Below are 55,779 nucleotides of genomic sequence, written 5' to 3' on the forward strand. Positions count from 1 at the left end.
CGCGCAGTGTCCGACGCCAAGGTCGCGCTGTCGGCGCAGGACCAGACCGACTTCCGTTTCAAGGGCGGCGGCGTCGACATCGGCGCAACCATCAGCCGCAAGAATTTTGAATCCTGGATCGCCGACGATATCGCCCGCCTGGGTGCGACCGTCGACAAGGTGCTGGCCGAAGCCGGCATCGCCGCGCGGGACGTGGAGAAGGTGTTTTTGACCGGCGGGACCTCCTTCGTGCCCGCCGTCCGCAAGCTGTTCGCCGATCGGTTCGGCAACGAGCGGCTGATGTCGGGCGACCAGTTCGAGTCGATCGCCTACGGCCTCGCGCTGATCGGACAAAGTCCGGACCCGGACCGCTGGACCGCAAGCGGCGGGCTTGCGTCGAAGGCAGGCACGTAGCCCGGTAGCAAGCCGTCATTGCGAGCGGAGCGAAGCAATCCAGGATCGTTCCGCGGAGGGACTCTGGATTGCTTGTGCGCCAGGCAAGCTGGCGTGGTCCAACCGGTGGAAGTCCGGTCCGGGTAAGCGGTAGCGAGCGCCCGGTAGTGAGTGTTGCGTGGCCGTCGGCAACGGCGGCTGCGAAGCGTACACAACGATGCTGTGGGGTGGGCTATTGAGCCGCGAAAGACAGAAACTCGCAGAGGCCGAGCCGGTAAGCAACGTCGAAGGCAACATGTGCGGCGCCGTTATGCGAGGCGCTGACGCTCTGCCGTGGTCGAAGACCCCATCACGCAGCAAAGGACCGCGTCGGAACCTGGGAGGTCCCGCATCTGACCGATGGCAACATGCCCCCAAGGTCCGCATCGGGAAGGCGAGGAGCCAAAGCCGATGACGAACGGATGCGGGAAGTCGGAGGCGGCCGTAGTAGCGTCGAAGCCTGCGAACGAAGCGGAGCGATCCGCGGAGGAGTTGGTGGAGCGAAGGGCCGCGACCAAGGGGAATGCGGACCAGCAAAGCACGCCCCGGACGCCGAGCCGGACAAGCGTGACACAGGCGTTGGAACGCATACGGCGAACTGCAAGGGAAAGGAAGAAGGAGAGGTTCACTGCGCTGCTTCACCACATCACGCCTGAACTGCTCGAGGCGGAGTTCTTCGCGCTGAAGAAGCATGCCGCGCCGGGTGTGGACGGAATGATGTGGCGGGACTACGAGCAAGACCTCAAGGCCAATCTTGAGGACCTGCATGCTCGTGTTCACCGGGGAGCGTACCGGCCGCAGCCGTCGCGGCGGGTCCATATCCCGAAGCAGGATGGGCGGCAGCGACCGCTGGCGATTGCGTCCCTCGAGGACAAGATCGTTCAGCGGGCAACCGCTACGGTGCTCAACGCGATCTACGAGGAGGACTTCCTCGGGTTCTCGTATGGGTTCCGGCCCGGGCGCAGCGCGCACGATGCGATGGATGCGCTGCTGGTCGGAATCGAGAGCCGGCGGGTGAACTTCATTGTTGACGCCGATATCCGCTCGTTCTTCGACATGGTGGACCAGGAATGGCTCATCCGCTTCGTCGAACATCGGACCGGCGACCAGCGTATCATCCGTCTGATCCGCAAATGGCTCAAGGCGGGTGTTCTCGAAGAAGGAACGGTCAGGGTCAGCGAACAGGGGACGGCACAAGGGGCGGTGATCTCGCCGCTGCTTGCCAACATCTACCTGCACTATGCCCTCGATCTGTGGGCCGAACGCTTCAGACGGCGCGAGGCCGCGGGTGACATGATCATCGTGCGCTACGCTGACGACTTCATCGTCGGCTTCGAGCATGAGAATGAGGCCCGGCACTTCCTCGAAGAATTGCGCAAACGGCTGCAGGAGTTCGCGCTGTCACTGCACCCTGAGAAAACCCGGCTGATCGAGTTCGGACGTCATGCGGAGGACAACCGCAGGCGGCGCGGGCTCGGCAAGCCGGAGACCTTCAACTTCCTCGGCTTCACCTTCATCTGCAGCCGATCCAAGCAAGGCAAGTTCCAGATCAGGCGCAAGTCTCGCAAAGACCGCATGCGGGCGAAACTGCAAGCCGTGAAGCAGGGAATGCGACGGCGTATGCACCAGTCGGTGCTCGAACAGGGCAAATGGCTGCGGCAGGTCGTTACCGGGTACTTCAACTACCACGCGGTACCGACCAACAGCCGAGCGCTCAGCGCCTTCCGCTACTTCGTCACCGAACAATGGAGGCGGATGCTTCGGCGCCGCAGCCAGACTGACGGGACCACGTGGCAGCGGGTCGCGCGGCTTGCCTCCGACTTGCTCCCCAAGCCACAAATCCTCCATCCTTGGCCCCGAACACGCTTCACCGCTACTCACCCGAGGTGGGAGCCGTATGCGGGAAAGCCGCACGTACGGATCTGTGCGGGGGGCGCCCAGCAATGAGCGTCCCTACCGCGACCGCTGCGCTCGCAATGACGATGTGGGTCGATCGGCGCATGCAATCGAAGAGTGCCGTAGAGTGGGCAAAGGCGCGGAGCGCCCCCACCATCTTTCCGAGCTTGAGAGAGATGGGTGGGCACGCTGCGCTTTGCCGACGAATACTCATGTTACGGCTACTGGTTGATCTCGGGCTCCACCAGCCGCGCCAGATTCCGCAGCGACTCCTGCCAGCCGAGGTAACAGGCCTCCGGCGGGATGACGTCGGGGATGCCGGCCTGCGTGATGTCGATCTCGGTGCCGACCGAGACCTTCTTAAGGATCACCGTGACCTGGATTTCACCCGGCAGATTGGGATCGTCGAACCTGTCGGTGTAGCGCAGGCGTTCGCCGGGGACGAGCTCGAGATACTCGCCGCCAAAGGAGTGGCTGTTGCCCGTCGTAAAATTCCGGAACGACATCTTGAACGTGCCGCCGACCCTGGGCTCGAAATGATGCACCGTGCAGGTGAAGCCGTTCGGCGGCAGCCATTTCGCCATCGCATCCGCCTCCAGGAAGGCGCGATAGACTTTCTCCGGACTGGTGGCGAGAACGCGGTGCAGGCGAACAGTACTGGGCATGGTTGTTATCCTCACGAATTGATGGGCCCGAGTTTGGCATCTATGGCCCATTCATGTCACGAGGACGACCGGCATCGCGCCGATCCGACAGGGCATCTCGATCTTTTTGCTTATTTTTGGGAGCATCAGGCTGCTCCATGCGCCTCGTCGGCGTCGCCCTTGCCGTCGTTCATGACGTCACTTCTTGATGACATGCCTGGTATCCAGAAGCTGATGCCGCTTTCGTCGGCCAAGGTCTCGGTACCGATGCCAAGGCCGCAAATGCAAGACGGCAGCCGCTTTCGTCAATCGCATGGTGCCCCCTCCCGGAGCACGAGCTTCGCTCAGTGGGAGCGCCTGATATGTTGCGGATCATATAACCCCGCCGGGCGGGCAGTCAGGTGTAGCAAGAGAACAACACTACCGCGCGATGATACCTGCCCCCGGGAGCTTACGGAAAAGCGCCGCTGTCTCCAGCATCTCCGCTTCCGATCCGGCATCCTGATCTGTTGATCCATATCAAGCCCATTTCCGGGGTCCGGTACAATGATGGCGCCTCATTTGAAGGGAGTGATTGCCAATGAGCCCTGCGCGATCCTTTCATCTTGTCGCATTTTCACTGACCCTTGCGCTCTCGCCAGCATTCGCACAGCAAGCCCAACAAGCCGCACCACCTCCGGGCTCGCCCGCCGCAACCATCACCATTCCCGGTGATCAGCTGCCGCCACCGCCGCAGAAATTCGGTGGCAAGATCGAGCGCGACGCGCGCAATTCGACACCTTTCTGGCCCGCGCGCGTGGTGCCGCCCAAGGGCGCACCGAACGTGCTGCTCATCATCACCGATGATGCCGGCTACGGCGTCCCCAGCACCTTCGGAGGCGTTATCCCGACGCCGGCGCTCGACCGTATCGCGCAAAGCGGATTGCGCTACACCAACTTCCATTCGACCGCATTGTGCTCGCCGACGCGCGCAGCACTCATCACCGGGCGTAACCATCACTCGGTGGGCTACGGCGTGATCGCCGAACAGGCCACCGGCTTCCCCGGCTACGACAGCATCATCACCAAGGACAAGGCGACGATCGGCCGGATCCTTTCCGATAACGGCTATCACACCGCGTGGTTCGGCAAGAACCACAATACGCCGGAATACCAGGCGAGCCAGACAGGTCCGTTCGACCAGTGGCCGACCGGCATGGGCTTTGAATATTTCTACGGCTTCATGGGCGGCGACACCAACCAATGGCAGCCCGGCAATCTCGTCCGCAATACCACGCCGATCTATCCCTATGAAGGAAAGCCCGGCTGGAATCTGGTGACGGCGATGGCGGACGACGCCATCGACTATGTCAATCGCATGAACGCGCTCTCGCCGGATACGCCGTTCTTCGTGAAATTCGCGCCCGGCGCAACCCATGCCCCGCATCACCCGACGCCGGAGTGGGTCAAGAAGATCGGCGACATGCACCTGTTCGACCAGGGTTGGAACAAGCTGCGCGACACGATCTTCGAGAACCAGAAGCGGCTCGGCGTCATTCCGGGGAATGCGAAGATGACCCCATGGCCGAAGGACCTGATCAAGGATTGGGATCAGCTTTCGGCCGATGAGAAGAAGCTGTTCATCCGTCAAGCTGACGTATTCGCCGCCTATGTCGCATACGCGGACAATGAAATCGGCCGCGTGATCCAGTCCATCCAGGATATGGGCAAGCTCGACAACACGCTCATCATCTATATCGAGGGCGACAACGGGACGAGCGCTGAGGGGCAACCCAACGGCACGCCGAACGAAGTGGCGATGTTCAACCAGATCAACCCGTCGGTCGAGGACCAGCTCAAGTATTTCTACGACGTCTGGGGAACCGACCGCACCTATAATCACATGTCGATCGGCTGGGCCTGGGCGTTCGACACCCCATTCTCCTGGACCAAGCAGATCGTCTCCCACTTCGGCGGGACGCGCCAGGGCATGGCGATCTCCTGGCGGGAAGTGATCAAGGACAAGGGGGGCATCCGCACCCAGTTCCATCACGTCATCGACGTCGTGCCGACCATTCTCGAGGCCGCGCAGATCAAGCAGCCGGAAATCGTTGACGGCATCAAGCAAAGCCCGATCGAGGGCGTCAGCATGATGTATACGTTCGATGCGAAGAGCGCGAATGCGCCTTCGACGCACACGACTCAGTATTTCGAGATGTTTGCTGATCGCGCCATCTATAACGACGGCTGGATCGCCAGCACCAAGGTCTTGCGTCCGCCGTGGGTGACGGTCGCGAAGCTGCCAAGCCCGCTCGATTATCCGTGGGAGCTGTATGACCTGCGTAACGACTGGACGCAGGCCGAGGACGTTGCCGCCAAGAATCCGGACAAGCTGAAAGAACTCCAGGCGCTGTTCTGGAAGGAGGCGGAAAAATACCAGGTGCTGCCGCTCGATTCATCCGTCGCGACCCGGATCATCACTCCGCGTCCGAGTCTCAGCGCCGGCCGCACGAGTTTTGCCTGGACGCGACCGATGACCGGCACACCGAATGGTGACGCGCCGAGCTTGCTCAACTCCTCCTACAGCTTCAAGGTCGACGTCGACATTCCCGATGGCGGCGCCGAAGGTGTGCTGGTGACGCAAGGCGGACGTTTCGGCGGCTATGGCCTCTATGTCCTGAAGAGCAAGCCCGTTTTCACCTGGAACCTCGTCGACCTCAAGCGCGTGCGTTGGGAGGGGCCGGAGCTCACGCCGGGCAAGCACCTCATCGAGTTTGACTTCAAGTACGATGGTCTTGGAGCGGGCACCATGGTGTTCGGCAACTACACCGGCATCGGACAAGGCGGTACCGGGACGCTCAAGGTCGACGGCAACGTGGTGGCCACCGAGAAGATGGAGCATACGCTTCCTTTCATTTTGCAGTGGGACGAGGCGTTCGACATCGGGTCCGATACCGGCACGCCGGTCGACGACAACGACTATCAGGCGCCGTTCGCCTTCACCGGCAAAATCAACAAGCTCACGCTTGACATCGAGCGGCCCAAGTTGAGCCCGGATGATGTCAAGCGGCTGCAGGAGGCCGCCCGTGCCGCCGGTGATGGGCCATCTGCCGACGACGGACAGACTGCTTCGTCCGGGACACAAGTGGGCACCGTTGGCGTGAGCCTTGTCGAGAAGATCCAGCTCGGAATGGACAAGCGCGAAGGCTGTCGCAAGCAGGCCGAGGCGAAGGGTCTCGGTATGGTGGACCGGGTCAAGTTCGTTCAGGAATGTGTCCGCCGATAGCTCGGCGCGAGACCGCCGGGAAGCCAATCGGCCTCCCGGGGGCCCGAATGCAGGCGATGCGGGATCGGAGAAGCTCATGAAAAGCAGTCGTTGGATCTTCCTTTCAGCGCTTGTACTGATCGACGTCTTCGTCGGCCGCGCAGCGGCGCAGGCCGTGACGGAGACGCTTCAGGGCCTGCTTGCCGCACAGATCCGTTCGCAGGGTTTTACTTGCGACAAGCCGCTGGGCGCGACCAAGGATGTCCGGCGCTCGAGGGCCGATCATGGGGTCTGGGTGCTCAGATGCAGCAACGCGAGCTATCGGGTGAGCCGCGTGCCAGACATGGCCGCCAAGGTCGAGCCGTTGCGGTGACGAAGCGCGCCAGCACCGAACGGCGGTAACATGCAAAGCGTGACCGATCTGATCCCAATCACACCTTCGATCGACGAACTTGGCCGCATCATCGCCAATGTCGCAGCTCCCGCCTTTCTGCTCGGCGCGGTTGCTGCTTTCATCTCGGTCGTGATCTCGCGGATCAACCGGGTGATCGACCGCTCGCAGTTCATTCACGGCATTCCCGCAAGCGACGCTACAAAGGCGTTTCTGAAAGCCGACCTGCCGCGGCTCCGGAAAAGGGCGAGGCTCCTGAACCGGTCGCTGTTCTGCTCCGTCATCGCAGCGATCCTCACGGCCCTCATCATCTTCGTCGCATTCGTCAGCGCGCTCCTGCAAGTCGCACACGAATACGGCGCGGCGATCCTGTTCATGGCGGCCATGCTGATGTTCAGCCTCGCCCTTATCGATCTGGCGCGCGAAACCAGAATTGCCCTTCACGACAATGACCTTCACTTGTAGGCGGAACGGCGGGGGCGGTAAGCGGACGTGGCACGAGGCTCGCGAAAGAACCGCAAGAGCGACAAGGTCCGCAAGGCGATAACGCCCGAACCGGTGCAGTCCCCGCCGCAGCCGCTGCATGTCCCTCGCCGCGCCACGAGGCGCTGGATCATCACCGCGAGCGCAGTGGTTGCCGCGATCGTCGTTGCTGCCGCGATCGTCGTCGGACTGCAATGGTTCGAACCATCGAAGACTCCCGTTCAGACGTCAGCGCCTGCCGAATTGGCTTTCGTCGGCAGTGAATCCTGTGCCGGCTGTCACGATGCGGAAGCAAGCCTCTGGCGGACCTCCCAGCACCGCCGCGCTATGGATCACGCGACGGCGCAGTCCGTGCGCGGCGATTTCAACGACGCGACCTTTGACCACGCCGGTACGCGCTCGCGCTTCTTCCGCAAGGACAACAAGTTCCTGGTCGAGACCGATGGGCCTGACGGCAAGCTCGCGACCTTCGAGGTGAAATACACCTTTGGCATCGACCCGCTGCAGCAATATCTGGTTGAATTTCCGGATGGGCGCGTCCAGGCTCTGTCCATCGCCTGGGACACGCGGCCGAAAGAGCAGGGCGGTCAGCGCTGGTTTCATCTCTACCCGGACAGCGCCATCACCAGCAGCGATTCCCTGCACTGGACGAAGCTGAGCCAGAACTGGAATTTCATGTGTGCGGAGTGCCATTCGACGAACGTGCACAAGGGCTATGACGCCGAGAAGAATCGCTTCGCCACTACCTTCTCCGAGATCAGCGTCGGCTGCGAGGCGTGCCACGGGGCGGGCTCGCGACATGTCGCCTGGGCGCACACCAAGCCGGCGGCGCGCGAGGCCGATAACGGCCTGCTGGTCCGCTTCGACGAGCGCACCGGGATCACCTGGTCCGCCTCCGCGGGCACGTTGGCGCCGGCACGCAACACGCCGGCGCCGGCCCTGCGCAAGGAGGTCGAGACCTGCGGGCGCTGCCACGCGCGCCGCGGGCAGCTTTCCGAAGACTGGATACCGGGCCGACCGCTCTCTGATACACACCACGTATCGCTGCTCGACCGCCAACGCTTTCATGCCGACGGCCAGATGCGCGACGACGAGGAGACCTACAATTACGCGCCGTTCAAGCAGAGCAGGATGTACGCCAAGGGCGTGACCTGCAGCGACTGCCACGACCCGCACAGCGCAACGTTGAAGGCGCCCGGAGACGGCGTTTGTTCGCAGTGCCATGCGCCCGCCAAATATGAAACCGTGGCGCATCGGCACCACGCCGGTGTCTCGTCGCCGCTGGGCTGTCCGGCCTGCCACATGCCGGAACGTCGTTACATGGTCGTCGACCGCCGCCACGACCACGGCTTGCGCGTTCCGCGTCCCGATCTCTCGGTGCAGACGGGCGTACCGAATGCGTGCAACGATTGCCATCGCGACAGGCCAGCGGCCTGGGCGGCGGATCAGATCGAGGGCTGGTTCGGGCCGGAGCGGCGCGGTCATCAGACCTATGCAGCTGCGTTCCATGCCGCCTGGAGCGAGGCTGCCGACGCGCAAGCGCAACTCGCTGCCATCGCGGAGTCGACTGACGTTCCCGGCCTCGTCCGCGCCAGCGCGCTGGCGGAGCTTCCGGCACCGATTCTCAATCTGATCAGGCAAGGGCTGTCCGATTCCGATCCGCTCGTGAGGCTCGGCGCGCTCGATCGACTCGAAGGAGCGCCCGCCGATCAGCTCTGGCCACTCGCCTCGCCGCAGTTGGACGATCCCGTGCGTGGTGTGCGCATTCGCGCCGCCGAGCTTCTGGCCGCCGTGCCTCCGGCGCGCCAGCCAGCCGCCGATCGCGACAAGTTCACGCGGGCCGCTGCCGAATTCGTCGCTGCGCAGAAGTTGAATGCGGATCGGCCGGATTCGCGAACGGCGCTTGGCAACTTCTTCGTACGCCAGGCCAATTCCGGCGCGGCGGAAGCCGAATACCGCGCCGCCCTGAGGCTCGACCCCTCGTTTGCGGCGGCCGCCGTCAACCTGTCCGACCTGTACCGGCAGCTCGGACGCGACAGTGACGGGGAGAAGATCCTGCGTGACTCACTCTCCACGTCGGCGCAGGACGCGTCTCTCCATCATGCGCTCGGGTTGACACTCGTGCGCCAGAAGCGAAGCGAGGAGGCTCTCGACGAACTGCGCCAGGCCGCCTCTCTCGACCCCGGCCAAATGCGGTACGCCTACGTCTATGCTATAGGCCTGAATGGAACGGGCCGGCGCGACGATGCACTCTCGGTGCTGAACCAAAGCCTGCGCAGACATCCGAATGATCTGGAGCTGCTTTCAGCCGCTTTGAACTTCAGCAGGGAGAAGGGAGACATCGCCGCAGCGCTTGGTTACGCCGAGCGACTGGCGCTGTTCCGGCCTGACGATCCAGGGTTGGCGAAGCTCATCAGAGAGCTCAAGCGATAGCTGCGGTGACGAGCGAGGTCTCGCCGCGGCCGTGGCTCGCCACGGCCCCCACCCGGCGTTTGAGCGTGCGTGCCGGACCCCCCGGCTGCGACTGCGATTAAATCCGCTGAGAGCCTTGCTAATGTCGATAGCGAGGTATACGGTCACTTCTGTTCGTTCAGCCGCTGTGCTTGTTGAATGCGCCTGCGGGCTCCTTTTCCAGAGACATCGACGAATTGAATCGATCTGCGTGAGCGTCACGCGGAATGCGCGCCTTTGCGCTTTGGAGAAGAAGAATGACGACAGGTACTGTGAAGTGGTTCAACGGCCAGAAGGGCTTTGGATTCATTCAACCCGACGACGGCGGGAATGACGTGTTCGTTCACGTCAGCGCGGTCGAGCGGGCTGGTCTCGCGGGTCTCGCCGAGGGCCAGAAGGTCAACTTCGAGGCCAAGACCGACAAGATGCGGGGCAAGGTCAGCGCTGAGAATCTCTCGCTGGCCTGATCTCCCAAGCGCCGTTTCACGGATGTACTGAAACGGCCACGCGACCCGCTCGATCGTAAGGATTGAGCGGGTTTTGCCCGTAGCCGAGCAGGGTGAGAGATGAGCGCCAGGAAATCGGCCGAACCGTCACCCGAATCCGTAGCGCGGGCCGAGCGTCAACGCCTGGCCGCCCAAGAGGGTGCGCAGGCGGTCGCGGATGTCGAAAGGCGCGCTGTCGATATCCGCAAGAACATGGCGCGGCTTCGCGAGCTTCGTGAGGCCAAGGAAGCGGCTGAGCAAGCAGCCGAGGCAAGTCTTCGCGCATCGTTACCGGCGCCCTCACCGAAGAAGCGCACGAGGAAGTCGCCGCGATAGCCGAATTCAACGGAGCCGCCGAGAAGCTGAAGAGGGCCGTTCACATGCGAATGAGTGCGGGTCGTGCCTAGGGTCAAGCCGGATGACGGCGGTACAATCACCTTCTTTCTCGCGCTCGGCGCGGGCCGACAGCTATGCCGTCTTGCAACAACGTTTCAGACGCAGAGGCAGGCCTTCAGTTATCTCCAGAAGTATCGAACGGAGTTCGAGCGTATCGCGCGGGCGCGCCTCGCGTCAGGTGAGCTCGAGGACGGGGTCGTGGTCCTCTCGATGCTCTAGGTAGGCCGAAGTCCGGGGCCGATCTCAACCTCAACCGGTCGGCCGGCCGGTCCCGAACAGAAATGCTGCCCGAAAGATCGGGCCATCGTCATCGCGAACCTCGATGGCCAGACCGCGGCCGCTCGCGGATGGCGCAAGGTCCTTGGCGGTATCGGCAAGAGACAGCGCAGCTTCGATCTCGCCGACTCTCTGGTTCGTCAGACTCAGTCCCTCTTCGTCCACAGCGAGTGCTTTGCCGTCCCTGATGTCGAAGTAATAATGCGGCACCGGCACTGCCTTATCTGGGACGATGTCCCTGCTTGGCCTCTCGCGCCAGTCGTTCTGCTTTCAGGCGCTCGCGATTTTCATGAAGAGACTGTTGCGCCTTCGCATAGTCGGTCATCGGCTTCTTCGTTTCGACCGGCTTGAACGCTCTGTTGGCCTCCCGCAGAGCCCGGGACGCGGGATGATCTCTCATCGTCTTGACCTCGATTTGGGTGAACAGGGCGCGGAAACGGCGTGTTCCTCGGCTCGCGGGCTGGCCGCGGTCGACTTGTCGTCGGACTGGCCCGCCTGCGCTCCCACGAGCGCGCCCGCGCAGAGATAACGGGGCGGAACCCCCGCCTGTTCCTCTTGGGGCGGAGTTAATTTGCGATCGATCGGTCCCGAGGATCTCACCTCTGGCGACACGAAAGAAGCTGGAGACCGGACGCCGTAGGGCAGGTGCCGTCCGGGACATTCACTCTTTTCGACGACGGCATAATAACCCTGTTTTGCCCGACGGGTCAAAGTTATTTCGTTGAATCAGAAATTCCTCTGGTGCCAATGCGCTGGCTACTGTGCATGGGGTTGTTTTTCCACTTTTGGTTTGAGCCCTGCGACGGCACGCGTGCGCAAGCAAAAGGGCCGTCCGTTCGGGCGGCCCTTTCGTGTTGGTTCAAATCAGTCCGCTTACTCGGCGGCCTGCTTTTGCGGCGGATCGAGCGCGCCGGACTTGTGGATGTCGGCGACCTGGTGGTCCGAGAAGCCGAGCACCGAGCGCAGGATCTCGTCGGTGTGCTCGCCGAGCAGGGGAGAGCGGGTGACCTCGCTCGGGCTCTCCGACAGCTTGATCGGGTTGCCGACCGAGATGTACTTGCCGCGGGTGGGGTGGTCGACCTCGACCACGGTACCGGTGGCGCGCAGCGACTGGTCCTCGGCGATCTCCTTCATCGACAGGATCGGCCCGCAGGGGATGTCGTCCTTGTTGAGGATCTCCATCGCCTCGAATTTGGTCTTGGTCATCGTCCACTGCTCGATGCGGGCGAAGATCTCGTTGAGCCGCGGCAGGCGGGCCGCCGGCTTGGCGTAGTTCGGATCGGTCTTCCACGTGGGCTCGCCGATCACGTCGCAGATCTTCTCCCAGACCGGGGCCTGGGTGATGAAGTAGATGTACGCGTTCGGATCGGTCTCCCAGCCCTTGCACTTCAGGATGCGGCCGGGCTGGCCGCCGCCGGAATCGTTGCCGGCACGCGGCACGGCATCGCCGAACGGGACGCCCTCGCCGAACTGGCTGTATTCCTTGAGCGGGCCATGGGCGAGGCGCTGCTGGTCGCGCAGCTTGACGCGGCAGAGGTTGAGCACGCCGTCCTGCATGGCGGCGGTGACGCGCTGGCCTTTGCCCGAATGCGTGCGCTGATAGAGCGCGGTGACGATGCCGAGCGCGAGGTGCAGGCCGGTGCCGCTGTCGCCGATCTGCGCGCCGGTCACGAGCGGCAGGCCGTCGCGGAACCCGGTGGTGGAGGCGGAGCCGCCGGTGCACTGCGCGACGTTCTCATAGACCTTGCAGTCTTCGTAGGGACCGGGACCAAAGCCCTTGATCGAGGCGACGATCATCTTCGGGTTGATCGCCTGGATCTTCTCCCAGGGGAAGCCCATGCGGTCGAGCACGCCGGGGCCGAAATTCTCGACCAGCACGTCGCACTTCTTGATCAGCTCGGTTAGGACTTCCTTGCCCTTGGGGTTCTTGGTGTCGAGCGTGATCGAGCGCTTGTTGTGGTTGAGCATGGTGAAATACAGGCTGTCCACGTTCGGGATGTCCTGCAGCTGGCCGCGGGTGATGTCACCCACGCCCGGGCGTTCCACCTTGATCACGTCGGCGCCGAACCAGGCCAGCAGCTGCGTGCAGGTCGGTCCGGACTGGACGTGGGTGAAGTCGAGAATGCGAACGCCCTCGAGCGCTTTGGTCATTATGTTGCTCCGTACTCTGTCTGCCCCTGCACCCGGCAGGGAATAAAGGGTTGAGGGGTGGACTTACTTCTTCTTCTGCAGAACGCTCTGCGGATTGAGGTTGCCGATGCGGCCGCTCTCCGAGCCCGCGGCCGGATCGATCACCGCGTTGATGAGCGTCGGCTTGCCGGACTTCATCGCCTCGTTCACGGCGCGCTTGAGCTCGTCGGGCGAGGTCGCGTTCACGCCGACGCCGCCGAAGGCTTCCATCATCTTGTCGTAACGCGCGCCCTTGACGAACACGGTGGTCGCCGGATCGGAGTTGGCGCCGTTGACGTCGGTGCCGCGATAGATGCCGTCATTGTTGAAGATGACGACGCAGATCGGCAGGTTGTAACGGCAGATGGTCTCGACCTCCATGCCGGAGAAGCCGAACGCCGAGTCGCCTTCCACCGCGAGCACGGGATGGCCGGTCTCGAGCGCGGCTGCGATCGCCTGGCCCATGCCGATGCCCATCACGCCCCAGGTGCCGACGTCGAGACGCTTGCGCGGCTTGTACATGTCGATGACGCCGCGGGCGAGGTCGAGCGTGTTGGCGCCTTCGTTGACGAGGATCGCCTCTGGGTACTCCTTGATGACGTTCTTCAAGACGCCGAGCGCGCCGTGATAATCCATCGGCGACTTGTTGTTCATGAGCTTCGGCGCCATCTTGGCGACGTTCTCTTCGCGCTTGGTCGAGACGGCCTTGGCCCATTCGGCCGGCGGCGCGGTCCAGCCGGTGCCCATCGCCTGGTTGAAGGCGGAGACCACCGAGCCGATGTCGCCGACGACGGGCGCGACGATCTCGACGTTGGAGTCCATTTCCTTCGGCTCGATGTCGACCTGGATGAACTTCTTCGGCGTCTCGCCCCAGCTCTTGCCCTTGCCGTGCGAGAGCAGCCAGTTCAGCCGCGCGCCGATCAGCATGACGACGTCGGAATCCTTCAGCACGGTCGACCGGGCCGCGCCGGCGCACTGCGGATGGGTGTCGGGCAGCAGGCCCTTGGCCATGCTCATGGGCAGGAACGGCACGCCGCTCCTCTCGACGAAAGCCTTGATCTCCTCATCAGCCTGCGCGTAGGCCGCGCCCTTGCCGAGGATGATGAGCGGACGTTTTGCGCTCTTGAGCACGTCGAGCGCGCGCTTGACCGAAGCGGGCGAGGGGATCTGCGCGGGAGCCGCGTCGATTACCTTGACCAGCGACTTCTGGCCGGCCTCGGCGTTCATGACCTGGCCAAACAGTTTTGCCGGCAGGTCGAGATAGACGCCGCCCGGACGGCCGGAGACGGCAGCGCGGATGGCGCGGGCAAAGCCGATGCCGATGTCCTGGGCGTGCAGCACGCGATAGGCCGCCTTGCACAGCGGCTTTGCGATCGCGAGCTGGTCCATTTCCTCGTAGTCGCCCTGCTGCAGGTCGACGATCTCGCGCTCGGAGGAACCCGAGACCAGGATCATCGGATAGCAGTTGGTGGTGGCGTGCGCGAGCGCGGTGAGGCCGTTGAGGAAGCCGGGCGCCGACACCGTGAGGCAGACGCCGGGCTTCTTGGTGAGATAGCCGGCGATGCCTGCGGCATAGCCGGCGTTCTGCTCGTGGCGGAAGGAGATCACGCGAATGCCGGCGGCCTGCGCCATGCGGCCCAAATCCGTGATCGGGATGCCCGGCACATTATAGATGGTGTTGATGCCGTTCAGCTTGAGCGCGTCGATGACGAGATGGAAGCCATCCGTCAGTTCCTGCTCGGTGCCCGGTGCCTCGGACTTGGTCGCGGTATTCAGCATGGGCCTTGTCTCCCTGGTCTCAAGTAACGGGGCGAATTTCTCGCCCTTCTGGTGAACGTTGCTAGGTAAAGAGTTATGTGAACAGTTCCTGGCCGTGCGCTTCGACGTAAGCGGCAAGGCCGAGGGTGTGATCGCGGGCGCGCTTCTCGGCGAGCTCGGTGTCGCGCGCCTCGAGCGCTTCGATCATGGCGAGATGCTCGGGCAGCGAGGTCGCGGTGCGGTCCTTGCGTCCGATCGTCAGTTGCCGGTAGCCGCGCACGTGCAGCAGCAAGTCGTTGGTGAGATCGACCAGCACCGGCGACTCCGACAGCGAGATCAGCGCCTGGTGGAAGGCGATGTTGGCCCTGGAATATTCCTCCACGTGATCCTCGGGCAGGCGGTCCTTGCCGAAATCCTTGAAGAAGTCGCGCAGCGCCGTGATGTCCTTCTTGCGCGCGGTGGTGGTGATGAGGCGCGCGGCCATGCTCTCCAGCGCCGCCCAGGCGCGGATCATGTCGACGATCTCGCTCTTGGTCCTGCGCACCACCATGATGCCGCGGCGCGGCACGGTCTTCACGAAGCCGTCCTGCTCGAGCATCGCGATGGCTTCGCGGATCGGCGTGCGGCTCACGCCGAGACGTTCGGACAGGGCCCGCTCGTCGAGCATCACCGGCTCGGGCGTCGAGTAGATGTCCATCTTGAGGATGGCTTCCTTCAAGGCGTCATACGCCTTGTTCTTGAAGCTGCTCTCCGGGGCAATACGAACGATTGCGATGTCTGCCTCGGCCATGTTCGGCAACGCCTTGGTTGGTTTCCGTAGTGACACGACGAATCTCCTCCAGTGGGAGTCGTCTTTTACAGGAATATTAGCGGGAAAGTTTTTGGCATACCACATGCCAGAATGTCAAGCTGCCTATTTTTTGCGGCGTTCTAAGGTGCGCCGCGACTTGACAAGTTGGCTTCTGGCATACCAAATGCCATCGCCAGCCATTTTTGATCCATGCCGGCGGAGTATCCGTTCCGCGGCATGGAACAAAGCGCGGCGAATGGCAAGCATCATGGGCGGCCGCAACACGCGCGCTTTGCAAAGAACGAACTCAGGTCAAGGGAGAAGCCACATGTCCAATTCCAAAGATGCCGTCCTCAAGGTGCTTGACCAGGTCAAGGCGGACAACCGCACCAGCCTGACGGCGCCGGAAGGCAAGCTGGTTTGCGACGCCTACGGCATTCCGGTGCCGAAGGAGGGAGTGGCCAAGTCGGCGGGCGAGGCTGGCAAGATGGCTTCCTCCATGGGCTTCCCCGTCGTGATGAAGATCGTCTCGCCGGACATTCTCCACAAGACCGAAGCCGGCGGCGTCATCGTCGGCCTCAAGACGACTGAAGAGGCCGAGAAGGCCTACGAGACCATTCTCGGTAACGCCAAGAAGTACAAGGCCGATGCCAAGATCGAGGGCGTCCAGGTGCAGCAGATGCTGGCCGGCGGCACCGAGGTCATCGTCGGCTCGATCACCGACGGCTCGTTCGGTAAGCTGGTGGCCTTCGGCCTTGGCGGCGTGCTCGTCGAAGTCCTGAAGGACATCACCTTCCGCCTCGCGCCCGCGACCAAGGAAGACGCGCTCTCGATGCTCGACAGCATCCAGGCGCATGAGATCCTGAAGGGTGTTCGCGGCGGCGAGCCGGTGAATCGCACGGCGCTCGCCGACGTCATCGTCAAGGTCTCGCAGCTCGTCACCGATTTCCCCGAGATCGTCGAGCTCGACCTCAACCCTGTGTTCGCGACCCCGAAGGGCGCGACCGCCGCCGACGTCCGCATCGTCGTCGATTTCGCCTACAAGCCGAAGCCGAAGCCGCGCCCGACCGAAGAGATCGTCGCGGCGATGAACCGCATCATGCAGCCCAAGGCGGTCGCCGTGGTCGGCGCCTCCGCGGAGGACGGCAAGATCGGCAACTCCGTGATGAAGAACCTCATCAACGGCGGTTACAAGGGCGACATCTATCCGATCCATCCCAAGGCTGCCGAGATCCTCGGCTACAAGGCCTACAAGAGCGTCAAGGACGTGCCTGGCGTGATCGACGTCGCGGTGTTCGCGATTCCCGCCAAGTTCGTGGCGGCGGCGCTGACCGAGTGCGGCGAGAAGAAAATCCCGGGCGCAGTCCTGATTCCGTCCGGCTTCGCTGAAGCCGGCGCGCCGGAGCTGCAGGCCGAGATCGTCGAGGTCGGCAAGAAATACGACATCCGGCTGATGGGACCGAACATCTACGGCTTCTATTACACGCCCGCCAATCTCTGTGCGACCTTCTGCACCGCCTATGACGTCAAGGGCCACGCGGCGCTGTCGTCGCAGTCGGGCGGCATCGGCATGGCCATCATCGGCTTCTCGCGCTCGGCCAAGATGGGCGTCTCCGCCATCGTCGGCCTCGGCAACAAGTCCGACATCGACGAGGACGATCTGCTCGCCTTCTTCGAGCAGGATCCGAACACCAATCTGATCGCGCAGCACTGCGAAGACCTCAAGGACGGCCGCGCCTTCGCGGAAGCCGCCAAGCGCGTCTCCAAGAAGAAGCCGGTCGTCGTGCTCAAGGCCGGCCGCACCTCGGCCGGTGCGAAGGCGGCGTCCTCGCACACCGGCGCGCTCGCCGGCAACGACCGCATCTATGAAGACGTGTTCAAGCAGTCGGGCGTGATCCGCGCCCGCAGCCTGCGCCAGCTGCTCGAATTCGCCCGCGGCGTGCCGGTGCTGCCCACGCCGAAGGGCGAGAACGTGCTGATCATCACCGGCGCCGGCGGCTCGGGCGTGCTGCTGTCGGATTCCTGCGTCGACAACGGCCTGTCGCTGATGTCGATGCCGCCGGATCTCGACGCGGCGTTCCGCAAGTTCATTCCGCCGTTCGGTGCGGCCGGAAATCCTGTGGATATCACCGGCGGCGAGCCGCCGATCACCTACGTCAACACCGTGAAGCTCGGCCTGTCGGATGAGCGCATCCACGCGCTGATCCTCGGCTACTGGCACACCATCGTCACTCCGCCGATGGTGTTCGCCCGCAACATGGTCGAGGTGAAGAAGGAGATGGAGGCCAAGGGTTTTGTGAAGCCCATGGTCGCCTCGCTCGCCGGCGACGTCGAGGTCGAGGAAGCCGCCGAATATCTCTACCAGCACGGCATCCCGGCCTACGCCTACTCGACCGAGCTTCCCGTCGAGGTCCTCGGCGCCAAGTACAAGTGGGCGCGCGGGGCAGGGCTGCTCTGAGCCGTTGATGTTCGCCTCTCCCCGCTTGCGGGGAGAGGCCGGAATTTGCGTCGCAAATTCCGGGTGAGGGGGAGCTTCCGCAAGGCTAACCGCTACCGTCCTTGCGGAGCCTTCCCCTCACCCTGACCTTCTCCCCGCGAGCGGAGAGAGGGGAAAAGAACGAATACAGGTCGCGATGAACAAGAACGTGATCCGGCGCAAACCGCACGAAGCCCGGTCGTCATCGGAGGCCGAGCACGAAGCGCGCGACGGCGGCGTGCAGTCGGTCGACCGCGCGCTATCGATCCTCGAAACGCTGGCCGAGGACGACGAAGGCTATCGCCTCAGCGATCTTGCCGTACGCACCGGCCTGTCCCCCTCGACCGTGCACCGCCTGCTGGCGACGCTTGAAAGCCGCCGCTTCGTGCAGTTCGATCGCGCCGAATCCAAGTGGCATGTCGGCGCTCGCAGCTTCACCGTAGGTGCGAGCTTTGCCCGGCGGCGCAATTTCTCGGCGCAGGCCGTTCCCTACTTGCGCAAGCTGCGCGATCTCACCCGCGAAACCGCCAATCTCGCCGTCGTCGACGACGAGTTCATCATCGTGCTGACCCGCATGGAGAGCCGCGAGATCATGCGCTCGCTGACCCAGATGGGCGGACGCGTCCCCATGGTGACATCAGGCGTCGGCAAGGCGGTGCTCGCGACCTATTCGGACGAGGACGTCGGAGCCGTCATCCGCCATCACGGCATGCCGCGGCTGACCGAAAAGTCGATCGTGCGACCGAGCGACCTGTTCAGGGAGCTCGAAAAGATCCGCAAGCAGGGCTTTGCGATCGACGACGAGGAGGCCTGTATGGGCCTGCGCTGTATTGCCGCAGTTGTCTATAACGACTGCGCCGAGCCGCTGGCGGCGATCTCCGTCTCGGGCATGACCAGCCGCCTGACCGACGACAGGCTGCCGGAAATCGGGCAAATCGTGCGTGATGTCGCCGGTGAGCTGACCGTCGCACTGGGCGGTGTGATGCCGGCCTCCAGCTAACCTGGAACCCAGGCCTGTCGCTGGACAGCATCGGCCGTTTTGGCTGATATGCGGCCAAACGACACAATGCGGCAAACAATCAACACGTCCGCACGAGCCTGGAGAATGCCCCCATGTTTCGATTTCCTGCGCGCCTTGTCGGCGCAGCCGTCGCGCTGACGCTCGCGGCGGCGACGCCTGCCTTTGCCCAGCAGCTCGAGCTCAAGCTGATGGCGCCGGCAGCCCCGGGCGGGGGCTGGGACCAGACCGCGCGCTCGATGCAGCAGGCGCTGGTTGCTTCCGGCGTCGCGCGCAGCGTGCAGGTTACCAACGTTCCGGGCGCCGGCGGCAGCGTGGGCATCGCGCAGTTCGTCAACGGCGCCAAGGGCGACGGCAACCAGATGATGGTCAACGGCTTCGTCATGGTCGGCGCGCTCGCCATGAACAAGTCGCCGGTGACGCTGGAGCAGGTAACGCCGATCGCGCGCCTCACCGAGGAAATCCAGGTGATCGTGGTGCCCGCGAATTCGCCGATCAAGCACGCGCAGGATCTCGCCGCCGCGGTGAAGGCCGATATCGCCAAGGTGACCTTCGCCGGCGGCTCGGCCGGGGGCGTCGATCATGTGATGGCCGCGCTGTTCGCCGGCGCTGTCGGCGCCGACGCCAAGAAGATCAACTACATCCCGTTCTCCGGTGGCGGCGAGTCGCTCGCGGCGATCCTCGGCGGCAAGGTCACCGCGGGCATTTCGGGCCTCAGCGAATATGAAGGGCAGATCAAGTCCGGCAAGCTGCGCGCGATCGGCGTGACCTCGGAGAAGCGCATCGCAGGCAGCGATATCCCGACCTTCAAGGAGCAGGGCATCGATCTCGTGATCGCCAATTGGCGCTCGGTGGTCGCGCCTCCCGGCATCACGCCGGAGCAGCGCAAGATCCTGAGCGATGCCGTCGAGAAGATGGTGAAGTCGGACGCCTGGAAGGAGATTCTCAAGCAGAAGGGCTGGGAGGACGCCTATCTCGGCGGCGACGCCTTCGCCGACTTCCTGAAGAAGGAGACCGTGCGTGTCACCGACGTGCTGAAATCGGTCGGCCTCGTCAAATCATGACCTCAGGCGATCCTGCCCAGCCGCCGCGGCGCGTCGATCGCGCCGGCATCGTCATCGCCGCGCTGCTCGCCGCGCTTGCAGCGGTGCTGGTCTGGGACGCGCGCGGCCTGCAATCCGCCGCGATGTACGGCATGGGGCCGGAGGCGATGCCGGTCGTCGTCGCCAGCGGCATTGCGCTGCTCGCGATCGGCAATTTCATCGATGCGCTGCGCGGCAATCTGCCGGCGCGCGAGAGCGCCGATCCCGTGCCTGTTGTCCTGATCCTCGTCGGCCTTGCGCTGCTGATCGCCATCGTTGGCTTTGGCGGCGGCTTCATCCTCGCGACATCTGCGTTGTTCGTCACGACGTCGGCGGCGTTCGGCCGCCGCGCCGTCCTCGTCGACAGCATCATTGCCCTCGTGATGTCGACCGTCATCTATCTCGCCTTTGACCGGCTGTTGACGCTGAGCCTTCCGGCCGGCCCCCTGGAGCGACTGCTGTGATGGACACCTTTGCCGCGCTGGCGCACGGCATGGCCGTTGCCGTCCAGCCGATGAACCTGCTCTATGCGCTGATCGGCGTGTTCCTCGGCACGGCTGTGGGCGTGTTGCCCGGCATCGGCCCCGCGCTGACGGTCGCGCTGCTGCTGCCGGTGACTACAAGCTCGACCCCGGCGGCTCGCTGATCATGTTCGCCGGCATCTATTACGGCGGCATGTATGGCGGCTCGACCACCGCGATCCTGATCAATACGCCCGGCGAGAGCGCCTCGATGGCAACTGCGCTCGAAGGCAACAAGATGGCCAAGGCCGGCCGCGGCGGGCCGGCGCTGGCGACCTCCGCGATCGGCTCCTTCGTCGCCGGCACCATCGCCACGATCGGCCTTGCGTTCCTCGCGCCATGGCTGGTCGATGTCGCCGTGCGCTTCGGCCCCGAGGATTATTTCGCGCTGATGTGCGTCGCCTTCGTCACGGTGTCGGCGACCTTCGGCGATTCCCCGATCCGCGGCCTGACCAGCCTGTTCATCGGCCTGACGCTGGGTCTCGTCGGTATCGACAAGTTGACCGGCCAGGCCCGGCTTGCGTTCGGTGTGCCTGAATTGCTCGACGGCGTCGAGGTGACGACGCTGGCGGTCGGCCTGTTCGCGGTGGGCGAGGCGCTCTACGTCGCCTCGCGCCGTCACCACACCGAGGAGAAGCTCGAGCCGGTGCGCGGCTCGCTGTGGATGACGAGGGAAGACTGGAAGCGGTCGTGGAAGCCGTGGCTGCGCGGCACCCTGTTTGGCTTCCCGATCGGCGCACTGCCCGCGGGCGGTGCTGAGATCCCGACATTCCTGTCCTATTCGACCGAGAAGCGGCTGACGAAGCATCCCGAGGAATTCGGCAAGGGCGCGATCGAAGGCGTGGCCGGACCCGAAGCCGCCAACAATGCCTCTGCCGCCGGCACGCTGGTGCCGCTCCTGACGCTGGGACTGCCGACCTCGGCAACGGCCGCGATGATGCTGGCTGGCTTCCAGCAATACGGGCTCAACCCGGGCCCGCTGCTGTTCGCCGAACGGCCCGATCTGGTCTGGGGCCTGATCGCGAGCCTGTTCATCGCCAACATGATGCTGCTGGTGCTCAACCTGCCGCTGGTCGGCCTCTGGGTGCGGCTGCTCGCGATCCCGCAGCCCTGGCTCTATGCCGGCATCCTCGTGTTCGCGACCATGGGCACCATCGCGGCAAAGCCGTCGGTGGTCGAATTGTCGATGCTGGCCGGCTTCGGCGTGCTCGGCTTCCTGATGCGCCGGTTCGATTTTCCGATCGCACCCGTCGTGGTCGGCCTGATCCTCGGCCCGATCGCCGAGAGCCAGCTCCGCCGCGCGCTCGCCATCAGCCTAGGCGACCCCATGACGCTGCTGCAGAGCCCGATCTCGGCGACGCTGCTCGGCGTCGCTCTGATCGCGCTGCTCGCACCCTTCGTGCTGAAGGGGCTCGGCCGGTTCAAGGCGAACGAGGATTAGCGGAACTCATCAAACGGCACCTTTGCCCAATGCGTAAGCAGAGGTGCAGTTTTATTTGAGTTGCCCCTGCCGCTGTCGGGGGCAACCATCGCTGGGCTGTCCAATCTCCGCGAGAGCCCCCGATGACCAAACTCACCCGTTTTTCCGTCGCGCCGCTGCACAGCATGACGAGGCGCCTCGCCGACGTCGCCTCGGCGCGCGTCGCGCCCGATCTCGTCATCACGGGGGCGCGGGTGCTCTCGACCTATTCGGAACGTATCCATTCGAACCGTGAGGTCTGGATCACCGGCGGCCGCATCGCGGCAGTGAAGGCGGCCGGCACGGCAAAGAAGGCGTGGAGTGACGTCATGACTTACGACGCCGCAGGCGGCATCATCGCTCCAGGCCTCGTCGATCCGCACATTCACATCGAATCCTCGATGGTGACGGCCTGCGCCTATGCCGAGGCCGCGCTGCTCAACGGCACCACGACGATCTTCTGCGACAGCCACGAGATCGGCAACGTCATGGACGTCGCCGGGGTCGAGGCGATGCTGGAGGACGCGCGCGCGGCGCCGCTCTCGATCTTCCTGACGGTGCCGAGCACGGTACCGGCCACTTCGGCGGAACTGGAGACGGCCGGCGGCGATCTCACGCCGGACAAGATCGCCGGCCTGTTCGACCGCTGGCCGGAAGCGGTCGGGCTTGGCGAGAAGATGGATTTCGTGCCTGTCACGATGGGCGACGAGCGCAGCCACGCCATCCTCGCCGCCGCGCTGAAGCGCGGGCGGCCGGTGTCCGGCCATGTCTACGGCCGTGAATTCGTCGCGGCCTATGCGGCATCCGGCGTTACCGACACCCATGAGGCGATCGACCGCGACATCGCCGACGATCTGCTCGATGCCGGCGTCTGGATCTTCCTTCGTGGCGGCCCGCCGACGACGCCCTGGCATTCGCTGCCCCAGGCGATCCGGACGATCACCGAGCTCGGCGCCTCGCACAAGCGCACGGCGGTGTGCACCGACGACCGTGATGCCGACGATCTGCTGCTGTTCGGCCTCGATTCGGTGGTGCGCGAAGCCGTGAAGGCGGGGATGTCGCCGGAGCAGGCCTGGTCGATGGGCTCGCTGCACGGCGCGACGCGCTTCGGCATGGAGGGCGACATTGGCGGTCTCGGCGGCGGCCGCCGCGCCGATCTCGTGCTGATGGACGATCAGCTCAAGCCGCAATGCACCTGGTATGGCGGCGAGCTCGTGGTTGAGCAGGGCAAGATTACGGATAGCCTCGATCAGGCGCTGTCGCAGCGCTACCAATATCCCAAGGCGGCCTATGCCACGGTCAAGCTGCCGGAGAAGATCAAGCTGACGCCGGAACTCCCGGCGAAGGCCTGCACCGTCAACGCCATCAAGACCGCATTGCCCGGCATCACCTTGATCCACGAGAAGGTCGCGATCGAGCCGGCAAAGGATTGGCCGTCGCTGTTCGCGCGCTACGGCCTCTGCTTCGTCACGGTGGTCGAGCGCCACGGCAAATCGGCCGGCAATGTCGCCTACGGCCTGCTGAAGGACTTCGGCCTGAAGCGCGGTGCGGTCGCCTCCAGCGTCGGCCACGACAGCCACAACATCATCGTCGCCGGCACCAACGAAGCTGACATGCAGGTCGCGATCGCCGCGATCAGGGAAGAGCAGGGCGGCGTCTGCGTCGTCGCCGACAGCAAGGTGAGTGCGCTGGTTCCGCTGCCGATCGCGGGACTCCTGTCCGACAAACGCGTGACCGAGGTGGCTGAAGAGGTCAAGGTCCTGAAGAAGGAATGGGCTGAAGCCGGGTGCACCATCCCCTACATGGGTTTCAATTTGATTCCCCTATCGGTCATTCCGGAAATCCGCATTACCGACAAGGGCCTCGTGCTGGTCCCGCAAATGGAGCTTGCGCCGCTGTTCGAGTGAAGCGGCTTTCACGCGTTTCACGATCTAACTGATTGAGACCACCCACGATTTTTCCACGGCTGCCGCATCGTGGAAAATAAAATCGATCTCGTTGAGATCGCATCCCGCGCATCTGATGATCTCGCTCGCTGACTTAAACCCAAGCGAGGTCCGATATGGCGAAGATGCGAGCTGTCGATGCGGCCGTGCGTATCCTGGAGAAAGAGGGCATCTCGACCGCCTTCGGTGTTCCCGGCGCCGCGATCAATCCGCTGTACTCGGCGCTGAAGAAGCGCGGGTCGATCCGCCACATCCTGGCGCGCCATGTCGAGGGCGCATCGCACATGGCGGAGGGCTACACAAGGGCGAAGGCCGGCAATATCGGCGTCTGCATTGGCACCTCGGGGCCGGCCGGCACCGACATGATCACCGGGCTTTATTCGGCGATCGCCGATTCCATTCCGATCCTCTGCATCACCGGTCAGGCGCCGCGGGCGCGGCTCTACAAGGAGGATTTCCAGGCCGTCGACATCGAATCGATCGCCAAGCCCGTGACCAAATGGTCGGTGACGGTGCGCGAGCCGGCGCTGGTGCCGCGCGTGTTCAGCCAGGCATTTCACATCATGCGCTCGGGAAGGCCGGGACCGGTGCTGATCGACATGCCGCTCGACGTGCAACTCGCCGAGATCGAGTTCGACGACGAGACCTATGAGCCGCTGCAGGTCTACAAGCCCGCGGCGACCCGCAAGCAGGTCGAGAAGGCGCTGGAGATGCTCAATGCCGCCGAGCGGCCGCTGATCGTCGCCGGCGGCGGCATCATCAACGCCGATGCCTCGGACCTTTTGGTCGAGTTCGCCGAGATCGCCAACGTTCCTGTCGTGCCGACGCTGATGGGATGGGGCGCGATCCCCGACGATCACGTGCTGATGGCCGGCATGGTCGGCCTTCAGACCAGCCATCGCTACGGCAATGCGACGCTGCTCGAATCCGATTTCGTGCTCGGCATCGGCAATCGCTGGGCCAATCGCCATACCGGCTCGGTCGAGACCTACATCAAGGGCCGCAAATTCGTTCACGTCGATATCGAGCCGACCCAGATCGGGCGCGTGTTCAATCCCGATCTCGGCATCGTCTCGGACGCGAAGGCGGCGCTCGAGCTCTTCGTCACCGTCGCCAGGGAGTGGCGGCGGTCAGGCAGGCTTCGCGAGCGCCAGGCCTGGCCCGCTGCCTGCCGCGATCGCAAGAAGACCATGCTGCGCAAGAGCCATTTCGACAACGTTCCGATCAAGCCGCAGCGCGTCTATGAGGAGATGAACAAGGCGTTCGGCCGCGACACCACCTATGTCACGGTGATCGGCCTATCGCAGATCGCCGGCGCGCAATTCCTGGGCGTCTACAAGCCGCGCAACTGGATCAACGCGGGGCAGGCGGGCCCGCTCGGCTGGACGCTGCCCGCCGCGCTCGGCGTGCGCGCGGCGTGCCCTGAGCGCGAGATCGTGGCGCTGTCGGGCGACTACGACTTCCAGTTCCTGATCGAGGAGCTCGCGGTCGGCGCGCAGTTCAATCTGCCCTACATCCACGTCGTCGTGAACAATTCCTATCTCGGCCTGATCCGCCAGGCCCAGCGCGGCTTCGACATGGACTATCATGTCCAGCTCTCCTTCGAGAACATCAACGCGCCCGAGATCGGCGTCTACGGCGTCGACCATGTCACGGTGGCCGAAGGCCTCGGCTGCAAGGCGGTCCGCGTCACCGACCCCAAGGACACGCAGGCCGCATTCGCCACCGCGCGCGAATTGATGGCGAAGCACCGCGTGCCTGTCGTTGTCGAGTTCATCCTCGAACGCGTCACCAACATCGCGATGGGCACGGAGATCGACAACGTCGTCGAGTTCGAGGAGGTGCTGGATCTGCCGCTCGAAGAAGTCGAAACCACGCGCGTGCTGCAGCCGGCGGAATAGGGGAGAGCATCATGCCGAAATTCGCCGCCAACCTCACCATGCTCTTCAACGAGATGCCGTTTCTCGACCGCTTCGCCGCGGCGAAGGCGGCAGGCTTTGCCGGGGTCGAGTATCTCTTTCCCTATGATTTCGACAAGGCGCAGCTGCGCGAGCAGCTGGAGGCCCATGGCCTCACGCAGGTGCTGCACAATCTGCCGGCCGGAAACTGGGCCGGAGGCGAGCGCGGCATCGCGATCCTGCCCGACCGAACCGCCGAATTCCGTGACGGCGTCTTCCGTGCCATCGACTATGCCAAGGCGCTCGATTGCGACCAGCTCAACTGCCTCGTCGGCATCGCGCCGGATGGCGCCGATCCGCGCGCGCTTCAGGAGACGCTGGTCGGCAACCTGCGCTTCGCCGCGTCGACGCTGGCGCGGGAGAACATCAAGCTGCTGGTCGAGCCGATCAACACGCTCGACATTCCCAGCTTCTATCTCAACGGCACCGAGCAGGCAGTGCAGCTGATCTCCGAGGTGCGCTCGAACAATCTGTTCGTTCAGTACGACGTCTATCACATGCAGATCATGGAGGGCGATCTCGCCCGCACCGTGCAGGCATACCTGCCCGAGATCGCCCACATCCAGCTCGCCGACAATCCCGGCCGCCACGAGCCCGGCACCGGCGAGATCAACTATCCCTTCCTGTTTCGCCATCTCGACGCGATCGGCTATCGCGGCTGGATCGGTTGCGAATACAAGCCGCGCACGACGACGCTGGAAGGCCTCTCCTGGCACGCGGCACAGACATTCGAGACGTGAGAGCGCAGCCACGGTGCCGGTGCGCTCCCTCTCCCGCTTGCGGGAGAGGGCTGGGGAGAGGGTGTCTCCGCGGTGGGGCTTTCCGAGATGCGCCGAGAAATTCCCCGGTCGGATAGAACCCTCACCCGGCGCTGCGTGCCGATCTCCCCCGCAAGCGGGAGACGTGCAGCGAGTACGCGGATAGATTCCGCTTATGCAACTGAGAGAGAGCTAAACCATGATCGACATCGGCTTCATCGGACTTGGCACCATGGGACGGCCGATGGCCGGCCACCTCCTGGCCGCAGGCCATCGGGTGTTCCTGCATGACGTCGCGCCTGTTGCGGCTGAGCTGATCTCTTCGGGCGGCCTCGCCTGCAAATCGGCGAAGGAGGTCGCGGAGGAGGCAGACGCCGTCATCATCATGGTGCCGGATACGCCGCATGTGGAAGCAGTGCTGTTCGGCAAGGACGGCGTCGCGAGCGGCATCTCCAAGGGCAAGATCGTCGTCGACATGAGCTCGATCTCGCCGCTGGCCACGAAGGAGTTTGCGAAGAAGATCGAGGCGCTGGGTGCGGACTATCTCGATGCGCCGGTGTCCGGCGGGGAGGTCGGGGCGAAAGCCGCCAGCCTCACCATCATGGTCGGCGGTCCCGAGCGGGCCTTCGGCACCATGAAGCCGATCTTCGACAAGATGGGCAAGAACGTCACCCATGTCGGCGCCAATGGCGACGGCCAGACCACGAAGGTCGCCAACCAGATCATCGTTGCCCTGACCATCGAGGCTGTGAGCGAAGCGCTGCTGTTTGCATCGAAAGCCGGTGCGAATCCCGCGCTGGTGCGCAAGGCGCTGATGGGCGGCTTTGCCTCGTCGCGAATCCTCGAGGTGCATGGCGAGCGCATGGTGAAGCGCAATTTCGATCCGGGCTTCCGCATCGAGCTGCACCAGAAGGATCTCAACCTCGCGCTCGAAGGCGCGCGTGCGCTCGGCCTGTCGTTGCCGAGCACGGCGGTGGCGCAGCAATTGTTCTCGTCCTGCACCGCGCATGGCTGCAAGGGCTGGGATCACTCGGCCCTGGTGCGGGCGCTGGAACTGATGGCGGGCCACGAGATCGCCGCAGCCTGAACTGTTACGCGGTAACACTCTCCGGATGTGTGATGCATCTTTGGTCGCAGGGGAACCGGAACAATGCCCCGTGTCCGCGGGTTCAAGCTGCACAACAATCACTGGAGACATCAGGACATGAAAACCCGTCTTGCGATTACGTTGGCCGCCGCGTCGCTGCTGGCGTCGAGTGCGGCCTTTGCCCAGTCGACCACCGAACAGGGCGCCAGGGACGGCGCGCGCGCGGGTGGCGACATCGGCGGCCCGATCGGCGCGATGGTCGGCGGCACCGTCGGTGCGGCCGTCGGCGCGGGCCTCGAAATTCCGAATGCGGTGCTCGGAGGAATCCCGCGCGATGACTCCGTCGTGGTCCACGAGCGCGTCGTGGTCGGTGAGCCGCTGCCTCCGACCGTGGTGCTTCGGCCGGTGCCGAACTACACCGAATATCGCTATGCAGTCGTGAACGATCGGCGCGTGATCGTCGAGCCGCGTACGCGCCGTGTCGTCAAGATCATCGACTGATCGGCGCAGTAAAGGCTTCGAAGAGCCGGGCCCTGCGGAGCATCGCTCCGCGGGGCCTCAGCCTGTCAGGGCCGAGTTTTCCCGAAATCGGGTCATGACCCAGTCGGCGACGGCGGCGAGCGCAAACCCGATGCAGGCGGTGCCGGCATCGACCAGAAAATCCTCCAGTCGCGTATGGCGCCCCGGGGCCCAGAATTGCATCAGCTCGAGCAGGCCGATCAGGACCACCGATGCGGCCGCGACTGCCAGGCGCCGCTGCCGATAGGCGAGGCCGAAGGCCAGCCCGACGAGAATGAAGGCCAGCGCATGCTCGCCGTCCTGGCCGAGGTCGGAATGGGGCCGCAGGCCCGGGGGCCCGAGTGTTGCAAGGGTCACGGCGGCAGCAAGCAGCCAGGCAAAGGCGCGAACAAAAATGGACATCCGCGCCGCTTAGCACGGAATAGTCGGGGACTGGCGCGGGATTCGGATCAGATCGCCGTGTAGTTAATGACGGAATGTTAAAGCGGCTCGCGGACGCCGAGGCCGTGCATGAAGCGTTCCCGGATCTGCACGGGATCGCGCCTTGGGGTGCCGACGCCCGGCTTGTCGTCGATGCGAACCGCGATCAGGCTCGGCTCTGAGGCCGACATCGCCTCCTCGACCAGGCGCTCGAAATCCTCCTCGTCCGCGGCCCAGCCGCTGTTGGCGAGCCCTGAGCCGGTCGCGATCGCGACGATGTCGGCGACGCCGGCTGCCGGCGTCGGCTGCGCGCCGGTGATCTGGTAGATGCCGTTGTCCATCACGATCATGATCAGGTTCTTCGGCTTCAACATCGCGATCGTCGAGAGCGCGCCGAGCTGCATCAGGAGCGAGCCGTCGCCTTCGAGCGCAAACACGCGGCGCTCGGGCTGCGCCAGCGCTACGCCGAGCGCGATCGGGAAGGCGAGGCCCATGCTGCCCAGCATGTAGAAGTTCTGGGAGCGGTGGCCGGCGGCCCAGAGGTCGAAATTGGTGTTGCCGATGCCGCCGATCACGGCTTCCTCGTGCTTGAGCTTCGCGATCAGGCGCGAGGTGACGTCGAAGCGGTTCATCACCTTGGTGTTGCGATTATCCATGGCCCGCCTCACTTGTCGAAAACCTTGCCGCCCGTGAGCAGCGGGTTGAGGATCAGCGCCACCGGCGCCTGCGTGGTTACGGCCTGCTTTATCGAGCGGTCGGCGATGAATTCGAGCTCGTCGAGCCGGGTGATGGTGTGGTGCTCCAGCGCGAGCGAATCCAGCACCGGGCGCATGGTACGGCAGACAAGCGACTGGCCGTAGTTGAATTCGCCGAGCGTGCCGCGCTCGGAGACGAACATGATCAGCGGGATCTGGTAGGGCACAGCGAGCGAGGCCAGCACGTTGGCGAGCGTGGCAAAGCCCGAGGTCTGCATCAGCACCGCGCCGCGCCGTCCGCCCATCCAGGCGCCGGAGACGATGCCGACGGCCTCTTCCTCGCGGGCGGTGGCGAAGGTGGTGAAGAAGGGATCGGCGTGCAAGCTCTTGATCAGCGGCGTCAGCACGCGGTCGGGCACGTAAGGGATCAGGCTGATCTCGTTCCGCTTCAGGGCTTGCAGGACGATGCCATGCCAGCTTCTGTCGCCGGTCCCCTGTGCCTGTTGTTCCGCAATCGCCATTGCGTTCTCCCTGCGGCCGCGCATGCTTATTGGTTCTGGTCGTCGCGGCAGTCTGCCGAACTTGACGCAGGCGGCCGGATTGTCAACATGTCCGGGCCGGCACCGTGATCTGCGCCGGACGGGCTGCCGTGGCCGGCACCGCCATGGCATAAGCGGCTATAACCAGAAAGCGGAGGGGCACGGACGCGCGCGCATCGCGCTGACCTTGCGGATCTCCCACGAGAGAGTCGGAAGGGTCCTGATGTCCGCCAACAGCAAGCGCGTCTTCTACGTCAAATACCTGGCCAATCCGATCTATGTCGACATCCTGAAGGCGCGGCCCGACGTCCGGCTCGACCGGATCGAGAATGAAAGCCCCGAGGACTTTTACGCACCGATCCTGAGTGCGGCCCATGTCTACCAGATCGGCGCCGCCCGCGATGAGCTCGCCCCGCATTTCCATGTCGATGCCGCCTTCCTGAAGCGCACGCCGAACCTCCTGCTCGTGTCCAGCAACGGCGCGGGCTTCGACCCCGTCGATGTCGAGGCCTGCACGGCCGCGGGCGTCGTCGTCGTCAACCAGTCCGGCGGCAATGCCCATTCCGTCGCCGAGCACGCGCTGGCGATGATGCTGACGCTGTCCAAGCGGATCATCCAGTCCGATCGCCGCCTGCGCCGCGAGCGGGACGTCAACCGCAACGAGCTCGTCGGCAACGAGGTCCAGCGCAAGACCGTCGGCATCATCGGCCTCGGCAATGTCGGCCGTCGCATCGCCGCCCTGTGCAAGGGCCTGCTCGGCATGAAGGTGCTGGCCTATGATCCCTATCTCACCGCCGAGGTGATGGCCGAACGGGGCGGCGAGAAGGTCGAGCTCGACGAGCTCTTGCGCCGCGCCGATTTCGTCTCGATCTCCTGTCCGCTCGACAAGAAGAGCCGCAACATGATCAGCACGCGCGAATTCGCGCTGATGCAGCCGCACGCGTACTTCATCACGACGGCGCGCGGCTTCATCCACGATGAGGACGCGCTGCTGCAGGCGCTGCGCGACAAGCGCATCGCCGGCGCCGGCCTCGACGTCTGGTCCAAGGAGCCTCCGCCGCCGGAGCATCCGCTGCTCCAGTTCGACAACGTGCTGGCGAGCCCGCACACCGCCGGCGTCACCATCGAGGCGCGTCAGAACATGGGCCGCATCGCCGCCGAGCAGGTGCTGGAGACGCTCGACGGCAAGCGCCCGCCGCGTATCATCAATCCCGAGGTCTGGCCGGTCTATGCCGAGCGCTTCAACCGGGCGTTTGGCGTGATGCCGGGGTAGGGCGCGCGAAGTCCGTGCCGATCGTTGGTTACGCGGACGAAAACAGAAAGCGGCGGATTTTACTGATGGGGTGAATGAACGCGTATGATTTGTCCCGTACATCAGCGTTCATGAGCATACTTTCGATTGCGACATCCGGACTTTCTGCGGCGAGCCTGCGCGTGAGCGTGGCCGCGAGCAACATTGCCAACATCAGTGCGACGGGCCCGCTGCCAGCATCCGGCATCGCTCCGACGTTTCCCTATGTGCCGCTGCGGGTCGATCAGGTCTCTCAATCGAGCGGCTCGACGCCGGGCGGTGCGGCTGCGACCGTGTCGACGGTGTCGCCGAGCTATACCGCGCAATCGGACCCAGGCTCTCCCTTCGCAAACCAGGACGGCCTGGTCGCGGCGCCGAACGTCGATCTCGCCAGCGAATTCGTTCAGCTGGCGACCGCAAAGTACAGCTTCATTGCCAACGCGAAGGTCATTCAAGCCGACGCCGAGACCGAAGACACACTCCTCGATATCAAAGCGTGATGGCTGATGCCGGCCTCTCTTGCCGGCATCCGGTCCGTCCGCCTCCACCGGCATAACGACGGGGTAGGGCCGTCCTACCCCAGCTTTGCGCCCAACTGCTCGAACACGGCCTCGGAGGTCATGGGGTCGAGATGGCCGCCGCCGGCATTCTTGAAGAACGTGATGGGGGCCGGTGACGTTCGCCCCTGCACCCGGCCGCCGTCGCGGTCATAGAGATCGCGAAGAACATCGGCCTCACTGATCGCGCCGCTCGCGATCGGCTGCAGGATATCGCCGACGCCATAAAAGGCAGATTCCCGCCGGTCCACGAAGACGCTCGACATCTTTGCGGCCTCGTCATCAGCCTAGCGCGTTTGCGGCGTGCAGCCACCGAAATCCCAATGGGCGACCGGCACTTGCCCATAAACCCGGGCGGCGGTTCCGCAACGAGTCTTCGGCCGGGACTCGCCAGGCCTTGATCCGCGTCAAAATCTTCTTCCCCCGTCCGTCCTAAATGGGATTAGAGTGCCGCCGGGGCAGCAGGGAGGTCCCATGTCAACTTTTGTGGTCAAGTTCATGAAGGACGTGCTCGGCCAGTACGGCCGCGAGATCGAGGTGTGCCAGGGCACGCTCGAGATCGATGCCGCCGACGAGGACGAGGCCAGGGAACGGGCGAAGGCAAAGTTCTGCAAGGACCAGGCGTTGCATCATTGGTCGCTGCATGCCGATCGCATCCACGTCAGACCGGCTGATTTTCCCTCGTAGGGCTAACGCCCGGGCGCCGCGACCGGCGGGGGCGCCGTCGTCCCCGCGCCGAGCAAGCGTTGCACCATGACGGTGTCGGACTAGCGGCCGTGGCGAGAGGCGACGCGGCTGAGCAGGCCTGCGCGCGCGAAGCCGAGCTTCTCGTGCAGCGCCAGCGACGGGGCATTGTCGGCGTCGGCTCAATCGAGCAGCTTGTCCAGCGTAATCGGGAAGCGCCGGATGCGCTTGCCGGTGGCGTGATAGACCGCGTTCGCAATCGCTGCAGGCACGCCGACGATGCCGATTTCGCCAAGACCCTTGACACCTAGCCTGTTGATCCGGTCGTCGGCCTCATCGACGAAAATGACGTCGATGTCGTGAACGTCCGCATTCACGGGAATGTGGTACTCGGCAATGTTCGCGTTCATGATCCGGCCGAAGCGGTGATCCATCAACGTTTCCTCGTGCAGCGCCATCGCGATCCCCCAGACCACGCCGCCCATGACCTGGCTGCGGCCAGTCTTGGGGTTCAGGATGCGTCCGGCCGCGACCGCGCTCACCACCCGCGTGACGCGAATGACGCCGAGTTGCTCGTCTACTTTCACTTCGACGAAGACGGCCGAATGGGTGTTGCGCGCGTACGACTTGTCTTCCGCGAACTGGTTGAGCTTCTCCTTTTCGATCCGCTCGAGCTTGCTGTGGCGCATGATATCGGCAATCGAGACGGCGTGGCTCCTATCGCCCGCCTTGGCGACGGTTCCGTCAACGAGAATGATGTCTGGCGCATCGACGCCGCCGAGCGGCGAGGCGGGCATCGCCTTGACGTGACGGACGAGCTCCTGGCGAATCTCCTCGGCTGCTCCTAACACGGCGTGCGCGCTCGAGGCGGCCATCCACGAGCCGCCTTCCACCGGCGCCTGCGGCAGGCTCGAGTCGGCGAGGCGGACGCTGATGTTCTCGATCGGCAGCCCGAGGGCATCGGCCGCGACCTGCGCCACGATGGTGTACGTGCCGGTGCCGATATCGGACGCGGCGCAGGAGACCTCGGCATGGCCGTTGGCTGTGAGCACGATGCGGACGGCGACCGGCATCTGAAGCGCCTCCCACACCCCGGTCGCCATGCCCCAGCCGACCAGTTCCGTGCCGTCGCGCATGGAGCGCGGCCCGGGGTCGCGTCGGCTCCAGCCGAAGGCTTCTGCGCCCCTGGCATAGCATGCGCGTAATTGCTTGCTGGTGTATGGCAGGTCTTCGCTCTGGTCGCGATCCGAGTAACACCTCAGCCGCAACTCGATCGGGTCGAGCTTGAGCGCGACGGCCAGCTCGTCCATGGCGCATTCGAGCGCGCAGACGCCCGATGCTGCACCCGGCGCGCGCATGTCGCAGGGAGTGGCGACGTCGAGGTGGACGAGCATGTGGGAGAGGCGGCTGTTGGGGCTCTTGTAGAGCTGTTCCCCCCAGCCGGTATCGTTGCGGGCGAAATTCTCAAACCGCGAGGTGACGGCTATGGCTTCGTGCATGACGGCTTCGAGCGTGCCGTCGCGGTTTGCGCCGAGCGCAACGTGCTCGATCGTCATCGGCCGGTAGCCCAAGCCGTACATCTGGTGCCGCGTCAGCACGACACGGACAGATCGTTTCAGTGCAAGCGCGCCAAGCGTTGCCAGCACGACCTGGTGCTGCGGCCGCAGGCCCGAGCCGAAGGCGCCGCCGACATAGGGCGAGATCACGCGGATTTCGTCCGGCTTCCTGTCGAAAACGCTGCAGAGAAACTTCTGAACGTTCTGGACGCCTTGAGTCTTGTCATAGACGGTAAGCTTGCCGTTGCCGTCCCAGACGGCCGTTGTCGCATATAGCTCCATCGGGTTGTGATGCTCGCTCGGAATGACATAGTCGGCCTCGTGATGGACGGCCGCTCGCGTCAGCGCCGCCGAGGCGTCACCGCGCGGCTTGTGCGGCTGATCGACCTTGGCAGCCCTGGTGCGTTCGGACTCGAGATCGGTCGCAAACGCCTCCTCCTCGTGTTCAACTCGAATGCGGGTTGCGGCGAACTTGGCGGTTTCCCAGTCCTCGGCTACGACCAGCGCGATCGGCTGGCCGTCGAACTTGACGCTGTTGTCATAGAGCGGTCGGAACGGCGAGCCCTGCTCCGGAGCCACCTCGTCCTTCCAGGCTTCGTCCTGCTCGGCGAGGGGCGGGCGATGCGCGTGGGTGAGCACGTCGACCACGCCCTTCACCTTCAGGGCCTTGCTGGTGTCGAGGCGGGCGATGCGCCCGCGCGGAATGGTGGCCGCGACGACGAAGCCATGGAGGAGGCGGTCTGCCGCGAATTCGCCGGCGTATTTGGCGGCTCCGGTGACCTTGGCCCGGCCGTCGACGCGCGACGTTGGCGTTCCGACATAGGCGTTCATCGGCCCCTCATGCGATCTTCTTGTGAGCTTGCGATTGCGGTGTGGCGTTTGCGGCCTGAATCAGCGTACGCACGACGGCTCGCCGCGCGAGCTCGATCTTGAAGCCGTTCTGCGAACGAGCGGTTGCTCCCTGCAGCAACAGGTCGGCGGCGCGACCAAAATGATCCGGCGTTGCCGCCTGGCCGCGCAACGCCGCCTCCGCATCGAGGTTCCGCCAAGGCTTGTGGGCCACGCCGCCCAGCGCCAGGCGCGCTTCTCCGATCGCATTGCCCTCGAGTTCGAGCGCGGCCGCGACCGAGACCAATGCAAAGGCGTAGGACAGCCGGTCCCGGACCTTCAAATAGCTGTAGTTCCGGGCGAAACCGTGCGGCGGCAGCTCGATTGCGGTGATGATCTCGCCGCTGCCGAGATTTGTATCGACATGAGGTTTGTCGCCCGGCAGTCGATGGAAATCGGTCAGCGCGATGGTACGCTGACCGGTAGTGCCTGCGGTGTGTACCAGCGCGCCCAGTGCGGCCAGCGCTACGCTCATGTCGGATGGGTTCGTCGCGATGCAGGAACTGCTGGTGCCGAGGATGGCATGGTTACGGTTGAGGCCATCGACGGCCGAGCAGCCGGTGCCTGGGCTTCGCTTGTTGCAGGGCGTTGCAGTGTCATAGAAGTACGCGCAGCGCGTTCGTTGCATCAGGTTGCCGCCGACCGAAGCCATGTTGCGCAGTTGTGCGGAGGCGCCGGCCAGGATTGCGCTGGCGAGCAGGGGATAGCGCTGCTCGATCAGCGGATGGTAGGCGAGGTCTGAATTTGGTACCAAGGCGCCGATGCGCAGGCCCCCGTCCGCGGTCTCCTCGATGTTGCGGAGCGGCAAGCGGGAGATGTCGACCAGTCGGGAGGGTCGTTCGACATTCTCCTTCATCAAGTCGATCAGATTGGTGCCGCCGGCAATCAGCTTCGCGCTCGGATCTGCAGCGAGCAGGCGAATGGCATCGGTGACGTCGCTCGCGCGGGAATACTGGAAGTTGTTCATGACCGACCCATTGCCTGCTCGATCGCAGCCACGATGTTGGGATAGGCACCGCAGCGGCAAAGATTCCCGCTCATCAGTTCCCGAATCTCGTCGGCGTCGCGGGCGCGGCCCTCGGCTAGAAGACCGGCCGCCGAGCAGATCTGTCCCGGCGTGCAATAGCCGCACTGGAATGCGTCGTGATCGACAAAGGCCTGCTGCAGGGGATGCAGCGCGCCGTTCTTGGCCAGGCCTTCGATCGTCGTGATCTCGGCGCCGTCCTTCATGATCGCGAGCGTTAGGCAGGAATTGACGCGCCGCCCATCGACCAGCACGGTGCAGGCGCCGCATTGACCGTGATCGCAGCCTTTCTTGGTGCCGGTCAACTCCAAGCGGTCACGCAGGGCATCCAGCAGCGTGGTCCAGGGCGCGATCTCGAGTGTGCGCCTCGCGCCGTTGACGACAAGATTGATCGGAATGCGTTCGGGGATCTGATCCGTGGTGTCCGCCATGTTCCGTTCCCTGCGGATGGGCCGAGCGGGGCAAGGATACTGACGCGAAGATGCGTTGCCGCGCTGGCCGATAGCGCCCAACGGATGATGCGATGCTTGGTTCCTGGCCGGTTCTCCCGGTCGCCGGACGAGATCAGTGCTTCCCTTCGCCGAACACCACCGTCGGCACGGCGCGATTGACGACCTCGCGCAATGCAAAACTCGATTGCACCCGCGCGACGCGCGGCAGGCGCGACAGTTCGGTGCGGTGAATGCGCTCGAAATCCTGGATGTCGCGGGCGAGCACGATCAGGATGTAGTCGTCGGTGCCCGACATCAGGAAGCAGCGCACGACGGAAGGGCATTTTCCCACCTCCGCCTCGAACGCCTTCAGCGCCTCGTCGCTCTGGCTCTCCAGCGCGATGCGGACCAGCACCGTCGTCGTGAGGCCGAACCGCGTCAGGTCGAGCGCGGCCTGGTAGGCCTGGATGTAGCCATCGTCCTCCAGCGCCTTCTGCCGCCGCGCCAGCGCCGTGCTCGACAGCCCGACCTTGTTGGCGAGCTCGGTGTGGCTGGCCCGCGCGTTTGTCGTGAGTTCCGCGAGGATGGCGAGGTCTTTCCGGTCCAGGGCCAAAGTTTCGTTTCCGGCGTAAAAGGATGTTTACGCGCCGGAAACCGGCGCGCGGATCGCCAAACTAGCGGATATTTGCATGAAACCAAACCGGCCCTCTCGCTACGATCAACAGCGGAATCAGTTCGTTGGCGAAGGAGCGGAAGATGCACGTCGGTGTTCCCAGGGAGATGAAGGTGCAGGAATATCGCGTCGGGCTCACGCCGGGCGCGGTTCGCGAGTATGTCGCCGCCGGGCATCAGGTGACGGTCGAGACCGGCGCCGGAAGCGGCATCGGCGCGTCCGACGAGGTCTATCGGCGGGCAGGGGCTGCGATCGCCGACAGCGCCCGCGATATCTTCGCCAAATCCGACATGATCGTGAAGGTGAAGGAGCCGCAACGAAGCGAATGGGCCCAGCTCCGCGACGGCCAGATTCTTTTTACTTACCTCCATCTTGCGCCGGATCCCGAACAGGCCAAGGGCCTGCTCGCGTCCGGCTGCACGGCGATCGCCTATGAAACCGTCACCGACGCGGCCGGCAACCTCCCCCTGCTCGCGCCGATGAGCGAAGTCGCCGGCCGCCTCGCCATCGAGGCTGCCGGCGCCGCGCTCAGGCGGTCGGCCGGCGGCCGTGGTCTGCTGCTTGGCGGCGTTCCCGGTGTGCAGCCGGCGCGCGTCGTCGTTCTGGGCGGCGGCGTGGTCGGAACGCAGGCCGCGCGCATGGCCGCGGGCCTTGGCGCCGAAGTCACCGTGATCGATCGCTCCATACCCCGGCTTCGGCAGCTCGATGATCTCTTCATGGGACGCGTCCGAACGCGCTTTTCGACGATCGAGTCGGTCGAGGAGGAGGTGTTCGCCGCCGACGTCGTGATCGGCGCGGTGCTGGTGCCGGGCGCCAGTGCGCCAAAGCTCGTCACGCGCGCGATGCTCAATTCGATGCGGCCGGGCGCGGTGCTGGTCGACGTCGCGATCGACCAGGGCGGCTGCTTCGAGACCTCGCACCCGACCACGCATACCGATCCGACCTACGAGGTCGACGGCGTCGTGCATTATTGCGTCGCCAATATGCCGGGCGCGGTACCGGTGACCTCGAGCCAGGCGCTGAACAACGCAACCCTGCCGTTCGGGCTGATGCTCGCGAGCAAGGGCTTTGCCGCGGTGCTGGAAAATCCCCATTTGCGCAACGGGCTCAACGTGCATCGCGGGCGGATCACGAACAAGGCGGTGGCGGAAAGCCTCGGGCTGGAGTTTGCGCCGGTGGAGAGCGGGCTGGCGGCCTGAGTAGCCGCAACCTCCGTCATTGCGAGCGCAGCGAAGCAATCCAGTGTCTTTCCGAGGAGGGATTCTGGATTGCTTCGCTGCGCTCGCACTGACGATGTGCGGCGAGCGCGACCCAAACTTCGGCCAGAGTCAGTGCTACGTCACCCCTTTGTCAGCCTGTACTGGCGCAGATCCGGATCATGCGTCATACGCCAGTAATCCACGAACCGCCAAGGCATGGCCGAGAACACGCGGCCGCTCGAATTGCGGTAGTAGGTCGTCATGCCCGGATGGGTCCAGATCATGGCCTCGTGCTCGGCGTCGACCTTGCGGACGTAGTCGTCGAGCACGTCCTTCCGGACGTCGATCGCGGCCACGTTCTGCTCGATCATGCTGGTAAGACAGGCCGAGATGTAGCGGCTCTGGCATTCCGACTGGAAGATGACGCTGCCGCCGTGGGCGGGACCGGAGTTCGGCCCGAGCATGCAGAAGAAGTTCGGGAAATCAGGCACGGTGAGGCCGAGGAAAGCGGTCGGATTGTCGTTGCCCCAGGCCTCGCGCAAATTCTTGCCATCGCGGCCGGTGATATTGAGGCGCGCCGCCATCTCCGTCACCTTGAAGCCGGTGGCGACCACGATGATGTCGGCGGGGCGGTGCTTGCCGTCGTTCGTGACGATGCCGCCTTCGTCGAAACGGTCGATCGGATCAGTGACGAGCTCGACGTTCGGCCGCGTCAATGTCTTGAACCAGTTGTTGTCCAGCAGGATGCGCTTGCCGTAGGGCGGATAGGTCGGCACGCATTTCTCAATCAGGTCCGGCCGGTCCTTCAGCTCGGTGAGGATGAAGTCGGTCAGCTCCTGCCGGTGCCGGTCATTGCCCTTGTTGACGGCGCGCTCGGGGTGCGGCCAGGCCGGGTCCTTGCGCAGGAACGGCAGCAGGCCGTCGCCGTAGCGCCAGAACATGTTGAAGCGGTACCATTGCACATAGAACGGCAGGTGCGCGAGCAGCCAGCGCGCGCCCTCCGTAATCGGATCGGAATAGCCCTTCACCGGCCGCGCCCATTGCGCGCTGCGCTGATAGACCCTGACCGAGGCGACGCGGCCGGCGATCGACGGCACCAACTGCATCGAGGTCGCGCCTGTCCCGATCACGGCGACATGCTTGCCGTCGATGTCGATATCGCCGGACCAGAGCGCCGAATGCAGGATCGTTCCCTTGAAATTCTCCTCTCCTGTGAAGTGGGCGCGGGAGGGATCGTTGAGCTGGCCGATGGCCGAGACCAGCGCGGTGGATTCGAAAATTTCTTCGCCGTCCCTGGTCTTCAGCGTGGAAATCCAGCGCTTCTTGCCCTCATCCCAGCGCGACGAGGTCAGCTCGGTGTTGACGCGCAGATGTTGCCGGATGCCGTATTCGTCCGCGACCTTCTGGAGATAACCGAGCAGCTCCTCGCGCTGGCAGAAATAGCGCGTCCACGCATTGCGCGAGCCGAACGAGTAGGAATAGGAGTGGTTCGGCGTATCGACGCCGCAGCCGGGATAGCGGTTGATCCACCAGGTGCCGCCGAGCTCGGCGTTCTTCTCGACGATGGTGTAGGGGATGCCGAGATGGCCGAGCGCCACGCCAAGCGCGATGGCGCAGACGCCGGCGCCGACGATGAGCACATGCTGCCTGGCGAGCTTGTCGCCGGAAGGGCGCGTCGTCCAGCGCACCTCGCGCGGCACAAAGCCCATCTCCTCACGCATCAGGGGCGCATATTCCGGCGCGACGTTCTCGCCGAGGCAGGCGCGCATCATCCTCAGCAGCAGGCCGTCGCCGGGGTCGGTGATGACGGGTTTTGGCGTGCCGCCGGCGAACAGCTTGAGCACGGCGGCGCGGATCTCGTCCTGGATCTCCCGGCGCACGCCGGCATCGGGATCGGGAATGAGGCGGATGTCACGCTCGGGCAGGTACGGCGGCGCGAGCCATTTCTCGTCGCCGGTCATGTGCACCAGCACCATCAGCAGGCAGCGGATGTCGCCCTCGGCAATCGCGGAAGTGAGGTCGAGCGGCTTGTGCGGAGATGCGATGTTCATGGCGTGTCCTGATCTCCAGAGGCAATGAAGAGGCCGCGCGTCATCAGCTTGCGATAGGCGGAGATGACGTGATCGGGGACGGCGGTGACGCCGCCTTCCGAGTAAGAATAACGCCGGCTGAGATAGCCGCGCGCGCCCATCAGCATGTGAACGATCGCCTCGAATTCTTCATCGCTGTAATCCTCGATCGCCCCGGCAAGGCGGGCGCGGCGCAGGATGCGGACATAGGCGACCGAGATGTTGTCGAGATGCTTCTGGTAGCCGTGAGGTGCAAAGAACTCGGCCTCGTTGAGGATGCGCAAAAATTCCGGGACCTCGCGGATGAAGTCGAAGAAGGCGGAGAAGCGTTCGATCTCCTGCCGCGCCGCATGCGCATTGCCGGTGCGCGCGCGGATGAACGCGACCATGTCGAGGCCGATCTTGGGCAGCAGCTGGTCGAGGAGCTCCTGTCGGTTCTCGAAATGATTGTAGAAGGTGCCCTGCGCGACGCCGGCCTGTTCGGTGATGCGGGCGACGGAGGCTTCGGCATAGCCATATTTGCCGACGATTTTCGTCGCAGCGTCGAAGATCTTCTGCTTGGTCCAGGCGTTGCGCTCGATGCGGTTGAGCTTTGTCACCTTGGCATTCGCTTGCGTCATTCCGACGTCTCCAACTCGGCGCGCAGCACGCGCTTGAGGATCTTTCCACTCGGGTTGCGCGGCAGGCTGTCGCGGATGATCAGCTGTTTCGGCACCTTGAAGCTCGCCAGCCGCGCCCGGCAGTGTTCGGTGAGGGCGGGGAGCTCGAGGCTGGCGCCTTCGGTCAGCACGACGATGGCCACGGGACATTCGCCCCAGCGCGCATCGCGGAGGCCGATCACGGCGACCTCGCGCACCTCGGGCAGATCGTAGATGACGCGCTCGACCTCGGAGGAGGCGATGTTCTCGCCGCCGGAGATGATCATGTCCTTCTTGCGGTCGGTCAGGTACAGAAAGCCGTCGTCGTCGAGATAGCCGACGTCGCCGCTGCGGAACCAGTCGCCGAAGAAGGCGGACGTGGTCTTTTCCGGATCCTTCCAATAGCCGCGCGTGATCTTGGGACCACGCAGGCAGATCTCGCCATTGACGTTCGGCGGCAGCGCCTTGCCGTCCTCGTCGCGGATTTCGATCTCGACATGGGCGATGGCGCGGCCCGTCGAGCCGATCTTCTCGATCTCGCGGCCGGCCTCCATGAAAGTGTCGCCGCCGACGGTTTCGGTGAGGCCATAGGCGTCGATGTAGCGCGCGTTGCGGAAGAGCTCCGAGAAAGCGCGGATGCGAACCTCCGGCGTCTTCTCGCCGCCGCCGATCGCCCATCTCAGGCTGGAGACGTCGTAGCGATCGCGGGTCGGGCAGGTGAGCATCGCCGTGGTCATCACCGGCGCAAACCAGGCGGCGTTGAGCCTGTCCTCCGCGATTGCGGCAAGCGCGGTCTGGGGCTCGAAATTGCGCTCGATGCGGATGAAGCCGCCATGCCAGAGCACGGCGATGCCGGGCAGGTCGAGTGCGCCGACATGATAAAGCGGGCCGACGACGAGAAGTCGCGTCTCGGCACGGAGGCCGAGCGCGATGGTCTGGGCGGCCGACTTCCAGTAGAAATTATCGTAAGACAGCATCACGCCCTTGGGGCGGTCGGTCGTGCCCGACGTGTACATCAGCCGCATCAGGTCGGATGGCTGACGGACATGCATGGAGGCGGGTGGCGCATCGCCCACCAGATGCGTGACGCTCTGCTGCGCGGCCTCATTGAGCACGACGATCGTCGCGCCCGCGGCGTTCGCCGCCAATTCCTCATCGACGATCAACAGCCGCGTGCCGGCATTGCCGGCGATGTAACCGACCTCGTCGCGCGAAAGACGAAAATTGATCGGCAGGAACACCGCGCCGAGATGGCTGGTGGCGAAGACGATCTCCAGGAACGCCGCACTGTTCTTCATCAGTACAGCCACGACATCGCCGGCGCCGATGCCCTGTGCGGCGAGCCAGCCGGCGACCTTGCGGACGCGTGCATCAAGGGCCGCGTAGGAAATCTCCTCGCAGCGATATTTCAGCGCAGACCGCGCCGGTGTGCGCCGGGCATGGAAGGCGATGAAGCTCGACAGGTTGATCATTCTGGCTGGTTTCGAGCCGATTGCCGGCCTCGTTTCCTCTTCTATGAATTCTGACTCATAATTCATGTTTGGCTTGACGTCACCCCCTCCCTCTGAAATCCTTGGGAATACGGAGACGAAACGATCTCCGGCAAGGGACCAGGAAAACGCCGACCCGAAAGAGGGAGGGGAAAATGACGAGAACCCGCACGCCGGGCATCAGCCGTCGTTCAACGCTGGCGCTGATGGGCGCCGGTGCGATGACATTTGCCGCGCCCTGGGTGGCCCGCGCCCAGGCCAAGACCATCAAGATCGGCATGCCGACGATCCTGTCGGGGCGCGTCGCGCAGCTCGGCACGTCCTCGCGCAATGCGGTGATGCTCGAGGTCGAGAAGGTCAACGCCGGCGGCGGTCTCGCCGGCCGGCAGATCGAGATGGTGATCCGCGATTCCAAGGGCCAGCCGCAGGAAGCGGCCCGCGTCGCGCGCGAGCTCGTCAACACCCATGGCTGCGAATTGCTGATCGACGCCGAAGCCTCCTCCGGCGCCTTCGCGGTGCATGAGGTCGCGCGCGACCTCGGCGTGTTCTGCATCCACACCAATTCGGAAACCTCGTCCCTGACTGCGGATCCCAAGCAGCACATCCCCAATGCCTTCCGCACCGCGCGACAAGGCGTGCACGATTCCATCGTCGGCGGCAGCTATGCCGCGGCGATCGCCAAGGCGAAGGGCCTGAGGAAGTGGGCGACCTGCTCGCCGGATTATGCCTACGGCCGCGACACCACGGCGGAGTTCACGCTGTACCTGAAGCGCTTCGCGCCCGAGGTCGAGATCATCAGCGAGTCCTGGCCCAAGCTGTTTCAGCCCGACTATACCGAGGTGGTCACCAAGATCCTGCAGGCCAAGCCGCAGGCGCTGTATTCCTGCCTGTGGGGCGGCGATCTCACCTCCTACATCGACCAGGCCAACATCTACGCGATGTTCGGCCAGATGGAGGTGTTCGCGGTCAACATGGCCGACTACACCGCGCTCACCGTGGTGAAGAACCTGCCCAAGGGCATCCACTCCGGCAACCGCTACATCAAGACGTTCCCGACCACGCCGGAGAATGCCGCCTGGGGCGATGCCTACAAGGCCAAGTACAACGAATATCCGACCAACTGGTCGTGGGAGAACGCCACCGCCATCATGCTGATGGCGGAAGCTGCGAAGAAGGCGAATTCTGCCGACGGCAAGAAGATCGCGGAGGCGATGAAGGGCCTCACCATCAAATGCCCGTTCGGCGCCGACGGCACCGTGACCATGCGCGGCGACGACCACACGCTGGTCGGTTACGCCATCGGCTGGGGCACCACGATCCCGCAGGAACCCTACGTGCCCGAGGTCAAGGCCGGTGACTGGAAGACCATCTTCGAGCTCGAGGCCGAGTGGAAGAAGAGCAAGGGCTACACCTGATCTGAAGCGCGGCGGAGGCGGGCGACCGTCTCCGCCTGTTGTTTTCCGCGCCACATCGGGCGCGCAGCAATGAAAGTGCTCCCGTGGATCTCGATGCGCTTGCCGGCTGCCTCTCCAGCTCCGCCTGCCTGGTGACGCAAACCACCAGCGGCCTCATCATCGGCATGCTGCTGTTCCTGGTCGCGGTGGGGCTGACGCTGATCTTCGGCGTGCTCAAGGTGGTCAATTTCAGCCACGGCGCCTTCTACATGTTCGGCGCCTATTTCGCGATGACGGCCTACCAGCTCACCGGCAGTTTTGCGCTGGCGATGCTGGCCGGTGCGGCCGGCACGGCGATCCTCGGCCTGATCTTCGAGCGCGTCTTCATGAGCCGCGTCTACGGTGCCGACGTCCTGATGCAGCTGCTCGTCTGCTACGCTTTCGTGCTGATCTTCGACGATGTCGTGCGCATCATCTGGGGGCCGGAGTTCAAGGCGATGGGCATGCCGTCCGCGTTCCAGGTGATGCCGCTGTTCATCGCCGGCGGCGTGGTGCCGCCTTATTACCTGCTGCTGATCGGCGTCGCGCTCCTCGCGGCCATCGTGCTCGGCATCGGGCTTTCGCGCAGCCGCATCGGCAAGGTGATCCGCGCCGCCGCGCATAATCCCGGCATGGTCTCGGCGCTCGGCATCAACACCGGCCTGATCTATGGCGGCGTGTTCGCGCTCGGCGGCATGCTGGCAGGCCTCGCCGGTGCGCTGGCCGCGCCGGTGCGCTCGCTGACGCCAGGCATGGGATTTTCCGTGCTGATCGAGTCCTTCATCGTCACCGTGATCGGCGGCATGGGGTCCATCCTGGGCGCGCTGATCGGTGCGCTGCTGCTCGGCCTCATCCGCTCGTTCGGCTCGCTCGGCTTTCCCTTGTTCACGGAAGGCCTGATGTACCTCTTCATGGTGATCGTGCTGGTCTCCAAACCCACCGGCCTGTTCGGCAAGGAGGCGGCATGACCGAGCTCGAGGCCGGACGCGCCCAAACGCTGGTGCCGGCGCGCAGCGGCGCGGCGCTGCGACGCTATCGCGACGTGCTGATCGCGCTCATCGCCTTCGCTGTGCTGGCGAGCCTGCCGCTGTTCACGGGCAGCAAGGCGCTGCTCGATTTCGTCATCCGCTGTTCGGCCTACGGCCTGTTTGCGACCTCGCTTAATCTGCTGGTCGGCTACACCGGCCTGACCTCGTTCGGCCACGGCATGTTCTTCGGCCTTGGCGCCTACAGCTTCGGCCTGATCATGCAGAAGCTCGGCGTGCCGATTCCCGTGGCCTTCGTCGCGACGCTGGCGATCACGGCGGCCGTCGCGGCCATCATCGGCGCAATCTGCGTGCGGCTGAAGGAAATCTATTTCGCCTTCGTCACGCTCGCCTTCCAGATGCTGATCCACTCGACCATCCTGTCCTGGGCCTCCTTCACCGGCGGCGACCAGGGCCTGCGCGGCGGCATTCCCAGGCCCGCGTTCCTCGGCATCGATCTCTCCAACCACGTCCATCTCTATGTCGCGAGCTGTGCGCTGCTCATCCTCGGCCTGCTGGCGATGCGCCAGATCGCGCAATCGCCGTTCGGCTACACGTTGCGCATGATCCGTGACAATGCCGCGCGCGCGAGCTTCCTCGGCATCGAGGTCTGGCGCGCCAAACTCACCGTCTTCGTGCTGGCGGCGCTGTTCGCCTCGATGGGCGGCATGGTGATGGCGCTGTTCGTGTCCGGCGCCTATCCGGAGTTCGCTTATTGGACCATCTCGGGCGAGGGCATCTTCATCAACATGCTCGGCGGCGTCTCGACCTTCCTCGGCCCGATGGTCGGCACCGTGCTGCTGCTGCTGCTCAACGACACCGTGACGCGGTTCACCGAGTACCACGGCATCGTGCTCGGCATCGTCATCCTGTTCTTCGCGCTGGGCTTGCGCAAAGGCCTTTTGGATTTCGTCGCCGAATGGTACGCGCACCGACGCGAGCGGGGCGAGGGGCGCTAGCGATGCTCGAGATCCGCAACCTCGCAAAATCCTTCGGCGGCGTGAAGGCGACCAACGACGTCACGCTCGACTTCGCCGACGGCTCGCTCACGGCGGTGATCGGCCCGAACGGCGCGGGCAAGAGCACGTTCTTCAACCTGATCACCGGCGCCTTGAGGCCGGATTCCGGCCAGGTGCTGCTCGATGGCGTCGATCTCGCCGGCCGCTCGCCGCCGGAGATCGTGCGTCATGGCATCGGACGCGCCTTCCAGGTCGCCAGCATCTTCAGATCGCTGACGGTGCAGGAGACCATGCTGGCCGCGGTCAGCGCGGACCAGCGCACCTCCGCGGTGCTGCACAAGCGCTTTCCGCTGCCGGAGACGCGGGACCGCGCCGAGCATGTGATGGAGCTGCTGGGATTGGCGAGCAAGCGCCATCGCACCGCGGCGACCCTCTCGCATGGCGATCAGAAGCTGCTCGACATTGCGCTGGCGCTGGTGCTGGAACCGAAGGTGCTGCTGCTGGACGAGCCGACCGCCGGCATGGGTCCGGAGGAACGCTGGCGCATGATCGACAAGGTGCGCGAGCTCTGGGAAAGCCAGAAGATCACCGTCGTCTTCATCGAGCACGACATGGACATCGTGTTCAAGATCGCGCCCAAGATCGTCGTGCTCTGCTACGGCCGCATCCTCGCGACCGGCACGCCGGACGAGATCCGCAACAACTCCGCGGTCATCGAGGCCTATCTCGGCACCGAGCATGCGGGAGCCGCCGCATGAGCACGCCCGTGATCGAAGTCGCCGATCTCGACGTCTACTACGGCACGAGCCAGATCTTGTTCGGCGTCGGCCTCTCGGTGCGGCAGGGCGAGACCATGGCGCTGCTCGGCCGCAATGGCGCCGGCAAGTCGACGACCATGAAGGCGATCATGGGCCTCGCGCCGCCGCGACGCGGCACGGTCAGCCTGCGGGGCGCGGTGATCTCGGGCCAGAAGCCGCATACGATCGCGCGCGCCGGTCTCGGCTTCGTGCCGGAGGATCGCCAGATCTTTCCGGAGCACACGGTGGAGGACAATCTCGTCATTGGCCGCAAGAAGGGGCCGGAGGGCCAGGACGAATGGCCGATCAAGCGCATCTATGAGGTCTTCCCGCTGCTGGAGCCGCTGCGCCATCGTATCGCCGGACGCCTGTCGGGCGGCGAGCAGCAGATGCTGGCGATCGCGCGCACGCTGATGGGCAATCCGGCGCTGCTGCTGCTGGACGAGCCGAGCGAGGGACTGGCGCCGATCATCGTGCAGCGGATCGGTGAGCTGTTGCGGCAGCTCCGTCAGCTCGGGTCGACCGTGCTGATCGCCGAGCAGAACATGCATTTCTGCCTGGGCCTCGCCAGCCACGCCACCGTCATCGACAAGGGCCAGATCGTCTATGTGGCAGCGATCGACGAGCTGAAGGCCAATGACGCGATCCGGCGGCGTTATCTGGCGCTGTAGCCACGGGGCACCGGTGTCCAAATAGGCCGGAAGAAGAAAACTGTTGCCCAGGAGCCGCGCGGAGGAAGGAGTTTCCCCTCCGGAGGCCAAAAACGCCAATCGCTTCCATTGCTGTTTCGGGCCGAAACGACGACATTTCTGCCAGAAATTGATGGATCGGCAGCTATGGAACGCACCGCATTTGAGCCCTTCGGCGAGCAGCTGGTGTCCGCAACGGACGCCCAGCCGAAATCGCGCGCCTCGAAGCTCCTGCTGCGGGCTGGGACCACGCTGTTCTGGTCGCTGGTTGCCGGCATTGTGCTGGCGCGTGCGGCTTTCTTCGAGCCTGGCATCTATGACGGCTTCAGCCGGGTTGCCTCGTTGGCGAAAAGCCTGATCTTCTGACTCGCTTCCGGGCCGAGGAGAGAACTTCTCTCGGCACTGATATGTCGAAAACATATTTCCCAAACCGCCATCGCTGCGTATAAATCCTTCTCCTCCGGGAGAAATTTGTGTCGCAGAATCAAGCCTCCAATCCGGCCGAGTCCAAGCCGGCCACCGCCGTCGGCCGCATCGCGGCGCTGATTCCGGGCATCCTTCTCTGCATTCTCGTTGCCGGCGTTTCGGCCCTGCTTGAGCGGGCGGAACTGGGCGTGTTCGAGCACCCCTATGTCGAGGCGCTGGTGATGGCGATCCTGCTCGGCATGGCGCTGCGCAGCTTCTGGAAGCCGGCCGCGCGATGGCAGGCCGGCATCGCCTTCAGCGCCAAGCAGCTGCTCGAGGTCGCGGTCATGCTGTTGGGCGCCTCCATCAGCTTTGCTGCCATCGCGGCGTCCGGCATCGCGCTGCTCGCATCAATCGCCGCGGTCGTCGTCACAGCGCTCAGCGTTTCCTTCGGCCTCAGCCGGCTGCTCGGCCTGTCGACGCGGCTGTCGATCCTGATCGCGTGCGGCAACTCGATCTGCGGCAATTCGGCGATTGCGGCGGTGGCGCCGATCATCGGCGCCAATAACGACGAGATCGCATCCTCGATCTCCTTCACTGCGATCCTCGGCGTGATGATGGTGCTCGGCCTGCCGCTGCTGATCCCGCTGCTGCAGCTGTCCGCCACGCAATACGGCATTCTCGCGGGCCTCACCGTCTACGCGGTGCCACAGGTGCTTGCGGCGACGGTGCCGGCCGGCCTCGTCTCGACGCAGATCGGCACGCTAGTGAAGCTGATGCGCGTCTTGATGCTGGGGCCGGTCGTCGTCGGCCTCTCGCTGGTCGCCTCGCGCTGGCAGAGCGAAGCCAAGAAGACCAGCGTCGGCTTCTTCCGCCTGGTCCCCTGGTTCATCCTCGGTTTCCTTGCGCTGGCGACGCTGCGCTCGCTCGAGATCGTGCCGGCCACGGTGGTCGGGCCGGTGACGAGGATCACGAGTTTCCTCACGGTGGTGTCGATGGCCGCGCTGGGTCTCGGCGTCGACGTCCGCGTGCTCGCCAATGTCGGCGGCCGCGTGACGGCAGCCGTGACACTGTCGCTGATGCTGCTGCTGGGGATCAGCATCGCGCTGGTGCACTGGTTCAAGTAGGGGCGCTCTCTGGACTTCCCCCGCCAGACGTTTATTGGTCGTCGCCAATGTGATCGGCCGCGGCCGATCCTTAGAAACAGCGAGGACGCCGGCCATGACGACATTGACTGTACAAGACCTTCTCCCCGAGGACGGCACGCGGGGAACACTGGTCGGCCGGGTCTGGCTGCCGCAGGTGAATGGCCCGGCGGTGGTCGCCGTGCGCGGCGATGGCGTGTTCGACGTCACCGCGAAATTTCCGACAGTCAGCGCGCTGTGCGAGGAGGACAATCCGGCCAAGGCGCTCGCCATGGTCAAGGGTGAGCGCATCGGCGATCTCGACGCCATCGTCGCCAACACGGCCCCGGACGGGCGCGATCCCAAGAAGCCGTGGCTGCTTGCGCCGGTCGATCTCCAGACGCTGAAAGCGGCCGGCGTTACCTTCGCGATCTCGATGCTGGAACGCGTCATCGAAGAGCGGGCCAAGGGCAATCCGGCGTCGGCGGAGGCGATCCGCAAAGAGGTGACGCGGCTGATCGGCGACGACCTGTCGAAGCTCAAGCCGGGCTCGGACCAGGCGATGCACCTGAAGCAGGTGCTGATCGACCAGAACGCCTGGAGCCAGTATCTCGAGGTCGGCATCGGCCCCGATGCGGAGGTCTTCACCAAGGCGCCGACCATGTCCTCGGTCGGCACCGGCATGGATGCCGGGCTGCATCCGAAATCGACCTGGAACAATCCCGAGCCCGAGCTCGTGCTGTTCGTCTCGAGTCGCGGCAAGATCGTCGGCGGCGCGCTCGGCAACGACGTCAATTTGCGCGATTTCGAGGGCCGGTCGGCACTGCTGCTGTCGAAGGCCAAGGACAACAACGCCTCTTGCTCCATCGGCCCGCTGCTACGCCTGTTCGACGACAGCTTCACGCTCGACGACGCCCGCAAGCTCGACATCAGCTTGAATGTCACGGGCACGGACGGCTTCGTTCTCGACGGCCATTCCTCGATCAGCAAGATCAGCCGTGATCCGACCGATCTCGTCGCGCAGACCATCGGCAAGATCCATCAATATCCCGATGGCTTCGTTCTCTTCCTCGGCACGATGTTCGCACCCGTGAAGGATCGCGACGCGCCGGGCCAGGGGTTCACCCACAAGCGCGACGACATCGTCACGATCGCCGCGCCCCAGCTCGGCAAGCTCGTCAACCGCATGCGCACGAGCGACGAGTGCGAGCCGTGGACCTTTGGCATCGGCGCGCTGATGAAGAACCTGGCGCAGCGGAAGCTGATCTAGTTTCTTCGCCTCTCCCCGCGTGCGGGGAGAGGCCGACACGCGACGCGTGGCGGGTGAGGGGGACTCACCACGAGTCGATCTGCTCGAGGGACGCAGAGCTCCACCCACACCGTCATTGCGAGCGCAGCGAAGCAGCCCAGAGTCCCTCCGCGGAAAGATTCTGGATTGCTTCGCTGCGCTCGCAATGACGAGGAGGAGAGGTCGCGGGCTCGTCTCTCGCTGTTTTCGCGGAGACACCCCTCTTCCCGTAAGAACGGGGGCGTGGGAGCGCGTTGCCGCTGCCTCGCAATTTCTCCTTCATCTCCCCGTTGCATCGCCGGAACAAAATCGCGCTTAGCGTGTCGTAAAATTGCGCGCCGCAGCCCACATGCAATTTCTCGAAATAGTCAAATAATATGACTAGTCGAAGTCCATCTTCCGTGAAATAGTGTCTCCAGCCGCCCTAGAAGGCTGGCCTGTGGGTGCGATGCTACCAATCGGCGCCCGGATAATATCTTGGGAGATACGCCTGATGACCCCTAAAGCCCTCTTTGCGGCCAGCGCCATCGCGGCCTTGCTGCTCGCGCTGCCGGCCAGTGCCGGCCAGCTCACCATCGGCTTCTCGCAGATCGGATCGGAATCCGGTTGGCAGGCGGCGGAGACGTCGGTCTCCAAGCAGGAGGCCGCCAGGCGCCAGGTCGATCTCAAGATCGCCGACGCCCAGCAGAAGCAGGAGAACCAGATCAAGGCGATCCGCTCTTTCATCGCGCAGAACGTCGATGCGATCTTCCTTGCGCCCGTCGTCTCGACGGGGTGGGATTCGGTGCAGACAATGCCTTTCGCGGCATCGTCGCGACCGGCATGACCTTCGTCAGCATCTCCGGCGGCATTGATCTCTCGGTCGGCTCGGTGATCGGCTTCACCACCGTGTTCGTCGCGCTGGCGATCGAGCGCTGGGGCGTGCCCCCGCTGGTCGCCTTCGTCGCCATTCTCGCGCTGTCGGCCGCCTATGGCGCGGCGCCGCTGGCGCGACGGCCGGTGGCCAGGAGGGCGGGAGCAGCCACATGACTTCGCGCATCGTCGTCATCCCGACACGGCGGGCCCACTCCAACCACGCGGAGGTCGCTCGTTCGATCGGCGTCGACATCATCGCCGGCCGCTATGCGGAAGGCACGCGCCTGCCCGGCGATGCCGAGATGATCGCGATGTTCGGCGTGTCGCGGCCGGTGCTGCGCGAGAGCGTGAAGACGCTGGTCGCCAAGGGCCTGCTCACCACCAAGGCGCGGGTCGGCACCGTCGTGCGCGAGCGCGGCGCCTGGAACATGTTCGACGCCGACGTGCTGGCCTGGCACCTCGACGCCGGCATCGACAAGCGCTTCCTCAACGACCTCGCCGAGATCCGCCTCGCGGTCGAGCCACGCGCGGCCATGCTCGCGGCCGCGCAGCGGTCCGAGGAAGACATCGCCGCGCTCCGCCGCAGCATGGACCGCATGCGGCGCGAAGCCTCCGACTCGGTCGGTTTCGCCGATGCCGATCTCGCGCTTCACGTCGGCGTGGCGCGTGCCTCTGGCAATCTGTTCATGCGCTCGATCGGGCACGTCATCGAGGCGGCCTTGCGCGCCTCGTTCCTGCTCAGCGCTCCGGTCGAGACCGAGGACCGCGAGACCGTGCTGCTCTGGCACCAGAAGATCGTCGATGCCATCGCGGCCGGCGATGCGGACGCCGCATCCGAGGCCATGGTCTATGTCATTCGCAACGGCATGCGCCGCCACGACGGCACTGTGATCGAGACCGCCCCGGCCGAGCCGCTGCCGTCAGCGGATACTGGAGAACAAGCGTGACAGACCTACGCATCGCCATCGTCGGCTTCGGCAAGATCGCGCGCGACCAGCATTTGGGTGCGATCGCGGCGACACCGGGCGCGACGCTCGCAGCCGTTGCCAGCCGCAACGCTTCGCTGCCGGACCTGCCGCATTTCGCCACCATCGAGGACCTGTTGGAAAGAGGTCCGCCGATCGACGCGGTCTCGCTCTGCACCCCGCCGCAGGTGCGCCGCGCCCAGGCCGCCGCGGCGCTCGCCGCCGGCAAGCACGTCATGCTGGAAAAGCCGCCGGGCACCGGTGTGGCCGAGCTCGATCCGCTGATCGCGATGGCGACTGATGCGAAGCGAACGCTGTTTGCGACCTGGCATTCGCGCTACGCACCGGCGGTCGAGCCGGCGCGCGAATGGCTGGCGAGCCGCCGGATCAAATCCGCGCACATCAACTGGAAGGAGGATGTCCGTGTCTGGCATCCCGGCCAGGCCTGGATCTGGGAACCAGGCGGGCTCGGCGTGTTCGATCCCGGCATCAACGCGCTGTCGATCCTGACCCGGATCCTGCCGCAGCCGGTGTTCGTCACCGCGGCCGAGCTTGCCTTCCCGGCCAATTGCCAGGCGCCGATCGCCGCGAACCTGAACCTGACTGATATCAACGGCCTGCCCATCACCGCCGAGTTCGACTTCCGGCAGACCGGCCCGCAGAGCTGGGATATCCTCGTGGAAACAGACCGGGGCCGGATGACATTGTCTGATGGCGGCCGGCGGATGGCCGTCGACGGCAAGGCCATTGCGGATGCGCCCGATCGGGAATATCGCGAGTTGTACCGGCGCTTCGTCAGGCTGGCGGCGTCAGGCGCAAGCGATGTCGATCTGGTGCCGCTGCGTCTCGTCGCCGACTCTTTCCTGCTCGGCAAGCGCACGATCGTCGAACCCTTTGTGGACTGACCATGGCCGGCTCGAGGAAAATAGAAAAGGACGTCTTCGGAACGCTACCCGACGGCCGCACGGTCGAGCGCGTCGTGCTGCGCGGGGAGGGCGGCTTCGAGGCTCGCATCATCACCCATGGCGCGGTGATCCAGGCGCTGATCGCGCCGGACGCCAAAGGCCGTCACGACGACGTCGTGCTCGGCCATGATCGCTTCGCCGGCTATCTCGCCGAACGTAAATTTCTCGGCGCCACCGTCGGCCGCTACGCCAACCGTATCGCCAGAGGACAATTCCCGCTCGATGGCGAGACGGTGCAGCTTGCCGTCAACAATGGGCCAAACGCCCTGCACGGCGGCCTCGACGGCTTCGATCGCAAGCTTTGGGACATTGCCGCAATCGACGAGGGCGCCGAGCCCGCGGTGACGCTCACCTATTCGAGCCCGCATGGCGAGGAGAATTATCCCGGCAAGCTCGACGTCCGCCTGATCTATCGCATCACGGGCCCGACCGAGCTGTCGCTGACGATGGAAGCGCGGACCGACCGGCCGACCATCGTCAACCTGACCAACCACAGTTTCTTCAACCTGGAAGGCGCCGCGTCCGGCACGCCGATCCTTGACCACAAACTCACGATCGCCGCCGGACATTTCCTCGCTATCGATCCCACCGCCATTCCGCTGCCGGAGCCGCCGCGCGCGGTGGCGGGAACGCCGTTCGACTTCCGCGAACCACGGTCGGTGGGCGAGCGCATCCGCGAAAGCGATCCACAATTGCGAAACGGCAGGGGCTACGACCACACCTATTGTCTCGGCCGCGATGGCATGCTTGCGTTCGCGGCGCGGCTGGAGGCACCGCGCTCCGGGCGTATCATGGAGTTGCTCACCAATCAGCCCGGGCTCCAGGTATATTCCGGCAACTATCTCGACGGCACGATCTCGGGCAAGGGCGGCAAGCTGATCCGGCAATCTGACGCCATGTGTCTCGAGCCCCACATCTGGCCGGATGCGCCGAACCGGCCGGACTTTCCGAGTCCGCGCCTCGATCCGGGCCAGGTCTACCGGCACCACACCGTCTATCGCTTTGGGGTGAGGGGATCATGACGGAGCAGGTGCCGACCTCGGTTCTTTCCGCTGAGCAGTGTCATCTCGGCGAAGGGCCGACCTATGATGTGACCACCGACACGGCCTGGTGGTTCGACATCCGCGAGGGCAAGCTGTTCGAGGCGCATCTCGGCAGCGGCGCGATCCGCAGCCACGCGCTCGGCCGGATGGCGAGCGCGCTCGCGCGCATCGATGCCGGGCGGCAGTTGATCGTCGCCGAGGACGGGCTCTACATCCGCAAGCTCGCCGACGGTGCGATGACGCTGTTCTGTCCGCTCGAGGCGGACAACCCGGCGACGCGCTCCAACGATTGCCGCGTCCATCAGTCCGGCACGTTCTGGATCGGCACCATGGGCAAGAAGGCCGAGCCGAAGGCGGGGGCGATCTACGCGCTCCATCGCGGCAAGATCTCGACGCTGTTTCCCGGCATCAGCATCCCCAATTCGATCTGCTTCTCGCCGGATGGCGCCACGGGCTATTTCACCGACACGCCGCGCGCGGTGCTCTATGCCGTGCCGCTCAATCCCGCGACCGGCTTGCCGCGCGGCGAGCCCGAGGTGCTGCTGCGCCACTCTGGCATCGGCGGCCTCGACGGCTCGGTCTGCGACGCCGACGGGCAGATCTGGAATGCCTGCTGGGGCGCGAGCCGCGTCGACGTCTACTCGCCGCAAGGCGAGCGCCTGCGCTCGCTCAGCGTGCCGGCAAAGCAGGCGAGTTGCCCCGCCTTCGTCGGCCCCGACCTGTCGCGCCTGCTCGTCACATCCGCGTGGCAGGACATGGATGCGGCGGCACGCGCCGCCGATCCGCAGGCCGGCTGCACCTTTCTGCTCGAACCATCCGCGCGCGGTCGCGCGGAGCCCGACGTCAAGCTCGCATAGGAGGCTGGAAGCCGCACACGACCGACGTTCTCGACGACACGAAAAACAGTCCGACACCCAAAGGGAGTGAAACATGCTGAAACTGAAGACGACCCTTCTCGCGCTGGCTGTCGCAAGCGCCGCCGCGCTGATCGCCGGATCGCCTGCCTCCGCCCAGGACAAGGCGGCCGTCGGCATCGCCATGCCGACCAAATCCTCGGCGCGCTGGATCGACGACGGCAACAACATGGTCAAGGTGCTGAAGGAGCGCGGCTATAACACCGACCTGCAATATGCCGAGGACGACATTCCGAACCAGCTCTCGCAGGTCGAGAACATGGTGACCAAGGGCGCCAAGGCGCTGGTGATCGCCGCGATCGACGGCACCACGTTGTCCGACGTGCTCAAGCAGGCCAAGGCAAAAGGCATCACCGTGATCGCCTACGACCGCCTGATCCGCGGCACGCCGAACGTCGACTATTATGCGACCTTCGACAATTTCCAGGTCGGTGTGCTCCAGGCCGAGTCGATCGTGCAGGGGCTTGGCCTGAAGGACGGCAAGGGTCCCTTCAATATCGAGCTGTTCGGCGGCTCGCCCGACGACAACAACGCCTACTTCTTCTACAACGGCGCGATGAGCGTGCTGAAGCCTTATATCGACAGCGGCAAGCTCGTCGTCGTGTCCGGCCAGATGGGCATGGACAAGGTCGCGACCCTGCGCTGGGACGGCGCCACCGCCCAGGCCCGCATGGACAATCTGCTCAGCGCCTACTACGGCAACAAGAAGGTCAACGCCGTGCTGTCGCCCTATGACGGTCTCTCGATCGGCATCATCTCCTCGCTGAAGGGCGTCGGGTACGGCAGCGCCGACCAGCCGATGCCGATCATCTCCGGTCAGGATGCCGAGGTGCCCTCGATCAAGGCGATGCTGCGGGGCGACCAGTACTCGACCATTTTCAAGGACACCCGCGACCTCGCCAAGGTGACCGCCGACATGGTCGACGCCGCGCTCGCCGGCAAGCA

The 55,779-nt window shown here is 64.7% G+C and carries 52 protein-coding genes and 4 pseudogenes (2 of these 56 running past the window's edge); 38 read left to right on the forward strand and 18 right to left on the reverse strand.

Going from position 1 to position 55,779, the window contains the following annotated elements; all coding sequences use genetic code 11:
• Together ACNJYB_RS13155 and ltrA are read left to right on the forward strand one after the other, a co-directional pair.
• Nucleotides 1–393: the end of an Hsp70 family protein gene (locus tag ACNJYB_RS13155; RefSeq protein WP_439374351.1), read on the forward strand. The gene continues 939 nt to the left of window position 1, outside the view; the window shows 393 of its 1,332 coding nt (coding positions 940–1,332); the start codon falls outside the window, past its left edge; its stop codon occupies nt 391–393.
• Nucleotides 394–978: 585 nt separating this feature from the next.
• The gene (gene ltrA / locus ACNJYB_RS13160) at nt 979–2,358 is read left to right on the forward strand and encodes a group II intron reverse transcriptase/maturase (protein WP_439371053.1); all 1,380 of its coding nucleotides are present in this window, start codon (nt 979–981) and stop codon (nt 2,356–2,358) included.
• A 170-nt stretch (nt 2,359–2,528) separates the two neighbouring features.
• Here the strand turns inward: ltrA and ACNJYB_RS13165 are convergent, their stop codons facing one another.
• Entirely contained in the window at nt 2,529–2,972 is a 444-nt protein-coding gene (locus ACNJYB_RS13165) for an SRPBCC family protein (protein ID WP_439374352.1), read from the reverse strand.
• A gap of 559 nt (nt 2,973–3,531) precedes the next feature.
• Between ACNJYB_RS13165 and ACNJYB_RS13170 the strand changes: the two genes are divergently transcribed.
• The 7 genes from ACNJYB_RS13170 (at nt 3,532) to ACNJYB_RS13200 (ending at nt 10,620) form a co-directional block, all read left to right on the forward strand.
• Nucleotides 3,532–6,216, forward strand: a complete 2,685-nt coding sequence (locus tag ACNJYB_RS13170; protein WP_439374353.1) for an arylsulfatase — start codon at nt 3,532–3,534, stop codon at nt 6,214–6,216.
• A 76-nt stretch (nt 6,217–6,292) separates the two neighbouring features.
• Nucleotides 6,293–6,568, forward strand: a complete 276-nt coding sequence (locus ACNJYB_RS13175; protein WP_439374354.1) for a hypothetical protein — start codon at nt 6,293–6,295, stop codon at nt 6,566–6,568.
• 30 nt (nt 6,569–6,598) lie between these two features.
• Nucleotides 6,599–7,051 carry a DUF2721 domain-containing protein gene (locus ACNJYB_RS13180; RefSeq protein ID WP_439374355.1) on the forward strand — a complete coding sequence of 151 codons (453 nt, stop codon included), beginning with the start codon at nt 6,599–6,601 and terminating at the stop codon, nt 7,049–7,051.
• 27 nt (nt 7,052–7,078) lie between these two features.
• Entirely contained in the window at nt 7,079–9,502 is a 2,424-nt protein-coding gene (locus ACNJYB_RS13185) for a cytochrome c3 family protein (protein ID WP_439374356.1), read from the forward strand.
• A gap of 275 nt (nt 9,503–9,777) precedes the next feature.
• Nucleotides 9,778–9,987 (forward strand): cold-shock protein, encoded by a 210-nt coding sequence (locus ACNJYB_RS13190; RefSeq protein ID WP_100181166.1) that lies wholly within the window; start codon nt 9,778–9,780, stop codon nt 9,985–9,987.
• A 99-nt stretch (nt 9,988–10,086) separates the two neighbouring features.
• Entirely contained in the window at nt 10,087–10,341 is a 255-nt protein-coding gene (locus ACNJYB_RS13195) for a transcriptional regulator (protein WP_439374357.1), read from the forward strand.
• A 54-nt stretch (nt 10,342–10,395) separates the two neighbouring features.
• Complete coding sequence (locus ACNJYB_RS13200) at nt 10,396–10,620, forward strand: hypothetical protein (protein ID WP_439374358.1); 225 nt, start codon at nt 10,396–10,398, stop codon at nt 10,618–10,620.
• A 30-nt stretch (nt 10,621–10,650) separates the two neighbouring features.
• Here ACNJYB_RS13200 and ACNJYB_RS13205 read toward each other — a convergent pair whose 3' ends face one another.
• From ACNJYB_RS13205 to ACNJYB_RS13225, 5 genes are all read right to left on the reverse strand, one after another.
• Nucleotides 10,651–10,893, reverse strand: a complete 243-nt coding sequence (locus ACNJYB_RS13205) for a DUF6894 family protein (protein ID WP_439374359.1) — start codon at nt 10,891–10,893, stop codon at nt 10,651–10,653.
• 4 nt (nt 10,894–10,897) lie between these two features.
• Nucleotides 10,898–11,077 carry a hypothetical protein gene (locus tag ACNJYB_RS13210; RefSeq protein WP_130367864.1) on the reverse strand — a complete coding sequence of 60 codons (180 nt, stop codon included), beginning with the start codon at nt 11,075–11,077 and terminating at the stop codon, nt 10,898–10,900.
• A gap of 473 nt (nt 11,078–11,550) precedes the next feature.
• The gene (gene frc / locus ACNJYB_RS13215) at nt 11,551–12,828 is read right to left on the reverse strand and encodes a formyl-CoA transferase (protein WP_439374360.1); all 1,278 of its coding nucleotides are present in this window, start codon (nt 12,826–12,828) and stop codon (nt 11,551–11,553) included.
• 63 nt (nt 12,829–12,891) lie between these two features.
• A complete protein-coding gene (gene oxc / locus ACNJYB_RS13220; RefSeq protein WP_439374361.1) occupies nt 12,892–14,625 on the reverse strand; it encodes an oxalyl-CoA decarboxylase in 1,734 nt (577 codons plus the stop codon).
• A 73-nt stretch (nt 14,626–14,698) separates the two neighbouring features.
• Nucleotides 14,699–15,394, reverse strand: a complete 696-nt coding sequence (locus ACNJYB_RS13225; protein ID WP_167380903.1) for a GntR family transcriptional regulator — start codon at nt 15,392–15,394, stop codon at nt 14,699–14,701.
• 328 nt (nt 15,395–15,722) lie between these two features.
• On the opposite strand from ACNJYB_RS13225, the gene ACNJYB_RS13230 reads away from it, so the two are divergent.
• From ACNJYB_RS13230 to ACNJYB_RS13275, 10 genes and pseudogenes are all read left to right on the forward strand, one after another.
• On the forward strand, nt 15,723–17,852 hold the full coding sequence (locus ACNJYB_RS13230) for an acetate--CoA ligase family protein (protein WP_439374362.1): 2,130 nt from the start codon (nt 15,723–15,725) through the stop codon (nt 17,850–17,852).
• 175 nt (nt 17,853–18,027) lie between these two features.
• Nucleotides 18,028–18,870: an IclR family transcriptional regulator gene (locus ACNJYB_RS13235; RefSeq protein WP_439374363.1), complete on the forward strand. Its 843-nt coding sequence runs from the start codon at nt 18,028–18,030 to the stop codon at nt 18,868–18,870.
• A gap of 113 nt (nt 18,871–18,983) precedes the next feature.
• Nucleotides 18,984–19,952: a Bug family tripartite tricarboxylate transporter substrate binding protein gene (locus tag ACNJYB_RS13240; protein WP_439374364.1), complete on the forward strand. Its 969-nt coding sequence runs from the start codon at nt 18,984–18,986 to the stop codon at nt 19,950–19,952.
• Nucleotides 19,949–20,434 carry a tripartite tricarboxylate transporter TctB family protein gene (locus tag ACNJYB_RS13245; RefSeq protein ID WP_439374365.1) on the forward strand — a complete coding sequence of 162 codons (486 nt, stop codon included), beginning with the start codon at nt 19,949–19,951 and terminating at the stop codon, nt 20,432–20,434. The genes ACNJYB_RS13240 and ACNJYB_RS13245 overlap by 4 nt, the downstream gene beginning before the upstream one ends.
• Nucleotides 20,434–21,932: pseudogene (locus ACNJYB_RS13250) on the forward strand (tripartite tricarboxylate transporter permease). Before ACNJYB_RS13245 ends, ACNJYB_RS13250 begins: the two are co-directional and overlap by 1 nt.
• Nucleotides 21,933–22,054: 122 nt before the next feature.
• Nucleotides 22,055–23,857: an adenine deaminase C-terminal domain-containing protein gene (locus ACNJYB_RS13255; protein WP_439374366.1), complete on the forward strand. Its 1,803-nt coding sequence runs from the start codon at nt 22,055–22,057 to the stop codon at nt 23,855–23,857.
• Between the two features lie 155 nt (nt 23,858–24,012).
• A complete protein-coding gene (gene gcl, locus ACNJYB_RS13260; protein WP_439374367.1) occupies nt 24,013–25,797 on the forward strand; it encodes a glyoxylate carboligase in 1,785 nt (594 codons plus the stop codon).
• A gap of 11 nt (nt 25,798–25,808) precedes the next feature.
• The gene (hyi, locus tag ACNJYB_RS13265; protein WP_439374368.1) at nt 25,809–26,594 is read left to right on the forward strand and encodes a hydroxypyruvate isomerase; all 786 of its coding nucleotides are present in this window, start codon (nt 25,809–25,811) and stop codon (nt 26,592–26,594) included.
• Nucleotides 26,595–26,811: 217 nt separating this feature from the next.
• Entirely contained in the window at nt 26,812–27,699 is an 888-nt protein-coding gene (locus tag ACNJYB_RS13270) for a 2-hydroxy-3-oxopropionate reductase (protein ID WP_439374369.1), read from the forward strand.
• Between the two features lie 117 nt (nt 27,700–27,816).
• Entirely contained in the window at nt 27,817–28,200 is a 384-nt protein-coding gene (locus ACNJYB_RS13275; RefSeq protein WP_220009682.1) for a DUF1236 domain-containing protein, read from the forward strand.
• Nucleotides 28,201–28,257: 57 nt separating this feature from the next.
• Here ACNJYB_RS13275 and ACNJYB_RS13280 read toward each other — a convergent pair whose 3' ends face one another.
• The 3 genes from ACNJYB_RS13280 to ACNJYB_RS13290 form a co-directional block, all read right to left on the reverse strand.
• Nucleotides 28,258–28,620 carry a VanZ family protein gene (locus ACNJYB_RS13280; RefSeq protein ID WP_439374370.1) on the reverse strand — a complete coding sequence of 121 codons (363 nt, stop codon included), beginning with the start codon at nt 28,618–28,620 and terminating at the stop codon, nt 28,258–28,260.
• Between the two features lie 77 nt (nt 28,621–28,697).
• Nucleotides 28,698–29,294, reverse strand: coding sequence for a thiamine pyrophosphate-dependent enzyme (locus ACNJYB_RS13285; RefSeq protein ID WP_439374371.1), 597 nt, complete (start codon nt 29,292–29,294; stop codon nt 28,698–28,700).
• Between the two features lie 8 nt (nt 29,295–29,302).
• Nucleotides 29,303–29,854 carry a thiamine pyrophosphate-binding protein gene (locus ACNJYB_RS13290; RefSeq protein WP_439374372.1) on the reverse strand — a complete coding sequence of 184 codons (552 nt, stop codon included), beginning with the start codon at nt 29,852–29,854 and terminating at the stop codon, nt 29,303–29,305.
• A 241-nt stretch (nt 29,855–30,095) separates the two neighbouring features.
• Between ACNJYB_RS13290 and ACNJYB_RS13295 the strand changes: the two genes are divergently transcribed.
• Nucleotides 30,096–31,145: a hydroxyacid dehydrogenase gene (locus ACNJYB_RS13295; protein ID WP_439374373.1), complete on the forward strand. Its 1,050-nt coding sequence runs from the start codon at nt 30,096–30,098 to the stop codon at nt 31,143–31,145.
• Between the two features lie 110 nt (nt 31,146–31,255).
• Nucleotides 31,256–31,663, forward strand: coding sequence for a flagellar basal body rod protein FlgC (locus ACNJYB_RS13300; RefSeq protein ID WP_439375543.1), 408 nt, complete (start codon nt 31,256–31,258; stop codon nt 31,661–31,663).
• Nucleotides 31,664–31,737: 74 nt separating this feature from the next.
• On the opposite strand, the gene ACNJYB_RS13305 is transcribed toward ACNJYB_RS13300, so the two are convergent.
• Nucleotides 31,738–31,986 (reverse strand): hypothetical protein, encoded by a 249-nt coding sequence (locus tag ACNJYB_RS13305; RefSeq protein ID WP_439374374.1) that lies wholly within the window; start codon nt 31,984–31,986, stop codon nt 31,738–31,740.
• 208 nt (nt 31,987–32,194) lie between these two features.
• On the opposite strand from ACNJYB_RS13305, the gene ACNJYB_RS13310 reads away from it, so the two are divergent.
• Nucleotides 32,195–32,407 carry a hypothetical protein gene (locus ACNJYB_RS13310; RefSeq protein ID WP_270169416.1) on the forward strand — a complete coding sequence of 71 codons (213 nt, stop codon included), beginning with the start codon at nt 32,195–32,197 and terminating at the stop codon, nt 32,405–32,407.
• A gap of 2 nt (nt 32,408–32,409) precedes the next feature.
• Here ACNJYB_RS13310 and ACNJYB_RS13315 read toward each other — a convergent pair.
• The 5 genes and pseudogenes from ACNJYB_RS13315 to ACNJYB_RS13335 all read right to left on the reverse strand — a co-directional run.
• Nucleotides 32,410–32,583 (reverse strand): annotated as a pseudogene (locus tag ACNJYB_RS13315) (GNAT family N-acetyltransferase); the annotation flags it as partial.
• Nucleotides 32,584–32,586: 3 nt separating this feature from the next.
• Entirely contained in the window at nt 32,587–34,791 is a 2,205-nt protein-coding gene (locus ACNJYB_RS13320) for a xanthine dehydrogenase family protein molybdopterin-binding subunit (RefSeq protein ID WP_439374375.1), read from the reverse strand.
• 7 nt (nt 34,792–34,798) lie between these two features.
• Nucleotides 34,799–35,815, reverse strand: coding sequence for an FAD binding domain-containing protein (locus ACNJYB_RS13325; RefSeq protein ID WP_439374376.1), 1,017 nt, complete (start codon nt 35,813–35,815; stop codon nt 34,799–34,801).
• The gene (locus ACNJYB_RS13330) at nt 35,812–36,303 is read right to left on the reverse strand and encodes a (2Fe-2S)-binding protein (protein ID WP_439374377.1); all 492 of its coding nucleotides are present in this window, start codon (nt 36,301–36,303) and stop codon (nt 35,812–35,814) included. The genes ACNJYB_RS13325 and ACNJYB_RS13330 overlap by 4 nt, the downstream gene beginning before the upstream one ends.
• Before the next feature lie 133 nt (nt 36,304–36,436).
• Nucleotides 36,437–36,916, reverse strand: coding sequence for an Lrp/AsnC family transcriptional regulator (locus ACNJYB_RS13335; RefSeq protein WP_439374378.1), 480 nt, complete (start codon nt 36,914–36,916; stop codon nt 36,437–36,439).
• A gap of 143 nt (nt 36,917–37,059) precedes the next feature.
• Between ACNJYB_RS13335 and ald the strand changes: the two genes are divergently transcribed.
• Nucleotides 37,060–38,175, forward strand: coding sequence for an alanine dehydrogenase (gene ald / locus ACNJYB_RS13340; protein WP_439374379.1), 1,116 nt, complete (start codon nt 37,060–37,062; stop codon nt 38,173–38,175).
• A gap of 140 nt (nt 38,176–38,315) precedes the next feature.
• On the opposite strand, the gene ACNJYB_RS13345 is transcribed toward ald, so the two are convergent.
• The 3 genes from ACNJYB_RS13345 to ACNJYB_RS13355 are packed head-to-tail and all read right to left on the reverse strand — an operon-like array spanning nt 38,316 to nt 42,354.
• Nucleotides 38,316–40,226 carry a flavin-containing monooxygenase gene (locus ACNJYB_RS13345; RefSeq protein ID WP_439374380.1) on the reverse strand — a complete coding sequence of 637 codons (1,911 nt, stop codon included), beginning with the start codon at nt 40,224–40,226 and terminating at the stop codon, nt 38,316–38,318.
• Nucleotides 40,223–40,864, reverse strand: coding sequence for a TetR/AcrR family transcriptional regulator (locus ACNJYB_RS13350; RefSeq protein WP_439374381.1), 642 nt, complete (start codon nt 40,862–40,864; stop codon nt 40,223–40,225). The genes ACNJYB_RS13345 and ACNJYB_RS13350 overlap by 4 nt, the downstream gene beginning before the upstream one ends.
• Entirely contained in the window at nt 40,861–42,354 is a 1,494-nt protein-coding gene (locus ACNJYB_RS13355; protein WP_439374382.1) for an AMP-binding protein, read from the reverse strand. Before ACNJYB_RS13355 ends, ACNJYB_RS13350 begins: the two co-directional genes overlap by 4 nt.
• Before the next feature lie 173 nt (nt 42,355–42,527).
• Here ACNJYB_RS13355 and ACNJYB_RS13360 point away from each other — a divergent pair, with 173 nt between their 5' ends.
• The 15 genes and pseudogenes from ACNJYB_RS13360 to chvE all read left to right on the forward strand — a co-directional run.
• Nucleotides 42,528–43,787 carry an ABC transporter substrate-binding protein gene (locus ACNJYB_RS13360; protein WP_439374383.1) on the forward strand — a complete coding sequence of 420 codons (1,260 nt, stop codon included), beginning with the start codon at nt 42,528–42,530 and terminating at the stop codon, nt 43,785–43,787.
• A gap of 83 nt (nt 43,788–43,870) precedes the next feature.
• Entirely contained in the window at nt 43,871–44,773 is a 903-nt protein-coding gene (locus ACNJYB_RS13365; RefSeq protein WP_439374384.1) for a branched-chain amino acid ABC transporter permease, read from the forward strand.
• Nucleotides 44,770–45,789 (forward strand): branched-chain amino acid ABC transporter permease, encoded by a 1,020-nt coding sequence (locus tag ACNJYB_RS13370; protein ID WP_439374385.1) that lies wholly within the window; start codon nt 44,770–44,772, stop codon nt 45,787–45,789. Before ACNJYB_RS13365 ends, ACNJYB_RS13370 begins: the two co-directional genes overlap by 4 nt.
• A gap of 2 nt (nt 45,790–45,791) precedes the next feature.
• Complete coding sequence (locus ACNJYB_RS13375) at nt 45,792–46,547, forward strand: ABC transporter ATP-binding protein (protein WP_439374386.1); 756 nt, start codon at nt 45,792–45,794, stop codon at nt 46,545–46,547.
• The gene (locus ACNJYB_RS13380; RefSeq protein ID WP_439374387.1) at nt 46,544–47,257 is read left to right on the forward strand and encodes an ABC transporter ATP-binding protein; all 714 of its coding nucleotides are present in this window, start codon (nt 46,544–46,546) and stop codon (nt 47,255–47,257) included. Before ACNJYB_RS13375 ends, ACNJYB_RS13380 begins: the two co-directional genes overlap by 4 nt.
• Before the next feature lie 165 nt (nt 47,258–47,422).
• Nucleotides 47,423–47,641 carry a hypothetical protein gene (locus ACNJYB_RS13385; RefSeq protein ID WP_018647704.1) on the forward strand — a complete coding sequence of 73 codons (219 nt, stop codon included), beginning with the start codon at nt 47,423–47,425 and terminating at the stop codon, nt 47,639–47,641.
• Nucleotides 47,642–47,748: 107 nt separating this feature from the next.
• Complete coding sequence (locus tag ACNJYB_RS13390; protein ID WP_439374388.1) at nt 47,749–48,807, forward strand: YeiH family protein; 1,059 nt, start codon at nt 47,749–47,751, stop codon at nt 48,805–48,807.
• Nucleotides 48,808–48,901: 94 nt separating this feature from the next.
• Nucleotides 48,902–50,074 (forward strand): fumarylacetoacetate hydrolase family protein, encoded by a 1,173-nt coding sequence (locus tag ACNJYB_RS13395; protein ID WP_439374389.1) that lies wholly within the window; start codon nt 48,902–48,904, stop codon nt 50,072–50,074.
• Nucleotides 50,075–50,585: 511 nt separating this feature from the next.
• Nucleotides 50,586–50,879 (forward strand): annotated as a pseudogene (locus tag ACNJYB_RS13400) (sugar ABC transporter substrate-binding protein); the annotation flags it as partial.
• Between the two features lie 2 nt (nt 50,880–50,881).
• Nucleotides 50,882–51,073, forward strand: a pseudogene (locus tag ACNJYB_RS13405) (sugar ABC transporter permease YjfF); the annotation flags it as partial.
• A gap of 44 nt (nt 51,074–51,117) precedes the next feature.
• On the forward strand, nt 51,118–51,894 hold the full coding sequence (locus ACNJYB_RS13410; protein ID WP_439374390.1) for a FadR/GntR family transcriptional regulator: 777 nt from the start codon (nt 51,118–51,120) through the stop codon (nt 51,892–51,894).
• Nucleotides 51,891–52,817, forward strand: a complete 927-nt coding sequence (locus ACNJYB_RS13415; protein WP_439374391.1) for a Gfo/Idh/MocA family protein — start codon at nt 51,891–51,893, stop codon at nt 52,815–52,817. The genes ACNJYB_RS13410 and ACNJYB_RS13415 overlap by 4 nt, the downstream gene beginning before the upstream one ends.
• Before the next feature lie 2 nt (nt 52,818–52,819).
• Nucleotides 52,820–53,899, forward strand: a complete 1,080-nt coding sequence (locus ACNJYB_RS13420; protein ID WP_439374392.1) for an aldose epimerase family protein — start codon at nt 52,820–52,822, stop codon at nt 53,897–53,899.
• The gene (locus tag ACNJYB_RS13425) at nt 53,896–54,777 is read left to right on the forward strand and encodes an SMP-30/gluconolactonase/LRE family protein (RefSeq protein WP_439374393.1); all 882 of its coding nucleotides are present in this window, start codon (nt 53,896–53,898) and stop codon (nt 54,775–54,777) included. Before ACNJYB_RS13420 ends, ACNJYB_RS13425 begins: the two co-directional genes overlap by 4 nt.
• A 73-nt stretch (nt 54,778–54,850) precedes the next feature.
• Nucleotides 54,851–55,779, forward strand: partial view of a multiple monosaccharide ABC transporter substrate-binding protein gene (chvE, locus tag ACNJYB_RS13430; protein WP_439374394.1) — the 5' portion only. It continues 145 nt past the right edge of the window; 929 of the gene's 1,074 nt are visible here — the first part of the coding sequence; the start codon lies at nt 54,851–54,853; its stop codon lies beyond the right edge, outside the window.

Source organism: Bradyrhizobium sp. SMVTL-02, from assembly GCF_051853005.1.
Lineage (GTDB): Bacteria > Pseudomonadota > Alphaproteobacteria > Rhizobiales > Xanthobacteraceae > Bradyrhizobium.

What these genes read in the sequence shown, in the direction of transcription:
- ACNJYB_RS13165 (WP_439374352.1), bottom strand. Translation starts at nt 2,972, where the DNA reads ATGCCCAGTACTGTTCGCCTGCACCGCGTTCTCGCCACCAGTCCGGAG.
- ACNJYB_RS13170 (WP_439374353.1), top strand. Translation starts at nt 3,532, where the DNA reads ATGAGCCCTGCGCGATCCTTTCATCTTGTCGCATTTTCACTGACCCTT.
- ACNJYB_RS13175 (WP_439374354.1), top strand. Translation starts at nt 6,293, where the DNA reads ATGAAAAGCAGTCGTTGGATCTTCCTTTCAGCGCTTGTACTGATCGAC.
- ACNJYB_RS13180 (WP_439374355.1), top strand. Translation starts at nt 6,599, where the DNA reads ATGCAAAGCGTGACCGATCTGATCCCAATCACACCTTCGATCGACGAA.
- ACNJYB_RS13190 (WP_100181166.1), top strand. Translation starts at nt 9,778, where the DNA reads ATGACGACAGGTACTGTGAAGTGGTTCAACGGCCAGAAGGGCTTTGGA.
- ACNJYB_RS13195 (WP_439374357.1), top strand. Translation starts at nt 10,087, where the DNA reads ATGAGCGCCAGGAAATCGGCCGAACCGTCACCCGAATCCGTAGCGCGG.
- ACNJYB_RS13210 (WP_130367864.1), bottom strand. Translation starts at nt 11,077, where the DNA reads ATGAGAGATCATCCCGCGTCCCGGGCTCTGCGGGAGGCCAACAGAGCG.
- frc (WP_439374360.1), bottom strand. Translation starts at nt 12,828, where the DNA reads ATGACCAAAGCGCTCGAGGGCGTTCGCATTCTCGACTTCACCCACGTC.
- oxc (WP_439374361.1), bottom strand. Translation starts at nt 14,625, where the DNA reads ATGCTGAATACCGCGACCAAGTCCGAGGCACCGGGCACCGAGCAGGAA.
- ACNJYB_RS13225 (WP_167380903.1), bottom strand. Translation starts at nt 15,394, where the DNA reads ATGGCCGAGGCAGACATCGCAATCGTTCGTATTGCCCCGGAGAGCAGC.
- ACNJYB_RS13230 (WP_439374362.1), top strand. Translation starts at nt 15,723, where the DNA reads ATGTCCAATTCCAAAGATGCCGTCCTCAAGGTGCTTGACCAGGTCAAG.
- ACNJYB_RS13235 (WP_439374363.1), top strand. Translation starts at nt 18,028, where the DNA reads ATGAACAAGAACGTGATCCGGCGCAAACCGCACGAAGCCCGGTCGTCA.
- ACNJYB_RS13240 (WP_439374364.1), top strand. Translation starts at nt 18,984, where the DNA reads ATGTTTCGATTTCCTGCGCGCCTTGTCGGCGCAGCCGTCGCGCTGACG.
- ACNJYB_RS13245 (WP_439374365.1), top strand. Translation starts at nt 19,949, where the DNA reads ATGACCTCAGGCGATCCTGCCCAGCCGCCGCGGCGCGTCGATCGCGCC.
- ACNJYB_RS13255 (WP_439374366.1), top strand. Translation starts at nt 22,055, where the DNA reads ATGACCAAACTCACCCGTTTTTCCGTCGCGCCGCTGCACAGCATGACG.
- gcl (WP_439374367.1), top strand. Translation starts at nt 24,013, where the DNA reads ATGGCGAAGATGCGAGCTGTCGATGCGGCCGTGCGTATCCTGGAGAAA.
- hyi (WP_439374368.1), top strand. Translation starts at nt 25,809, where the DNA reads ATGCCGAAATTCGCCGCCAACCTCACCATGCTCTTCAACGAGATGCCG.
- ACNJYB_RS13270 (WP_439374369.1), top strand. Translation starts at nt 26,812, where the DNA reads ATGATCGACATCGGCTTCATCGGACTTGGCACCATGGGACGGCCGATG.
- ACNJYB_RS13275 (WP_220009682.1), top strand. Translation starts at nt 27,817, where the DNA reads ATGAAAACCCGTCTTGCGATTACGTTGGCCGCCGCGTCGCTGCTGGCG.
- ACNJYB_RS13280 (WP_439374370.1), bottom strand. Translation starts at nt 28,620, where the DNA reads ATGTCCATTTTTGTTCGCGCCTTTGCCTGGCTGCTTGCTGCCGCCGTG.
- ACNJYB_RS13285 (WP_439374371.1), bottom strand. Translation starts at nt 29,294, where the DNA reads ATGGATAATCGCAACACCAAGGTGATGAACCGCTTCGACGTCACCTCG.
- ACNJYB_RS13290 (WP_439374372.1), bottom strand. Translation starts at nt 29,854, where the DNA reads ATGGCGATTGCGGAACAACAGGCACAGGGGACCGGCGACAGAAGCTGG.
- ACNJYB_RS13295 (WP_439374373.1), top strand. Translation starts at nt 30,096, where the DNA reads ATGTCCGCCAACAGCAAGCGCGTCTTCTACGTCAAATACCTGGCCAAT.
- ACNJYB_RS13300 (WP_439375543.1), top strand. Translation starts at nt 31,256, where the DNA reads ATGAGCATACTTTCGATTGCGACATCCGGACTTTCTGCGGCGAGCCTG.
- ACNJYB_RS13305 (WP_439374374.1), bottom strand. Translation starts at nt 31,986, where the DNA reads ATGTCGAGCGTCTTCGTGGACCGGCGGGAATCTGCCTTTTATGGCGTC.
- ACNJYB_RS13310 (WP_270169416.1), top strand. Translation starts at nt 32,195, where the DNA reads ATGTCAACTTTTGTGGTCAAGTTCATGAAGGACGTGCTCGGCCAGTAC.
- ACNJYB_RS13320 (WP_439374375.1), bottom strand. Translation starts at nt 34,791, where the DNA reads ATGAACGCCTATGTCGGAACGCCAACGTCGCGCGTCGACGGCCGGGCC.
- ACNJYB_RS13325 (WP_439374376.1), bottom strand. Translation starts at nt 35,815, where the DNA reads ATGAACAACTTCCAGTATTCCCGCGCGAGCGACGTCACCGATGCCATT.
- ACNJYB_RS13330 (WP_439374377.1), bottom strand. Translation starts at nt 36,303, where the DNA reads ATGGCGGACACCACGGATCAGATCCCCGAACGCATTCCGATCAATCTT.
- ald (WP_439374379.1), top strand. Translation starts at nt 37,060, where the DNA reads ATGCACGTCGGTGTTCCCAGGGAGATGAAGGTGCAGGAATATCGCGTC.
- ACNJYB_RS13345 (WP_439374380.1), bottom strand. Translation starts at nt 40,226, where the DNA reads ATGAACATCGCATCTCCGCACAAGCCGCTCGACCTCACTTCCGCGATT.
- ACNJYB_RS13350 (WP_439374381.1), bottom strand. Translation starts at nt 40,864, where the DNA reads ATGACGCAAGCGAATGCCAAGGTGACAAAGCTCAACCGCATCGAGCGC.
- ACNJYB_RS13355 (WP_439374382.1), bottom strand. Translation starts at nt 42,354, where the DNA reads ATGATCAACCTGTCGAGCTTCATCGCCTTCCATGCCCGGCGCACACCG.
- ACNJYB_RS13360 (WP_439374383.1), top strand. Translation starts at nt 42,528, where the DNA reads ATGACGAGAACCCGCACGCCGGGCATCAGCCGTCGTTCAACGCTGGCG.
- ACNJYB_RS13370 (WP_439374385.1), top strand. Translation starts at nt 44,770, where the DNA reads ATGACCGAGCTCGAGGCCGGACGCGCCCAAACGCTGGTGCCGGCGCGC.
- ACNJYB_RS13375 (WP_439374386.1), top strand. Translation starts at nt 45,792, where the DNA reads ATGCTCGAGATCCGCAACCTCGCAAAATCCTTCGGCGGCGTGAAGGCG.
- ACNJYB_RS13380 (WP_439374387.1), top strand. Translation starts at nt 46,544, where the DNA reads ATGAGCACGCCCGTGATCGAAGTCGCCGATCTCGACGTCTACTACGGC.
- ACNJYB_RS13385 (WP_018647704.1), top strand. Translation starts at nt 47,423, where the DNA reads ATGGAACGCACCGCATTTGAGCCCTTCGGCGAGCAGCTGGTGTCCGCA.
- ACNJYB_RS13395 (WP_439374389.1), top strand. Translation starts at nt 48,902, where the DNA reads ATGACGACATTGACTGTACAAGACCTTCTCCCCGAGGACGGCACGCGG.
- ACNJYB_RS13410 (WP_439374390.1), top strand. Translation starts at nt 51,118, where the DNA reads ATGACTTCGCGCATCGTCGTCATCCCGACACGGCGGGCCCACTCCAAC.
- ACNJYB_RS13420 (WP_439374392.1), top strand. Translation starts at nt 52,820, where the DNA reads ATGGCCGGCTCGAGGAAAATAGAAAAGGACGTCTTCGGAACGCTACCC.
- ACNJYB_RS13425 (WP_439374393.1), top strand. Translation starts at nt 53,896, where the DNA reads ATGACGGAGCAGGTGCCGACCTCGGTTCTTTCCGCTGAGCAGTGTCAT.